The sequence below is a fragment of the Vogesella sp. EB genome (assembly GCF_001037925.1).
In the GTDB taxonomy this organism is placed as follows: Bacteria; Pseudomonadota; Gammaproteobacteria; order Burkholderiales; family Chromobacteriaceae; genus Vogesella; species Vogesella indigofera.
Genome location: NZ_LFDT01000014.1, coordinates 1 through 54,532, shown reverse-complemented (window position 1 = coordinate 54,532; position 54,532 = coordinate 1). Strand labels below are relative to the sequence as shown.

Annotated in this window: 53 protein-coding genes, 6 tRNA genes and 2 riboswitches (1 of these 61 cut by a window edge); of the genes, 34 read left to right on the top strand and 25 right to left on the bottom strand. The window is 64.6% G+C overall.

Annotated features, from left to right (window positions below; all coding sequences use genetic code 11):
* Window positions 1-550 carry the 3' portion of a 2-hydroxyacid dehydrogenase gene (locus ACG97_RS09955; protein ID WP_047967199.1) on the top strand. Its footprint begins 446 nt before the window's first position, so only the last 550 of its 996 coding nucleotides appear in the window; its start codon lies beyond the left edge, outside the window; it ends in the stop codon at window positions 548-550.
* Between the two features lie 37 nt (window positions 551-587).
* Here ACG97_RS09955 and ACG97_RS09950 read toward each other — a convergent pair whose 3' ends face one another.
* Together ACG97_RS09950 and yaaA are read right to left on the bottom strand one after the other, a co-directional pair.
* Window positions 588-986, bottom strand: coding sequence for a GFA family protein (locus tag ACG97_RS09950; RefSeq protein ID WP_047967198.1), 399 nt, complete (start codon window positions 984-986; stop codon window positions 588-590).
* Window positions 987-1,073: 87 nt separating this feature from the next.
* Complete coding sequence (gene yaaA / locus ACG97_RS09945) at window positions 1,074-1,853, bottom strand: peroxide stress protein YaaA (RefSeq protein WP_047967197.1); 780 nt, start codon at window positions 1,851-1,853, stop codon at window positions 1,074-1,076.
* A 67-nt stretch (window positions 1,854-1,920) separates the two neighbouring features.
* Between yaaA and dtd the strand changes: the two genes are divergently transcribed.
* From dtd to ACG97_RS09930, 3 genes are read left to right on the top strand one after another with little or no spacing between them, the layout of a single operon-like run.
* Complete coding sequence (gene dtd / locus ACG97_RS09940) at window positions 1,921-2,373, top strand: D-aminoacyl-tRNA deacylase (RefSeq protein ID WP_047967231.1); 453 nt, start codon at window positions 1,921-1,923, stop codon at window positions 2,371-2,373.
* Entirely contained in the window at window positions 2,370-2,924 is a 555-nt protein-coding gene (locus ACG97_RS09935) for a GNAT family N-acetyltransferase (protein WP_047967196.1), read from the top strand. The genes dtd and ACG97_RS09935 overlap by 4 nt, the downstream gene beginning before the upstream one ends.
* Before the next feature lie 52 nt (window positions 2,925-2,976).
* The gene (locus ACG97_RS09930) at window positions 2,977-3,540 is read left to right on the top strand and encodes a cysteine hydrolase family protein (protein ID WP_047967195.1); all 564 of its coding nucleotides are present in this window, start codon (window positions 2,977-2,979) and stop codon (window positions 3,538-3,540) included.
* A 128-nt stretch (window positions 3,541-3,668) separates the two neighbouring features.
* Here ACG97_RS09930 and miaA read toward each other — a convergent pair whose 3' ends face one another.
* Together miaA and fdxA are read right to left on the bottom strand one after the other, a co-directional pair.
* Complete coding sequence (gene miaA, locus ACG97_RS09925) at window positions 3,669-4,625, bottom strand: tRNA (adenosine(37)-N6)-dimethylallyltransferase MiaA (RefSeq protein WP_047967194.1); 957 nt, start codon at window positions 4,623-4,625, stop codon at window positions 3,669-3,671.
* A 98-nt stretch (window positions 4,626-4,723) separates the two neighbouring features.
* Window positions 4,724-5,047 carry a ferredoxin FdxA gene (fdxA, locus tag ACG97_RS09920; RefSeq protein ID WP_047967193.1) on the bottom strand — a complete coding sequence of 108 codons (324 nt, stop codon included), beginning with the start codon at window positions 5,045-5,047 and terminating at the stop codon, window positions 4,724-4,726.
* 99 nt (window positions 5,048-5,146) lie between these two features.
* Between fdxA and gluQRS the strand changes: the two genes are divergently transcribed.
* The 5 genes from gluQRS (at window position 5,147) to gcvP (ending at window position 12,548) form a co-directional block, all read left to right on the top strand.
* Complete coding sequence (gluQRS, locus tag ACG97_RS09915; protein WP_047967192.1) at window positions 5,147-6,055, top strand: tRNA glutamyl-Q(34) synthetase GluQRS; 909 nt, start codon at window positions 5,147-5,149, stop codon at window positions 6,053-6,055.
* Between the two features lie 247 nt (window positions 6,056-6,302).
* Window positions 6,303-7,637 (top strand): amino acid permease, encoded by a 1,335-nt coding sequence (locus ACG97_RS09910; RefSeq protein WP_047967230.1) that lies wholly within the window; start codon window positions 6,303-6,305, stop codon window positions 7,635-7,637.
* A 121-nt stretch (window positions 7,638-7,758) separates the two neighbouring features.
* Window positions 7,759-7,860: riboswitch (glycine riboswitch) on the top strand.
* Between the two features lie 11 nt (window positions 7,861-7,871).
* A riboswitch (glycine riboswitch) is annotated at window positions 7,872-7,966 on the top strand.
* Window positions 7,967-7,999: 33 nt separating this feature from the next.
* Window positions 8,000-9,085: a glycine cleavage system aminomethyltransferase GcvT gene (gcvT, locus tag ACG97_RS09905; protein WP_047967191.1), complete on the top strand. Its 1,086-nt coding sequence runs from the start codon at window positions 8,000-8,002 to the stop codon at window positions 9,083-9,085.
* A gap of 76 nt (window positions 9,086-9,161) precedes the next feature.
* Window positions 9,162-9,548 (top strand): glycine cleavage system protein GcvH, encoded by a 387-nt coding sequence (gene gcvH, locus ACG97_RS09900; protein WP_047967190.1) that lies wholly within the window; start codon window positions 9,162-9,164, stop codon window positions 9,546-9,548.
* 144 nt (window positions 9,549-9,692) lie between these two features.
* Window positions 9,693-12,548, top strand: coding sequence for an aminomethyl-transferring glycine dehydrogenase (gene gcvP / locus ACG97_RS09895; RefSeq protein WP_047967189.1), 2,856 nt, complete (start codon window positions 9,693-9,695; stop codon window positions 12,546-12,548).
* Window positions 12,549-12,643: 95 nt separating this feature from the next.
* Here gcvP and ACG97_RS09890 read toward each other — a convergent pair whose 3' ends face one another.
* A complete protein-coding gene (locus ACG97_RS09890; RefSeq protein ID WP_047967188.1) occupies window positions 12,644-12,886 on the bottom strand; it encodes a hypothetical protein in 243 nt (80 codons plus the stop codon).
* A gap of 180 nt (window positions 12,887-13,066) precedes the next feature.
* On the opposite strand from ACG97_RS09890, the gene ACG97_RS09885 reads away from it, so the two are divergent.
* The 3 genes from ACG97_RS09885 (at window position 13,067) to ACG97_RS09875 (ending at window position 16,847) form a co-directional block, all read left to right on the top strand.
* Window positions 13,067-14,002, top strand: coding sequence for a DUF808 domain-containing protein (locus ACG97_RS09885; RefSeq protein WP_047967187.1), 936 nt, complete (start codon window positions 13,067-13,069; stop codon window positions 14,000-14,002).
* 132 nt (window positions 14,003-14,134) lie between these two features.
* Complete coding sequence (locus ACG97_RS09880; protein WP_047967186.1) at window positions 14,135-15,439, top strand: hemolysin family protein; 1,305 nt, start codon at window positions 14,135-14,137, stop codon at window positions 15,437-15,439.
* Between the two features lie 133 nt (window positions 15,440-15,572).
* A complete protein-coding gene (locus ACG97_RS09875; RefSeq protein ID WP_047967185.1) occupies window positions 15,573-16,847 on the top strand; it encodes an O-acetylhomoserine aminocarboxypropyltransferase/cysteine synthase family protein in 1,275 nt (424 codons plus the stop codon).
* Window positions 16,848-17,096: 249 nt separating this feature from the next.
* Here the strand turns inward: ACG97_RS09875 and ACG97_RS09870 are convergent, their stop codons facing one another.
* Window positions 17,097-18,341, bottom strand: a complete 1,245-nt coding sequence (locus ACG97_RS09870) for a TIGR03862 family flavoprotein (RefSeq protein ID WP_047967184.1) — start codon at window positions 18,339-18,341, stop codon at window positions 17,097-17,099.
* 292 nt (window positions 18,342-18,633) lie between these two features.
* Here ACG97_RS09870 and ACG97_RS09865 point away from each other — a divergent pair, with 292 nt between their 5' ends.
* Window positions 18,634-19,110, top strand: coding sequence for an NUDIX domain-containing protein (locus tag ACG97_RS09865; RefSeq protein WP_047967183.1), 477 nt, complete (start codon window positions 18,634-18,636; stop codon window positions 19,108-19,110).
* Entirely contained in the window at window positions 19,107-19,451 is a 345-nt protein-coding gene (locus tag ACG97_RS09860) for a thioredoxin family protein (protein ID WP_047967182.1), read from the top strand. The genes ACG97_RS09865 and ACG97_RS09860 overlap by 4 nt, the downstream gene beginning before the upstream one ends.
* Window positions 19,452-19,541: 90 nt before the next feature.
* Here ACG97_RS09860 and ACG97_RS09855 read toward each other — a convergent pair whose 3' ends face one another.
* The 3 genes from ACG97_RS09855 to folD all read right to left on the bottom strand — a co-directional run bounded on the left by ACG97_RS09855 (window position 19,542) and on the right by folD (window position 21,948).
* On the bottom strand, window positions 19,542-20,147 hold the full coding sequence (locus ACG97_RS09855; RefSeq protein ID WP_053068127.1) for a hypothetical protein: 606 nt from the start codon (window positions 20,145-20,147) through the stop codon (window positions 19,542-19,544).
* Between the two features lie 3 nt (window positions 20,148-20,150).
* Window positions 20,151-21,011: a formyltetrahydrofolate deformylase gene (purU, locus tag ACG97_RS09850; RefSeq protein ID WP_047967181.1), complete on the bottom strand. Its 861-nt coding sequence runs from the start codon at window positions 21,009-21,011 to the stop codon at window positions 20,151-20,153.
* Window positions 21,012-21,096: 85 nt separating this feature from the next.
* Window positions 21,097-21,948, bottom strand: a complete 852-nt coding sequence (folD, locus tag ACG97_RS09845) for a bifunctional methylenetetrahydrofolate dehydrogenase/methenyltetrahydrofolate cyclohydrolase FolD (RefSeq protein WP_047967228.1) — start codon at window positions 21,946-21,948, stop codon at window positions 21,097-21,099.
* Window positions 21,949-22,179: 231 nt separating this feature from the next.
* Between folD and ACG97_RS09840 the strand changes: the two genes are divergently transcribed.
* The 5 genes from ACG97_RS09840 to ACG97_RS09820 all read left to right on the top strand — a co-directional run bounded on the left by ACG97_RS09840 (window position 22,180) and on the right by ACG97_RS09820 (window position 23,365).
* Window positions 22,180-22,256 (top strand) — tRNA-Pro (locus tag ACG97_RS09840).
* A gap of 18 nt (window positions 22,257-22,274) precedes the next feature.
* Window positions 22,275-22,351, top strand: a tRNA-Arg gene (locus ACG97_RS09835).
* 23 nt (window positions 22,352-22,374) lie between these two features.
* A tRNA-His gene (locus ACG97_RS09830) sits at window positions 22,375-22,450 on the top strand.
* Window positions 22,451-22,498: 48 nt separating this feature from the next.
* A tRNA-His gene (locus ACG97_RS09825) sits at window positions 22,499-22,574 on the top strand.
* A gap of 119 nt (window positions 22,575-22,693) precedes the next feature.
* Window positions 22,694-23,365, top strand: a complete 672-nt coding sequence (locus tag ACG97_RS09820; protein ID WP_047967180.1) for a GntR family transcriptional regulator — start codon at window positions 22,694-22,696, stop codon at window positions 23,363-23,365.
* Between the two features lie 39 nt (window positions 23,366-23,404).
* Here ACG97_RS09820 and ACG97_RS09815 read toward each other — a convergent pair whose 3' ends face one another.
* Window positions 23,405-24,577 carry an ABC transporter substrate-binding protein gene (locus ACG97_RS09815; protein WP_047967179.1) on the bottom strand — a complete coding sequence of 391 codons (1,173 nt, stop codon included), beginning with the start codon at window positions 24,575-24,577 and terminating at the stop codon, window positions 23,405-23,407.
* Window positions 24,578-24,664: 87 nt separating this feature from the next.
* Here ACG97_RS09815 and ACG97_RS09810 point away from each other — a divergent pair, with 87 nt between their 5' ends.
* The 3 genes from ACG97_RS09810 (at window position 24,665) to ACG97_RS09800 (ending at window position 28,884) form a co-directional block, all read left to right on the top strand.
* Window positions 24,665-27,289 (top strand): PAS domain S-box protein, encoded by a 2,625-nt coding sequence (locus ACG97_RS09810; protein ID WP_047967178.1) that lies wholly within the window; start codon window positions 24,665-24,667, stop codon window positions 27,287-27,289.
* Entirely contained in the window at window positions 27,286-27,918 is a 633-nt protein-coding gene (locus ACG97_RS09805; protein WP_047967177.1) for a response regulator transcription factor, read from the top strand. The genes ACG97_RS09810 and ACG97_RS09805 overlap by 4 nt, the downstream gene beginning before the upstream one ends.
* Before the next feature lie 108 nt (window positions 27,919-28,026).
* Window positions 28,027-28,884 carry a dienelactone hydrolase family protein gene (locus ACG97_RS09800; protein ID WP_082133714.1) on the top strand — a complete coding sequence of 286 codons (858 nt, stop codon included), beginning with the start codon at window positions 28,027-28,029 and terminating at the stop codon, window positions 28,882-28,884.
* Between the two features lie 96 nt (window positions 28,885-28,980).
* Here ACG97_RS09800 and ACG97_RS09795 read toward each other — a convergent pair whose 3' ends face one another.
* A complete protein-coding gene (locus ACG97_RS09795) occupies window positions 28,981-29,556 on the bottom strand; it encodes a DUF5610 domain-containing protein (RefSeq protein ID WP_047967176.1) in 576 nt (191 codons plus the stop codon).
* A gap of 173 nt (window positions 29,557-29,729) precedes the next feature.
* Complete coding sequence (locus ACG97_RS09790; protein ID WP_047967175.1) at window positions 29,730-31,514, bottom strand: acyl-CoA dehydrogenase C-terminal domain-containing protein; 1,785 nt, start codon at window positions 31,512-31,514, stop codon at window positions 29,730-29,732.
* A gap of 185 nt (window positions 31,515-31,699) precedes the next feature.
* Here ACG97_RS09790 and ACG97_RS09785 point away from each other — a divergent pair, with 185 nt between their 5' ends.
* The 6 genes from ACG97_RS09785 to ACG97_RS09760 all read left to right on the top strand — a co-directional run bounded on the left by ACG97_RS09785 (window position 31,700) and on the right by ACG97_RS09760 (window position 38,118).
* A complete protein-coding gene (locus tag ACG97_RS09785) occupies window positions 31,700-32,257 on the top strand; it encodes a DUF2062 domain-containing protein (protein WP_047967174.1) in 558 nt (185 codons plus the stop codon).
* Window positions 32,244-32,801 (top strand): NUDIX domain-containing protein, encoded by a 558-nt coding sequence (locus ACG97_RS09780; protein WP_047967173.1) that lies wholly within the window; start codon window positions 32,244-32,246, stop codon window positions 32,799-32,801. The genes ACG97_RS09785 and ACG97_RS09780 overlap by 14 nt, the downstream gene beginning before the upstream one ends.
* Window positions 32,788-33,099: a PilZ domain-containing protein gene (locus ACG97_RS09775; RefSeq protein WP_238377308.1), complete on the top strand. Its 312-nt coding sequence runs from the start codon at window positions 32,788-32,790 to the stop codon at window positions 33,097-33,099. The genes ACG97_RS09780 and ACG97_RS09775 overlap by 14 nt, the downstream gene beginning before the upstream one ends.
* Before the next feature lie 195 nt (window positions 33,100-33,294).
* Window positions 33,295-35,223, top strand: coding sequence for a PrkA family serine protein kinase (locus ACG97_RS09770; protein ID WP_047967172.1), 1,929 nt, complete (start codon window positions 33,295-33,297; stop codon window positions 35,221-35,223).
* Window positions 35,224-35,297: 74 nt separating this feature from the next.
* Entirely contained in the window at window positions 35,298-36,569 is a 1,272-nt protein-coding gene (locus tag ACG97_RS09765; protein WP_047967171.1) for a YeaH/YhbH family protein, read from the top strand.
* A 34-nt stretch (window positions 36,570-36,603) separates the two neighbouring features.
* Window positions 36,604-38,118, top strand: coding sequence for a SpoVR family protein (locus ACG97_RS09760; RefSeq protein WP_047967170.1), 1,515 nt, complete (start codon window positions 36,604-36,606; stop codon window positions 38,116-38,118).
* Window positions 38,119-38,350: 232 nt separating this feature from the next.
* Here ACG97_RS09760 and ACG97_RS09755 read toward each other — a convergent pair whose 3' ends face one another.
* The 5 genes from ACG97_RS09755 to ACG97_RS09735 all read right to left on the bottom strand — a co-directional run bounded on the left by ACG97_RS09755 (window position 38,351) and on the right by ACG97_RS09735 (window position 42,867).
* Entirely contained in the window at window positions 38,351-39,742 is a 1,392-nt protein-coding gene (locus tag ACG97_RS09755; RefSeq protein ID WP_047967169.1) for a sensor domain-containing diguanylate cyclase, read from the bottom strand.
* A gap of 212 nt (window positions 39,743-39,954) precedes the next feature.
* The gene (locus ACG97_RS09750) at window positions 39,955-40,701 is read right to left on the bottom strand and encodes an ABC transporter ATP-binding protein (RefSeq protein WP_047967168.1); all 747 of its coding nucleotides are present in this window, start codon (window positions 40,699-40,701) and stop codon (window positions 39,955-39,957) included.
* Window positions 40,694-41,665, bottom strand: coding sequence for an iron ABC transporter permease (locus ACG97_RS09745; RefSeq protein WP_047967167.1), 972 nt, complete (start codon window positions 41,663-41,665; stop codon window positions 40,694-40,696). The genes ACG97_RS09750 and ACG97_RS09745 overlap by 8 nt, the downstream gene beginning before the upstream one ends.
* Before the next feature lie 18 nt (window positions 41,666-41,683).
* Window positions 41,684-42,487 carry a 4-hydroxy-tetrahydrodipicolinate reductase gene (gene dapB, locus ACG97_RS09740; RefSeq protein WP_047967166.1) on the bottom strand — a complete coding sequence of 268 codons (804 nt, stop codon included), beginning with the start codon at window positions 42,485-42,487 and terminating at the stop codon, window positions 41,684-41,686.
* Window positions 42,487-42,867: an outer membrane protein assembly factor BamE gene (locus ACG97_RS09735; RefSeq protein ID WP_047967225.1), complete on the bottom strand. Its 381-nt coding sequence runs from the start codon at window positions 42,865-42,867 to the stop codon at window positions 42,487-42,489. Before ACG97_RS09735 ends, dapB begins: the two co-directional genes overlap by 1 nt.
* An 89-nt stretch (window positions 42,868-42,956) precedes the next feature.
* Here ACG97_RS09735 and fur point away from each other — a divergent pair, with 89 nt between their 5' ends.
* The 3 genes from fur to ACG97_RS09720 are packed head-to-tail and all read left to right on the top strand — an operon-like array spanning window position 42,957 to window position 44,804.
* The gene (gene fur / locus ACG97_RS09730; protein ID WP_202902742.1) at window positions 42,957-43,394 is read left to right on the top strand and encodes a ferric iron uptake transcriptional regulator; all 438 of its coding nucleotides are present in this window, start codon (window positions 42,957-42,959) and stop codon (window positions 43,392-43,394) included.
* Window positions 43,395-43,429: 35 nt separating this feature from the next.
* The gene (gene aat / locus ACG97_RS09725; RefSeq protein ID WP_238377307.1) at window positions 43,430-44,095 is read left to right on the top strand and encodes a leucyl/phenylalanyl-tRNA--protein transferase; all 666 of its coding nucleotides are present in this window, start codon (window positions 43,430-43,432) and stop codon (window positions 44,093-44,095) included.
* Window positions 44,079-44,804 carry an arginyltransferase gene (locus ACG97_RS09720; RefSeq protein WP_047967163.1) on the top strand — a complete coding sequence of 242 codons (726 nt, stop codon included), beginning with the start codon at window positions 44,079-44,081 and terminating at the stop codon, window positions 44,802-44,804. Before aat ends, ACG97_RS09720 begins: the two co-directional genes overlap by 17 nt.
* Window positions 44,805-44,870: 66 nt before the next feature.
* Here ACG97_RS09720 and ACG97_RS09715 read toward each other — a convergent pair whose 3' ends face one another.
* The 8 genes from ACG97_RS09715 to ACG97_RS09680 are packed head-to-tail and all read right to left on the bottom strand — an operon-like array spanning window position 44,871 to window position 50,796.
* Window positions 44,871-45,341, bottom strand: coding sequence for a glycine zipper 2TM domain-containing protein (locus ACG97_RS09715; protein WP_047967224.1), 471 nt, complete (start codon window positions 45,339-45,341; stop codon window positions 44,871-44,873).
* Window positions 45,342-45,364: 23 nt separating this feature from the next.
* Entirely contained in the window at window positions 45,365-46,393 is a 1,029-nt protein-coding gene (locus ACG97_RS09710; RefSeq protein WP_047967162.1) for a quinone-dependent dihydroorotate dehydrogenase, read from the bottom strand.
* Window positions 46,394-46,437: 44 nt separating this feature from the next.
* On the bottom strand, window positions 46,438-47,028 hold the full coding sequence (locus tag ACG97_RS09705; RefSeq protein WP_047967161.1) for a malonic semialdehyde reductase: 591 nt from the start codon (window positions 47,026-47,028) through the stop codon (window positions 46,438-46,440).
* Between the two features lie 28 nt (window positions 47,029-47,056).
* A complete protein-coding gene (gene motD, locus ACG97_RS09700; RefSeq protein WP_047967160.1) occupies window positions 47,057-47,869 on the bottom strand; it encodes a flagellar motor protein MotD in 813 nt (270 codons plus the stop codon).
* Between the two features lie 19 nt (window positions 47,870-47,888).
* Window positions 47,889-48,821 carry a S49 family peptidase gene (locus tag ACG97_RS09695; RefSeq protein ID WP_047967159.1) on the bottom strand — a complete coding sequence of 311 codons (933 nt, stop codon included), beginning with the start codon at window positions 48,819-48,821 and terminating at the stop codon, window positions 47,889-47,891.
* A gap of 39 nt (window positions 48,822-48,860) precedes the next feature.
* Window positions 48,861-49,223 carry a Rieske 2Fe-2S domain-containing protein gene (locus ACG97_RS09690; protein ID WP_047967158.1) on the bottom strand — a complete coding sequence of 121 codons (363 nt, stop codon included), beginning with the start codon at window positions 49,221-49,223 and terminating at the stop codon, window positions 48,861-48,863.
* A complete protein-coding gene (locus ACG97_RS09685; protein WP_047967157.1) occupies window positions 49,199-49,858 on the bottom strand; it encodes an HAD-IA family hydrolase in 660 nt (219 codons plus the stop codon). Before ACG97_RS09685 ends, ACG97_RS09690 begins: the two co-directional genes overlap by 25 nt.
* Window positions 49,855-50,796: an RluA family pseudouridine synthase gene (locus ACG97_RS09680; protein ID WP_047967156.1), complete on the bottom strand. Its 942-nt coding sequence runs from the start codon at window positions 50,794-50,796 to the stop codon at window positions 49,855-49,857. The genes ACG97_RS09685 and ACG97_RS09680 overlap by 4 nt, the downstream gene beginning before the upstream one ends.
* 511 nt (window positions 50,797-51,307) lie before the next feature.
* Between ACG97_RS09680 and ACG97_RS09675 the strand changes: the two genes are divergently transcribed.
* From ACG97_RS09675 to ACG97_RS09665, 3 genes are all read left to right on the top strand, one after another.
* Complete coding sequence (locus tag ACG97_RS09675) at window positions 51,308-54,214, top strand: Rne/Rng family ribonuclease (protein ID WP_047967155.1); 2,907 nt, start codon at window positions 51,308-51,310, stop codon at window positions 54,212-54,214.
* Between the two features lie 89 nt (window positions 54,215-54,303).
* Window positions 54,304-54,379 (top strand) — tRNA-Asn (locus tag ACG97_RS09670).
* A 66-nt stretch (window positions 54,380-54,445) separates the two neighbouring features.
* Window positions 54,446-54,521: transfer RNA gene (locus tag ACG97_RS09665), tRNA-Asn, on the top strand.
* Window positions 54,522-54,532 lie beyond the last annotated feature (11 nt).

Genomic DNA, 54,532 nt, shown 5'->3' with positions numbered 1-54,532 from the left:
GATCGGCACCGGCCGCATCGGCGAGGCGGCGATCGGCATCGCCCGCGGCTTCGGCATGCGCGTGCTGGCTCACGACGTGGCGCAGGACCGGCTGCTGGCCAATCAGCTCGGCTTCAGCTATGTCGACCGCGCCACGCTGCTGGCCGAATCCGACGTCGTCAGTCTGCACCTGCCGCTGCTGCCGGCGACGCGGCACCTGATCGACGCCATCACCCTGGCGCAGATGAAGCGCGGCGCGCTGCTGATCAACACCAGCCGCGGCGGGCTGATCGATACCCCGGCGCTGATCGAGGCGCTGAAGGATGGCCGCCTCGGCGGGGTGGGGCTGGATGTCTACGAGATGGAAGAGGGCGTGTTCTTTGAAAACCTGTCCGAGGCCGGGCTGCAGGACGACCAGCTGGCGCGGCTGCTGACCTTCCCCAATGTGCTGATTACCTCGCACCAGGGCTTCCTCACCCGCGAGGCGCTGGACAATATCGCCCGCACCACGCTGGGCAATGTGCAGGCCTTCGCCCGCGGTGCGGTGCTGGACAACGCGGTGCACGGCTGACGCCGGCTGCGCTTGCGGCCAACGTTGGCCGCAACCGTCATTCGCGGCCCGGTTGCCATTCGGCAAACTGTGGCTGGCCGCCGCTTGCCAGCCACGGCCGGTCGTGACTGCACCAGATGTGCTGCTGCGGGCTGACGCCGGGGTCGTCGTCCAGCGTCGCCACGCGCACGATGACGTGCGGCTGGCCGGCGCGCTCCGCCACCAGCTGGCTGCCGCAGCGCGTACAGAAGTGGCGCAGCTTGCCGGGCGACGACTCATAGCTGCCCAGCGCCTGCTGCCCGGCCAGCCAGCGGAAGTGCTGGCGCAGCACGCCGGCGGTGCTGGCGAATGCCGCCGCGTGCGCCTTCTGGCAGGTCAGGCAGTGGCAATGCGTGATCGGCGCGTCGAGCCGGTCGATTTCATAGCGGACGGTGCCGCACAGGCAGCTGCCTTGCATCGGGGACTCCTTTCGCGTTGCCGCGCATGGCCAACGTTGGCCGCAAGCGGGTGGCCGCGTGGTTTCCTGCGTCGTTTCCCACTCAGCTTATTGCGCTGCCGGGTCGCGGCGGAACAGCCAGGTCTGGGCATCGGACAGCTCCGGCACGAAGGCATAGCCCTCGCTGTCGAACGCCTTCAGCTGCTCGGCGTCTGTCACCTGCCGCTGCGTCGCCCAGCGTGCCATCAGCCCGCGCGCGCGCTTGGCGTAGAAGCTGATGATCTTGTACTGGCCGTTCTTCAGGTCCTGGAACACCGGGGTGACGACGCTGGCGTCAAGCAGCTTCGGCTTCACCGACTTGAAGTATTCATCCGACGCGAGGTTGACCAGCACCGGCGCCGCCTCCTTCGCCAGCTCGCGATTCAGCGCCTCGGTGATCAGCGTGCCCCAGAACTCGTACAGGTTCTTGCCGCGCGGATTGGCGAGGCGGGTGCCCATCTCCAGCCGGTACGGCTGCATCAGGTCCAGCGGCCGCAGCAGGCCGTACAGCCCGGACAGGATGCGCAGGTGGCGCTGCAGGTAGTCGTGCTCGGCCGCATTCAGCGACGCCGCATTCAGCCCCTCGTAGACGTCGCCCATGAACGCCAGCACCGCCTGCTTGGCATTGTCCGGCGTGAAATCCGGCTGCCAGTCGTGGTAGCGGCCAACGTTGAGTTGCGCCAGCGCATCGCTGATGTCCATCAGCTGGCCGATATCGGCCGGCGACTTGTCGCGCAGCACGCGGATCAGCGCCATGCTGTGATCGAGGAAATCCGGCTGCGTGTACGGTACCGTCCGCGGCGGGGTGTCGAAATCCAGCGTTTTCGCCGGAGAAATAAGCATTAACATAGCAATCCTTGTCACGCGCAATGGCAGGGATTGTAACGCAGAGCCGAAACGCTTTTCAGGAGGGATGATGCGAGTATTGGTACAAAGAGTGCGCGAGGCGTCGGTCACCGTCGACGGCCAGGTCACCGGCGCGATCGGGGCCGGGCTGTTGCTGCTGGTCGGCATCGAGGCGCCGGACAGCCGCGCCGACAGCGAGTGGCTGGTGAAGAAGATCAGCCAGCTGCGCATTTTCAACGACGACGACGGCGTGATGAACCGTTCGCTGCTCGACTGCGGCGGCGAGGTGTTGGCGGTGAGCCAGTTCACCCTGTTCGCCACCACCAAAAAGGGCAATCGCCCCGGCTACAGTCGTGCAGCGCGGCCGGAGCAGTCGTCGCCGATGTTCGACGAATTCGTGCAGTTGCTGGGCGCGGCGCTGGGCAAGCCGGTGCCGACCGGAGTGTTCGGCGCCGACATGCAGGTGGCGCTGGTCAACGACGGCCCGGTCACCATCTGGCTGGACAGCAAGGCGCCGGAATGAGCGCTTTCCCCGCGCTGCAGAGCGCACGGCTGACGTTGCGCGAATTCCGGCCGCAGGATGCACCGGCACTGTTTGATATCTACCGCGATGCCGTGTCCATGCAATGGTTTGGCTCCGAGCCGCTGCAGACGCTGGCACAGGCCGAGGCGCAGGTGGCGGTCTTTATCGGCTGGCAGCAGCTGCCCAATCCGTGGCTGCGCTGGGCTGTCGAATCGCGGGCCGATCAGCAACTGGCGGGTAGCTGCGGCCTGTTCAAGTGGAATCGTGGCTGGCGCAGTTGCACGCTCGGTTACGAGCTGGCACCGGCTTATCGCGGGCAGGGCATGATGCGCGAGGCGTTGCAGCTGGCGCTGGACTGGGGCTTTGCGAACATGGCGCTTAACCGTATCGAGGCCCAGGTCCACCCGGACAATCTGCCGTCCATCCGCCTGCTGCAGGGCTTGGGCTTTGTGCAGGAAGGGCGTTTGCGCGAGGCCGGATTCTGGCTCGGCCAATATCATGACCTGCTGGCGTTTTCCTTGCTGCGGCAGGATTGGGTGCAGCCGTCCTGAACGAAGCGCGGCCAGGTTTGGCCGCGAAATTTTTAATCACGGAAAACCGATAATGACAACACAGATTCCGGCCTTGCTGATCATCGACATGCAGCAGGCGATGGCGCTGCCGCAGGCCGGCGAGCGCAACAACCCGCTGGCGGAGGCTAATATCGCGCGCCTGCTCGCCGCCTGGCGCGCCGGCGGTCACCCGGTGATCCACGTACGCCACATGTCGCGCACGCCGGGCTCGCTGTTCTGGCCCGGCCAGAGCGCCGCCGCGTTCCAGCCGGCTTTCCAGCCGCTGGACAGCGAGATGGTGTTCGAGAAGAACGTGCCCGATGCCTTCACCCACAGCGCGCTGGAGCGCGGGCTGCACGTGCGCGGGATTCGCCGTCTGCTGCTGGTTGGCGTCAGCACCAACAACTCGGTGGAATCTACCGCGCGCAGCGCCGGCAATCTCGGCTTCGACACGCTGGTGGTCAGCGACGCCACCTTCGCCTTCGCCAAGGCTGACTACCACGGCAGGCCGCGCAGCGCGGACGAGGTGCACGCGATGGCGCTGGCGAATCTGGATGGCGAGTATGCGCGGGTGCTGACGACCGAGCAGGCGCTGGCCTTGCTGGCGGCGGACTAAGAGCCGCTAACAAACCCCCTGATCCTGCGTTGCGCCTCCTTGCCGTACGACTTGTACTGTCTGCGTCGGCGCGCCTTGGCTCAGGTGCTCTGCGAGGTTTTGTTAGCGGTTCTAACTACGGTCGCCGCTCAGTCCTGCCGCTGCGCTGCCAGCCAGTGTTCGATGGCGTGGCAGGCCGGGCTCAGGATGTCGTCGTGGTCGGCGGCCAGGTTCAGGTTGTCTGCCGCCATGCTGCGCAGCCAGGTGATCTGGCGCTTGGCCAGCTGGCGGGTGGCGGCGATGCCGCGCTCGACGAATTCGGCGTGGCCGTACAGGCCGTCCTGGTATTCCCACGCCTGGCGGTAGCCGACGCAGCGCATCGACGGCAGCTCCAGCGACAGCTGCGGCCAACGTTCGCGGATGCGGCTGACCTCGTCGAGGAAACCCTGCTCCAGCATGATGTGGAAGCGTAGCGCGATGCGCTGGTGCAGCCAGCTGCGTTCGTCCGGATTCAGTGCCAGCCGCAGCAGGTTGCCGCGCGCGGCGTCGTCGCGGCCGCGTGCCAGCAGCGCCGACATGGTCTCGCCGCTGAGCAGGCAGATTTCCAGCGCGCGCTGGATGCGTTGCGAGTCATTGGGGGCGAGGCGGGCGGCGGTGACGGCGTCGAGGGTAGCGAGACGCGCGTGCATGGCCGGCCAGCCGAGGCGGGCGGCGTCGGCTTCCAGCTGCTGGCGCAGCGCCGGATCGGCCTGCGGCAGGTCGGACAGGCCGTCGGTCAGCGCCTTGAAATACAGCATGGTGCCGCCGACCAGCAGCGGCAGCTTGCCGCGGGCGTTGATGTCGGCGATCAGGCGGTTGGCGTCGGCGTGAAACTGCGCCGCGGAGTAGGCGTCCGTGGGGTCGATGATGTCGATCAGGTGGTGCGGGCACTGCGCCATCTCCGCCGCCGTCGGTTTGGCGGTGCCGATGTCCATGTCGCGGTAGACCAGCGCGGAATCGACGCTGATGATTTCGACCGGGAAACGCTCGGCCAGCGCCAGCGCGAGGCCGGTCTTGCCGGAGGCGGTGGGGCCCATCAACAGGATGGCGGCAGGATGATCGGACATGGCGGTGTCAGGTTAAGGAAATGGCCGGCCATTGTCGCATGGCGCGGCCGGCTGCGGCCAACGTTGGCCGCAGCGGCGACTCACCGGCGTGCTGCCGTTCAGCGTTCCAGCAGGTGGCGCTTGTCCTTCACCGGCAGCCAGTCGGCGTGGTCGGGCAGCGCGTCGATCTTGGCGGACAGCACCGGCCACAGCGGCGTCAGCTCGGCGTTGATGGCGATGAAGTCCTGCTGGTCGGACGGTAGGTCTTCCTCGGCGAAGATCGCCTCTGCCGGGCACTCTGCCACGCACAGCGTGCAGTCGATGCACTCGTCGGGGTCGATCACCAGGAAGTTGGGGCCGGCGTGGAAGCAGTCCACCGGACAGACATCGACGCAGTCGGTGTATTTACATTTGATGCAGGCTTCGGTTACAACGTGCGTCATCTGGGCGCGCTCCTTTTAATGGATGTGGGTGTCCGGGGTAATGCTTGAGTCGTTTAGTCAACATTTTAGTCGTCTCTCCCTATTTTCGCTGCTCCTGCCATGTCCGTCACTGCTCCCGTTCCCGTTTTGCCCTATCGCGGCCGCTTTGCGCCCAGCCCCACCGGCCTCTTGCACGCCGGCTCGCTGACCACCGCAGTCGGCAGTTATCTGGAGGCCAAGCGCCACGGCGGCGAGTGGTGGCTGCGCATGGAGGACCTCGACCCGCCGCGCGAGATGCCCGGCGCCGCCGACGCCATCCTGCGTACGCTGCAGGCCTTCGGCTTCGAGTGGGACGGCGAGCTGGTGTACCAGCACGACCGCCACGAGCGGTATCGCGCGGCGCTGGCGCAGCTGGTGGCGCAGGGTGACGCCTATGGCTGCGCCTGCACGCGCAAGGAGATCGCCGCCGCCGGCCGTCACGGCGCCGACGGCATGGTCTATCCCGGCACCTGCCGTCACGGCGTGGCGCCGGGGCGCAGCGCGCGCGCGTGGCGGCTGCGGGTGGACGACAGCCTGACCGTGTTTCACGACCGCTTGCAGGGCGAGTACGGCCAGCATCTGCAAAGCGAGATCGGCGATTTCGTGCTGCTGCGCGCCGACGGCTTCTGGGCCTACCAGCTGGCGGTGGTGGTGGACGACATCGCGCAGGGCATGACCGACATCGTGCGCGGGGCCGACCTGCTGGTGTCCACGCCGCGCCAGCTGTGGCTGCGGCAGAAGCTGGGCGGGCCGGCGGTGACGCACTGCCACCTGCCGCTGATGGTCAACGCCGCCGGCGAGAAGCTGTCGAAACAGACGCTGGCGCCGGCGATCGACGCCAGGTCGGCCGCCGCCGGGCTGCGGCAGGCGCTGACGCGGCTGGGGCATGCGCCGCCAGCGGAGGCGGGCGACGTGGCCGAGCTGTGGCAGTGGGCGCGCGGCCACTGGCAGCTGGCGCGGGTGCCGGCGGGACCTATCGTCATTGCATAGTGAACTTGGTATACAATCGCCACCCTTTCGCCAGACGGGCCTCTTTCGAGGCCCGTTTGTCATGACAGAGCAACCGGAACAGGTTGCCAGGGTGCCGCTGCCAGGCGGCGGCACGCAGACAGAGCAAAGCGGCCGCGCCGCCCATTCAGGACCCTCGAATAATCATGCAGGATTTCATCGCTTGCACGGCCGCCGCGCCGTGCCCGTTTTCCCGTTTATCGCAGCGTTCTTCCGCAAGGAGGGCTGCATGAGTCACGCTCCGCAAACCGCCGCCAAAGGCAAACTCGGCATCTGGATGTGCACCGCGCTGGTGGTGGGCAACATGATCGGCTCCGGTGTGTTCCTGCTGCCGGCGTCGCTGGCGCAGTACGGCGGCGCCTCGCTGATCGGCTGGGTGATCACCTCGCTGGGCGCGATCTGCCTCGCGCTGGTGTTCGCGCGGCTGGCGACGCTGCTGCCGCACAAGGCCGGCGGCCCGTATGCCTACATCCACGAAGGCTTCGGCGATTTCGCCGGCTTCCTCATCGCCTGGGGCTACTGGATCGCGCTGTGGGCCGGCAATGCCGCGCTGACCGTGGCCGGCGTCAGCTATCTGGGGGTGTTCTTCCCGCAGCTGAACGACAGCAACCTCGCCGCCGGCGCCACCGCCATCGGCCTGATCTGGCTGGTGACGTGGATCAACAGTCGCGGCGCGCAAAGCTCCGGCCGGGTGGCGATCGTCACCACCCTGATCAAGCTGCTGCCGCTGGCCGGGGTCACCGTCGCCGGCCTGCTGTACCTCAACCCCGATTTTGTCGTGTTCAACCCGCAGCACAAGCCGCTGTCGGAGGCGATCCCGGCGACCATGGCGCTGACGCTGTGGGCCTTCCTCGGGCTGGAGTCGGCGTCGGTGCCGGCCGGTGACGTCGAGCGGCCGGAGCGCACCATCCCGCGCGCCACGGTGCTGGGCACGCTGCTTGCCGCCGCGCTGTACATCGCCAGCACTGTCGCGTTGCAGGGGCTGATGCCGGCGGCGACGTTGGCCGCATCGGCGGCACCGTTTGCCGATGCCGCGCGCAGCCTGTGGGGCGATTGGGCGTACTACGCCGTCGGCCTCGGTGCGGTGATTTCCTGCTTTGGCGCGCTCAACGGCTGGTGCCTGATGCAGGGCCACATCCCGGCCGCCGCCGCGCGCGACAAGCTGTTCCCGGCCTTCTTCAAGCGCGAGAACGCGGCCGGCGTGCCCATCGTCGGCCTGCTGCTGTCCACGCTGCTGGTCACCATCCTGCTGGCGTGCAAGTACGCCGGCGGCGACAGCGGGGTGCAGATCTTCGAGTTCGTGATTTTGCTGGCCACCGCCACCACCTTGCTGCCGTACGCGTTCTGCGCGATGGCGCTGTTGGCGGTGATGCTGCAGCGCCAACGCCAGTTCCATCCCCGCGACTGGCTGGCGCCGCTGGCGTTCTCCGGCGGCGGCTTCGTGTTCGCGCTGTGGACCATTTTTGGCTCCGGTGCCGAGGTGGTGATGTGGGGCGTGCTGTTGCTGCTGGCCGGGCTGCCGGTGTATTTGTGGCAACTGCGTGAAAATATCGTAAAAGCATAAAACGCCGCTAAAAGGTTGGCCGCAAAGCCCTTCCGGCGTTGCGGCCAACCTTCTTTGCGCCAAGTGTCTGATCCTGTTGCAAAACCCGACTTGCCAAGCGCCATGGCTGCGCTGATAATGCGCCCATTCCGCAGGAGAGAGCCGCGCCGGACCAAACCGGACGCCGCCGCCGAAGGCGCAAGTGCACCCGCAATCGCTCAGGCAAAAGGACTGCAAGAATCGGGCCGTAACCGGCCCGCAGAATCTGGAGAGCGGCGCGTACAGCGCCCACCGAAGGGGCTAACGGCGCAATGCCGGAAAATCTCAGGTGCAGGGACAGAGGGGTGTGAGGTAGGGACAAATCTCACTCCTAAGGACTTGCAATGACGGCCCCGAAACGTACCCCTTTATTTGATGCCCACGTCGCTTCCGGCGCGAAGATGGTTGATTTCGCCGGCTGGGAAATGCCGATCCACTACGGCTCGCAGCTGAAAGAGCACGAGATCGTGCGTAGTGACGCCGGCATGTTCGACGTGTCGCACATGACCGTGGTCGATATCAGTGGCAGCGACGCCAAGGTCTGGCTGCAAAAGCTGATCGCCAACGACGTGGCCAAGCTCGGCTTCGAAGGCAAGGCGCTGTACTCCGGCATGCTCAACGACGATGGCGGCGTGGTCGACGACCTGATCGTGTACCTGACCGCCACCGGCTACCGCATGGTGATCAATGCCGGCACCACCGAAAAAGACCTGGCGTGGATGGACAAGCAGTCCGCCGGTTTCGACGTGCAGCTGCAAGTGCGCCGCGACCTGGCCATGCTGGCCGTGCAAGGCCCGACCGCGATTGCCAAGGTGTGCAGCGTGAAGCCAGCCCTGGCCGAGCAGATCCAGGCACTGAAAGTGTTCCAGGGTCTGCCGTCCGGCGACTGGTTCTACGCCCGCACCGGCTACACCGGTGAAGACGGCCTCGAAATCATGATCCCGGCCGATCAGGCCATCACCTTCTTCAACGAACTGAAAGCCGCCGGCGTGGCGCCGATCGGTCTGGGCGCGCGCGACACCCTGCGTCTGGAAGCCGGCATGAACCTGTACGGCCACGACATGGACGAAACCGTGTCGCCGCTGCAGGCCGGCATGGGCTGGACCATCGCCTGGAACCCGGAAGAGCGCGACTTCATCGGCCGCAAGGCACTGGCCGCGCAAAAAGCCGCCGGCGTCCCGATGAAGCAGGTCGGTCTGGTGCTGGAAGGCCGCGGCGTGCTGCGCGAAGGCCAGAAGGTCGTGGTCGACGGTGCCGAAGGCATCATCACCAGCGGCACCTTCTCGCCGACCCTGAAACACTCCATCGCCATCGCCCGCGTCCCGGCTGCCACCGGCGCCACCGCCCAGGTTGACCTGCGCGGCACGCTGACCGACGTGCGTGTGGTGAAAATGCCGTTCGTGCGCAACGGCAAGAAAGTTTTTGAATAAGCTGGTGTATAACGACGGGGCGAGCCGAGGCAGTCCCGATCCACACCATGACAACGCATTTTTCTGGAGAGAAACCATGAGCAACATTCCTGCCGAACTGAAATACGTATCCAGCCACGAATGGCTGCGCCTGGAAGCCGACGGCTCCGTAACCGTAGGCATCACCGAGCACGCACAAGAGCTGCTGGGTGACATCGTATTTGTCGAGCTGCCAGCCGTTGGCGCCAACCTGGCGGCCGACGAGCAAGCCGGTGTGGTGGAATCGGTGAAGGCCGCTTCCGACGTGTACGCGCCGATCGCCGGTGAAATCCTGGAAGTGAACGCCGAACTGGAAGCCAACCCGGAGCTGGCCAACAGCGAGCCGTACGCCGCTGGCTGGTTCTTCAAGATCAAGCCGGCCAACGCCGCTGATCTGGACGGCCTGCTGGACGCAGCGACTTACGCTGCCGAAATCGGCGCCTGATGAACGAGCCCTGCTGTCGTCAGACAGTAGGGCTTTTTGTTTTTTAGCCACGGACCACACGGAAACACACGTCCCACCGGCAGCCTGCCTGCCCCGTGTCCTTCCGTGTGTTTCGTGGCTTATTTAGCAAACGGAATCGAAGACATGTCGCTCTCGCAACTCTTCAATCATCAAGAATTCATCGCCCGCCACATCGGCCCGTGCGAATCCGAAAAAGCCGACATGCTGGCCGCCATCGGCGTCAGCTCCGTCGAAGACCTGGTGGCACAGACCGTGCCGGCCGGCATCCGCTTCAACCGCGCGCTGGACCTGCCGCCGGCGATGCGTGAAGCCGACGCACTGGCGGCACTGAAAACCGTCGCCAGCAAGAACATCGTCAACAAGTCCTTCATCGGTCTGGGTTACTACCCGGTACAGGTGCCAGGCGTGATCCTGCGCAACGTGCTGGAAAACCCGGGCTGGTACACCGCCTACACCCCGTACCAGGCCGAAATCGCCCAGGGCCGCCTGGAAGCGCTGCTCAACTTCCAGCAGATGGTGATCGACCTGACCGGTCTGGAACTGGCCAACGCCTCGCTGCTGGACGAAGCCACCGCCGCCGCCGAAGCGATGACGCTGGCGCGCCGTGTGTCGAAAGTGAAGTCCGAACAGTTCTTCGTCGATAGCCGCGTGCTGCCGCAGACGCTGGACGTGCTGAAGACCCGCGCCGAATACTTCGGCTTCGAGCTGGTGCTGGGCCATCCGGAAGAAGCCGGCAACGGCGACTACTTCGGCGCGCTGTTCCAGTACCCGGGCGAATCCGGTGAACTGCTGGACCTGACCCCGTACATCGCTGCGGCAAAAGCCCGTGGCGCGGTGGCCATCGTGGCTGCCGACGTGATGGCGCTGGTGGCACTGAAATCGCCGGCCGAAATGGGCGCCGACGTGGCGGTGGGCAACACCCAGCGCTTCGGCGTGCCGATGGGCTTCGGCGGCCCGCACGCTGCCTACTTCGCCTTCCGCGACGACATGAAGCGTTCCGCGGCCGGCCGCATCATCGGCGTGTCCATCGATGCCAAGGGCAAGACCGCGCTGCGCATGGCGCTGCAGACCCGCGAGCAGCACATCCGCCGCGAAAAAGCCAACTCCAACATCTGCACCAGTCAGGTTTTGTTGGCCAATATGGCCGGCATGTACGCGGTGTACCACGGTCCGGAAGGCGTCAAGCGCATCGCCACCCGCATCCACCGTCTGGCGGCGATCTTCGCCCACGCGGTGAAGGCCGCCGGCGGCAAGCTGGTATTCGACCGCTTCTACGACACGGTACAGGTTGAGCTGGGCGATCGTGCGGCCAACGTTTACGCCGCGGCTCTGGCCGCCGGCATCAACCTGCGCGATGCCGGCAACGGCGTGCTGGGCGTGGCCTTCCACGAAGCCGCCACCGAGGCGGATCTGGCGCAACTGATCGAGCTGTTCACCGGCAAGGCCGCCGACATCGCCGCGTTGGATGCGGCTGCTGCCGACGCCATTCCGGCCGCGCTGAAGCGCGAATCGGCGATCCTGTCGCACCCGGTGTTCAACGAGCACCACAGCGAGCACGAGATGCTGCGCTACCTGAAGAAGCTGGAAAACCGCGACCTGGCGATGAATCACTCGATGATTTCGCTGGGCAGCTGCACCATGAAGCTGAACGCTACCAGCGAGATGATCCCGGTGACCTGGCCGGAATTCGCCAACATGCACCCGTTCGCCCCGCGCGACCAGGCCGTTGGCTACCTGGAAATGATCGAAGGCCTGCAACAGCAGCTGCTGGCGATCACCGGTTTCGACGCGATCTCGATGCAGCCGAACTCCGGCGCGCAGGGTGAATACGCCGGCCTGCTGGCGATCCGCCGCTACCACGCCAGCCGTGGCGAAGCGCACCGCAGCGTGTGCCTGATCCCGCAATCGGCGCACGGTACCAACCCGGCCACCGCGCAGATGCTGGGCATGCAGGTGGTGGTGGTGAAGACCGACGACAACGGCAACGTGGACATGGCCGACCTCAAGGCCCGCGTCGAGCAGCATGCGGCCAACCTTGGCGCGCTGATGATCACCTATCCGTCCACCCACGGCGTGTTCGAGGAAGGCATCAAGGAAATCTGCGCCCTGATCCACGCCAACGGCGGCCAGGTGTACATGGACGGTGCCAACATGAACGCGCAGGTGGGCCTGACCCGTCCGGCTGACATCGGCGCCGACGTGCTGCACATGAACCTGCACAAGACCTTCTGCATCCCGCACGGCGGCGGCGGCCCGGGCATGGGCCCGATCGGCATGAAGTCGCACCTGGCGCCATTCATGGCCAACCACGTGGTGTCGGAAGTGCCGGGCGCGGTGGCCGGCCAGAGCGCGGTTTCCGCCGCGCCGTTCGGCTCCGCCTCCATCCTGCCGATCTCCTACATGTACATCGCGATGATGGGCGCGGAAGGCATGAAGCACGCCACCGAAATGGCACTGCTGAACGCCAACTACCTGATGCAGAACCTGTCGGCGCACTATCCGGTGCTGTACACCGGCGCCAACGGCCGTGTCGCGCACGAGTGCATCATCGACCTGCGTCCGCTGAAGGCCGCCTCCGGCGTCACCGAAGTGGATGTCGCCAAGCGCCTGATGGACTACGGTTTCCACGCGCCGACCATGAGCTTCCCGGTAGCGGGCACGCTGATGATCGAGCCGACCGAATCGGAATCCAAGGCCGAGCTGGACCGCTTCATCGCCGCCATGGTCGCCATCCGTCAGGAGATCGACAAGGTGCAGAACGGCGTCTGGCCGCTGAACGACAACCCGCTGGTCAACGCGCCGCACAGCAAGGCCGACATCACTGGCGAGTGGACGCGTGCCTACAGCCGCGAAGAAGCGTTCTTCCCGCTGCCGTACGTACTGGACAACAAGTTCTGGCCTAGCGTGAACCGCATCGACGACGTGTACGGCGACCGCAACCTGGTGTGCAGCTGCCCGTCGGTTGAAGAGTACGAGTAAGCGCGCGCCTGCGGCCAACCCTGGCCGCCACGCAAGCAAAACCCCGCCGGAGACGGCGGGGTTTTTTCATGGCTGCGGTGCGTGGTGGTGCCGGTTTACGGGCACGGTCCCGCTGCTGGGCAGGCGGCATCGCTTGCCGCTTTGGCCGGTGCCGGCTCGTCGTCCTTGGTGGCGGCGCGCACGCCGGCGGCGGTGACATCGACCGCGGCACCGACCACGGTGGCGCCGACCTTGACGGTGGTGGCCACCACGGTGACGGCGGCATCGGCGACGGCAATCACGGCACAGCCGGTGAGGGCCGGCAGCAGGCTGGCCAGGAGCAGGGAACGCAAGAACATGATCGGATTCCGTTGAGTGACAGCCGCCAGTGTAGGGCCTGGCGCCGTGGCTGGCCACGTTTCGGCACGCCGGCGTGCAGATTGGTGATGGGGCCGGTCACGGAAAACTGCTACCATGCCTGCCGATTTTCCCCCATTTACTGACGACCGCCCGCCTGCGCGAGGCGGCAGGAGCCGACGATGGCAGGAGCAAGCCTGTTAACCCTGATTGACGATATCGCCACCGTGCTCGACGACGTGGCGGTGATGACCAAGGTCGCCGCCAAAAAGACCGCCGGCGTGCTGGGCGACGATCTGGCGCTCAATGCGCAACAGGTGGCCGGCGTGCACGCCGAGCGCGAACTGCCGGTGGTGTGGGCGGTGGCGATGGGCTCGCTGCGCAACAAGCTGATCCTGGTGCCGGCGGCGCTGCTGATCAGCGTGGTGGCGCCGTGGCTGATCACGCCGCTGCTGATGCTGGGCGGTGCCTACCTCTGCTTCGAGGGCTTCGAGAAACTGGCGCACCCGCTGCTGCACAGCGCGGCGGAAGACGAGGCGCACCACCAGGCGCTGACGGCGGCGCTGAGCGACCCGGCCACCGACATGCTGGCATTCGAGCGCGACAAGATCAAGGGTGCGATCCGCACCGATTTCATCCTGTCGGCGGAGATCATCGCCATCACGCTGGGCACGGTGGCGGCAGCGCCGTTCCTGTCGCAGCTGACAGTGCTGTCCGGCATCGCGCTGATCATGACCGTCGGCGTCTACGGCCTGGTGGCCGGCATCGTCAAGCTCGACGACGGCGGCCTGTACCTCAAAGGCAAGGACAGCATCGCGCTGCAATGGCTGGGCGCGCTGATGCTCAATGCCGCACCCTACCTGATGAAAACGCTGGCCATCGTCGGCACCGCCGCGATGTTCATGGTCGGCGGCGGCATCCTCACCCACGGCCTGTCCTTCCTGCACCACGCCATCGAGCAGACCACCGCCATCGCCGGCAACCTGCCGCTGGTGGGGCGCACGCTGGCGCTGCTGACGCCGACGGTGCTGGACGCGTTGACCGGCATCGTCGCCGGGGCGCTGGCGCTGTTGCTGGTGACGGCGGGGCAGCGTGGCTGGCGTCTGGTGCGCGGCTGAACGACTGAACGGTCACCCCGGCCGGGGGCAGGGCGCTCGCCGCCACGCCCGGCCGGCCGTGAAAAAGTTGAATCCGGCGCGCCCTGATGTAGAATCGGGGCTTCCTTGTTTCCGGGGTGACCCCACAGTCCGATGGACATATTCATAATTTTCGTGCTGTTCTTCCTGAACGGCATTTTTGCGATGGCGGAAATTGCCATCGTCTCCTCGCGCAAAGTACGCCTGCAGCAGTGGGCAGAAGAAGGACACCGCGGCGCCATTGCCGCGCTCAAGCTGGCCGATGAACCGACCCGCTTCTTGTCCACCATCCAGATCGGCATTACCCTGATCGGCATCCTGTCCGGTGCCTTCGGCGAGGCCGCCATTGCCGACCGCCTGATTCCCTATTTCGCCACCGTACCGCTGCTGGCCGACATTGCCCGCCCGCTGGCGCTGGGCATCACCGTGCTGCTGATTACCTACTTCTCGCTGATCATCGGCGAGCTGGTGCCCAAGCGCATCGGCATGCAGAACCCGGAAGTGCTGGCCACTGTATTGGCGCCGCCGATGCTGCTGCTGGCCAGGGCGACGCGGCCGCTGGTGCGCTTCCTCAGCCTGTCCACCGAGACGGTGCTGCGCGTGCTGGGCATCAAGAAGCCGAAAGAGCCGTCGATCACCGAGGAAGAAATCAAGGTGCTGATGGAGCAGGGCGCGGAAGAGGGCATCTTCGAACGCGCCGAGCAGGAGCTGGTGGAAAACATCTTCAGCCTCGACGAGAAGAAGGTGGTCTCGATCATGACCCAGCGTAAGGACATCATCGCGCTGGACATCGACGACCCGCTGGAAGACAACCTGCGCATCATCAAGCAGAGCGTGTTCACCCGCTACCCGGTGTGCAAGGGCGGTTTCGAGAACGTGCTGGGCATGATCCAGGCCAAGGACCTGCTGCACCGGTTGCTGGACGACAAGTCGGTGACGCTGGCCGAGCTGGTGCGCCCACCGCTGTACGTGCCGGAGGCGATCAGCCCGATGCAGCTGCTGGAGCAGTTCAAGCGCACCCGCAACCACACTGCGCTGGTGGTCGACGAATACGGCGAGATCGAGGGCCTGGTCAGCATCAACGACGTGATGGAGGCGATTGTCGGCGACCTGCCGACCGAGGCTTCCGACAGCGACGAGGAAATCGTGCAGCGCGACGACGGCAGCTGGCTGGTGGACGGCATGATGTCGCTGGACGATTTCAAGGAACACTTCGACCTGGACATGATCGAGGGCGAGGAAACCGGCGATTTCCAGACCGTGGCCGGCTTCGTCATCTTCATGCTCGGCCGCGTGCCGGCGACCGCCGACCGCGTGGAGTGGGGCGGTTTCACCTTCGAGGTGGTGGACATGGACCGCACCCGTGTCGACAAGCTGCTGGTGACGCCACCGCCGCCGGAAGTCACGCCGGAAGCGTAAGCTGTCGCAAACAACCCCGCCTGGAGCGGGGTTTTGTTTTGCTGCATTGCTTATCGGCAATGCCGCTTTGCGGCAACAAAAAATGACGATAAAGTTAAAAGGTTTCGCAACCATAACCACAGGATAGAGAGCAATGAAACTGGAAACCCTCGCCGTACACGCCGGCTACAGCCCGGACCCGACCACCAAGGCGGTGGCGGTGCCGCTGTACCAGACCACCAGCTACGCCTTCGACAGCACCCAGCACGGTGCCGACCTGTTCGATCTCAAGGTGCAGGGCAATATCTACACCCGCATCATGAACCCGACCACCGACGTGCTGGAAAAGCGCGTGGCGGCGCTGGAAGGCGGCATCGGCGCGCTGGCGGTGGCCTCCGGCATGGCGGCGATCAGCTACGCGATCCAGACCATTGCCGAAGCCGGCGACAACATCATCGCCACCAGCACCCTGTACGGCGGCACCTATAACCTGTTCGCGCACACCTTTCCGCAGCTGGGCATCACCGTGCGCTTCATCGACCCGGCGCGGCCGCAGGACATTGCGGCCAACGTTGACGACAAGACCAAGGCGGTGTTTTGCGAGTCCATCGGCAACCCGCTGGGCAACGTGGTCGATTTCGGCGCCTTTGCCGCCGAGGCACACCGTCACGGCCTGCCGCTGATCGTCGACAACACCGTGCCGTCGCCCTACCTGTGCCGCCCATTCGAGCACGGCGCCGACATCGTGGTGCACAGCCTGACCAAATACCTCGGCGGCCACGGCGGCAGCATCGGCGGCATCATCGTCGACTCCGGCAAGTTCCCGTGGGGCGAGCACAAGGAACGCTTCGTACGCCTGAACACGCCGGACGTCAGCTACCACGGCGTGAATTATGTCGAGGTGCTCGGTGCCGCCGCCTACATCGCCCGTGCCCGCGTGGTACCGCTGCGCAATATGGGCGCCGCCATCTCGCCGTTCAACGCGCACCAGATCCTGCTCGGCATCGAGACACTGGCGCTGCGCATGGACCGCATCTGCGACAACACGCTGGCGGTGGCCAACGCGCTGGCCGCGGACCCGGCGGTGGCGTGGGTGGAGTACGCCGGCCGCGCCGAGCATCCGCAAAAACCGCTGGTGGACAAGTACATGGGCGGCCGCGCCTCCGGCATCCTGTCCTTCGGCATCAAGGGCGGCGTGGCCGCTGGCGGTCGTTTCATCGACGCGCTGCAGCTGGTGACGCGCCTGGTCAATATTGGCGACGCCAAGTCGCTGGCCTGCCACCCGGCGTCCACTACCCACCGCCAGCTGTCGCCGGAGGAGCAGCTCAAGGCCGGCGTGCGCCCGGAGATGATCCGGCTGTCGATCGGCATCGAGCATGTCGACGATATCCTCGCCGACATCCGCCAGGCGCTGCAGGCGGCCGCCTGAGCGCTTCGAACCTGTTCGCGACCTGCTGCGACTCGATCTCAAGGAGGCGCCCGCATTGAAAACGGCTTCGGCATGCTGGTTTGTATCGGGATAAACGCCGTTTCCTCAGCCGTTTTCGCCTTGTCTCGCGTGAGCGCGCGAGACCATGAACACGCTCTGGCGCGGGCTGAATGACACTGCGGCCAACCTTTGTGACAAGGTTGGCCGCAGTGTTTTGTGAGGTGCGTCAGTGCTTGCTGCGATGCGCGTTCACGGCGCCGCCAGCCACTGCAGCATGCCCTGCGCGGCGGCGCGGCCGCTGGCGAAGCAGGCGGTGAGCAGGTAGCCGCCGGTCGGTGCCTCCCAGTCCAGCATCTCGCCGGCGACAAACACGCCCGGTAGCGCACGCAGCATCAACTGCGCGTCGACGGCATCGAAGCGCACGCCGCCGGCGCTGCTGATCGCCTCGTCCAGCGGCCGTGCCGCGTGCAGCGTCAGCGGCAGCGCCTTGATCGCGGCGGCGAGGCGCGCCATGTCGTTGAAGCTGTCCTTGTCCAGGCACTCGCGCAGCAGGCCGGCGCGCACGCCGTCGATGCCGCACTGCTTGCGCAGGTGGTTGGCCAGCGACGCCGCGCCACGGCCGCGTTCCAGTTCGGTGCGCAGCCGCGCCGGATCGCGGTCCGGCGCCAGGTCGAGCAGGACGGTGGCGCTGCCGTGGGCGTTGATCTCGTCGCGGATGGCGGCGCTGAACGCGTACACCAGATTGCCCTCGATGCCGTGAGCGGACACCACGCACTCGCCGCGGCGGGTCAAGGCTTGGCCGCAGGCGTCGCGGAAGGTGAGGGCGACGTTCTTCAGCGCGCTGCCGGCAAACTTGTCGGCAAAGTGTGCGCTCCACCGCGCGTCGAAGCCGCAGTTGGACGGCTGTAGTGGCGCCACCGCCACGCCCCTGTCCTGCAGCAGCGGCAGCCATTTGCCGTCCGATCCCAGTTTCGTCCAGCTGCCGCCGCCCAGCGCCAGCAGCACCGCGTCGGCGTGGCGGACGCAGTCGCCGTCCGGTGTGGCAAAGCGCAGCCCGCCGTCGGCGTCCCAGCCCAGCCAGCGGTGGCGCACGTGGATGTGCAACCCGGCGTCGCGCAGCCGCGTCAGCCACGCGCGTAGCAGCGGCGCCGCCTTCATCCCGGTGGGGAACACCTTGCCGGAGCTGCCGACGAAGGTGGCGATGCCGAGGCCGTGCACCCAGTCGCGCAGCGCGGTGGCGTCAAAGGCATCGATGATCGGGGTCAGCTCTGCTTCGCGCTGGCCGTAGCGCGCCAGGAACGGCGCCCGCGGTTCGCTGTGGGTGATGTTCATGCCGCCGACGCCGGCGAGCAGGAACTTGCGCCCGACCGAGGGCATGGCGTCGAACAGTTCGACGTCGGCGCCGTGCGCGAGCAGGGTTTCGGCGGCGATCAGGCCGGCCGGGCCGCCGCCGATGATGGCAACGCGCGGGCGGGAAGGGGAGGAATCAGGCATGGTCGGAACGTCTGCAAAGGTTGGCCGCAACGGGAGAGCGGCATTGTACCGAAATGACGGCCGCCACAGCAGCCGCATTTCAGCGGCCGCGGGCAGCCAGCCTTGGGCGCTCTGGCGTGCGGTTTGCCGTGTGGCGGGCCGGCGCGGGCTTTTTTTATTTTGTCATTTCATGCATACGGCGTTTGCAGATATTCCAAGTGGCTGTTTAAAATTGCCGATTGCTCGCCACGCCGGCGAAAGTATTGATTTTTAATTGTTTTGTTGAATTTTTCGAGAATTGAATTTTAAAAATATGCAGATTGTTTCGGAACGGAATCCACGTGACACCCGCTTGTGCCCCACCTTGCCGCGCCGCGCCACCGCCATCATCGAGTTGCCCGATGGCGTGCTGATGACGGCCTCGGCCAACAGCCGTTTTTGCCTGCCCGGCGGCGTGTCGCAGCGCGGCGAGCTGCGCTCGCAGGCTCTGATCCGCCAGATCCGCGACCAGACCGGCTTGCGCATCAATTCCATGCTCTACCTGTTCGACCACATCACCCAGCACAACGCGCACAAGGTGTATCTGGTGATCGCGCAGGGTCTGCCGCGGTTGCAGGAGGGCGGCAGCCGGCTGACGCTGGTGACGTCGCCGGATGCCGACATGGACATCCACATCGAATCGCGCGCCATCCTGCGTCGCTATGCCAAGCTGCGCGGCGAGGAGGGCGCCAAGAGCGAGGCGGTGCGCGCCATGCTCAAGCTGGCGCGCTATATCGCCAAGGTGGAATGATGACGGGCTGGCAGGCGCTGGACGAATTCGGTTTCGATCATGTGCTGGCGGATACGGCCGGCACGGCACTGGTGATGTTCGGCCAGCCCGCTTGCGGCGCCTGTCGCGGCTGGCACCAGCGGCTGCCGCAGTGGCTGGACAATGGCGAGGCGCGGCTGTTTTATGTCGACGTTGCCCGCTCGCAGGCGCTGGCTAACCGTTTCGAGCTGTTCCAGCTGCCGGCTTTCGCGCTGTACCGGTACGGTGAATTTCACTGCCGCTTTGCCGCGCCGTTCCAGGCGGCCGCGGTGCGCGCGGCACTGGTGGCCGCGCTGCTGGCTCCGGCCGAGGAAGAACCGTGAGCCAGGCTAGCGTTTAGCGTCGCTAACAACACCTCGCTACGCACCTGAGCCAAGGCGGCGCAACGCAGGATCAGGGTTTTTTGGTGGCGCTTACTGCGCTTGCACGCTATCGGCGGCCGGCTTGGCGTCGGCCTGTTGTTCCGCCTGCTGCAGCGCGCGCTGCAGCTCTTCCGGCATCGTCACCAGGCCAAGGCCGGTGGCACCATTCATCAGCACGAAAGACAGGAACAACGCCACCGGCGCGAACAGCAGGGTGCCCAGCAGGATGCGCAGCTTGGTGAGGCCGCTGCCGAAGGACAGCGCCGACACCAGCAGCCACAGCCCGATCATGCCGATGGTCATGCTGGCCACGCTGGCGACGTCGTCCGGCAGCCAGCTGCTGAGCGGGTCCAGCAGCTGGATGGCGCTGGCGGCGACGATGGTGCCGGTCAGCGACGGCACGTCGGCGACACTGGTGCGGCGCAGCCACCACTGCATGAAGCGGCCGTAGAGCAGGGTTTCCAGCGTGACGTAGACGGTGAAGAACAGGATCACGTTCAGCGGCTCACCCATGCCGGCCGGCGCGCTGGCGGCGGCGACCACCCCCAGCAGCAGCAGGGCCATCGCCAGGTGTCGGGTCGGATACTGGTAGTGCGCCAGCGGCTGGAACTGCAGGCGCAGCATGGCCAGCGCGTCGTTGATGAGGGGCAGGTTCATGGTTCAGTCAAAAATGACGGTCTTGTTGTTGTAGGCCAGGATGCGGTTCTCCAGATGCCAGCGCACCGCGCGCGACAGCACCACCCGCTCCAGGTCGCGGCCTTTCTGGATCAGGTCGTCGACATCGTCGCGGTGCGAGATGCGCATCACTTCCTGCTCGATGATCGGGCCGTCGTCGAGGATCTCGGTCACGTAGTGGCTGGTGGCGCCGATCAGCTTCACGCCGCGGGCGAAGGCGCGGTGGTAGGGCTTGGCACCGTCAAACGCCGGCAGGAAGCTGTGGTGGATGTTGATCACGCAGTGCGGGTAGCGCTCGACGAACTTGTGCGACAGCACCTGCATGTAGCGCGCCAGCACGATCAGGTCCACCTCGGCTGCTTCCAGCAGCGCCCACTGCTCGGCTTCGGCCTGTTCCTTGTTGTCCTTGTTCACGCTGATCACGTGGTAGGGGATGCCGTGGAATTCGGCCAGGCCGCGGCAGTCCTCGTGGTTGGACACGATCAGCGGAATGTCGCAGTCCAGCTCGCCGATGCGCCAGCGGTGCAGCAGGTCGACCAGGCAGTGCTCGTACTTCGACACGAAGATCGCCATCCGCGGCTTGCGCGACGACAGCGACACTTCCCAGCTCATGTTGTGTTTTTCCGCGATCGGGGCGAAGGCGGCGGCGAAGCTTTCCATTGGCAGGCTGAAGCCGTGCAGGTCCCACTGGATCCGCATCAGGAACAGGTTCTCCACCGCGTCCTGGTGCTGGTCTGCGTGCAGTATGTTGGCGTTGTAGGTCAGCAGGAAATTGGCGATGGCCGCCACCAGCCCCTGGCTGTCGGGGCAGCTGACCAGCAGGGTGGCCGAGTGCTTGTTGCTCATGGTGTGCTCTTTGTTATTGGTTTTCGGAAAACAAACGCCACAGTCGGCAGGCAGACTGTGGCGTCGAAGCGGATGCGGTCTGCGATCAGGCGTTGAGGTTGGCCGCATCCAGCGTGTTTTGCAATAGCGTGGCCACGGTCATCGGGCCGACACCGCCCGGTACCGGGGTGATGAAGCTGGCCACGTCGCGCGCCACGGCGAAATCGACGTCGCCGCAGATGCTGCCGTCGTCCAGGCGGTTGATGCCGACGTCGATCACCACCGCGCCCGGCTTCAGCCATTCACCCTTCACGAATTTCGGAATGCCGACACCGGCGACCACGATATCGGCGCGGCCAACCTCGGCGGCCAGATCGGCGGTGGCGCTATGGCATACCGTCACCGTGGCGCGCGCCAGCAGCATTTCCAGTGCCTGCGGCCGGCCGACGATGTTGGAGGCGCCGACGATCACCACGTTCTTGCCCTTCGGGTCGATGCCGTACTCTTCCAGCAGCGTCATCACGCCGCGCGGGGTGCACGGGCGCAGCAGCGGCATCTTGGTGGCCAGGCGGCCAACGTTGTACGGGTGGAAACCGTCGACATCCTTTTTCGGGTTGATGCGCTCGATCACCAGCTGCGGGTCGATCTGCTTGGGCAGTGGCAGCTGCACCAGGATGCCGTCGATGCCGTCGTCGGCATTGAGGGTGTCGATGATGGACAGCAGTTCTTCTTGAGAAGTGCTGCCGGGCAGGTCATAGGCTACCGAGCGCACGCCGGCCTTTTCGCAGGAACGTTTCTTGTTCTTGACGTAGATGCCGGAGGCCGGATCGTCGCCCACCAGAATCACGGCCAGCGCCGGAGCGCGCTTGCCTGCGGCCACGCGGGCGTCCACGCCTTCGCGCACACGGTTGATCAGGGTTTCGGCGACGGCTTTGCCGTCGATAAGTTGTGCCGCCATGCTGCTATCCACCATTAAGGTTTGATGTAAACGAAAGACGGATTTTCTCATTTTTCCGGGGTGGTGCTCAATCTTTTAGCGCGTTGGCGGCGCTTTTTTTGTGCGGTGCGGCATTTGTGGCCGCGACAGTCGCACGGCGGCGTTGTCGGGCGCGGATCATCCATTTCGATTTTATTGCACCGCGGGTGTTGACAGGCGGATTTTCGCCACGTATAGTTCGCCTCCTGTCGTCGGGGCGTAGCGCAGCCTGGTAGCGCATCTGCTTTGGGAGCAGAGGGTCGTGAGTTCGAATCCCACCGCCCCGACCACAGACAACCCGGCATAACGTGCCCGTAGCTCAATTGGATAGAGCACCAACCTTCTAAGTTGGGGGTTACAGGTTCGAACCCTGTCGGGTGCGCCAAGCATGTTTTAGTTTTATCTGTGGTGGATGTAGCTCAGTTGGTAGAGTCCAGGATTGTGATTCCTGTTGTCGTGGGTTCGAGCCCCATCATCCACCCCACCTTTTTTAGCCTTGTCGCAGCAATGCGGCGAAGCGCACCGCTCAGCGGTGGATGTAGCTCAGTTGGTAGAGTCCAGGATTGTGATTCCTGTTGTCGTGGGTTCGAGCCCCATCATCCACCCCAGTTAAAAACCCGGCTTTGTGCCGGGTTTTTCCATTTCTTCCCTGTTTTCCGCTTGTGGCCGGTGAAATTCACCGTATAATCGAATACATTTGCATGTATCCGATAGCCAGAGCGTGACCATGACCACCTTGCAGCCGATCAAACGCCAGACCCTGACCAGTGCGGTTACAGAATCCTTGCGCCAGCGCATCCTGTCCGGCGAATTTGCCGACGGACAGCAGCTGCGCCAGGAGGCCCTTTCCAATGAATACGGCGTCAGCCGCGTGCCGGTGCGCGAAGCCCTGCGCCAGCTGGAGGCCGAGGGGCTGATCCAGATCATCGACCACAAGGGCGCGCTGGTGTCCAAGCTGTCGCTGGATGACGTGCTGGAGTTGCTGGACATCCGCGCCACGCTGGAGAGCGAGCTGCTGCGGGCGGCCATTCCCTGTCAGGACGAGGCGGATCACGCCGCCGCCGAGGCCACGCTGAAGGAATTCGAGCAGGCGCTGGTCAGCAACGACATCCGCCACTGGGGCGAGCTGAACGCGCGCTTCCACCTGGCGCTGTATCGTGCCGCCAAGCGCCCGAACACGCTGGCGCTGATCGAGCAGCTGCACAACAAGACCGACCGCTACACGCGGATGCAGATCCTGTTCACCCGCACCATGGAGCTGGCGCACCAGGAGCACAGCAAGCTGTTGCAGCTGTGCCGCGAGGGCAAGGCGGACGAGGCGGCGGAATTCATCCGCTTCCACATCCAGTCTGCCGGCCATGCGCTGGAGGCGTACATGAACTCCGCCGAGCGCCGCTAACCGTCATTTTTGTATACAAAACGCCGTTCCTGGCCTGGGCTAGGGACGGCGTTTTTGCGTGCGCTCGTTGCTGTAGGCGTGGACGACTTCGCCGTGCTGCAGTTTGCCGATCACCGGTACGGCCAGGTCGATGGCGTCGTGGTCGCTGGCGGAGAACGGCTGGCGGTAGGTGGTGATCACACCCTTGACCGGCGCGGGCAGGTTTTCCAGCGCGCGGACAATGGCCTTGCCGTCGGTGCTGGCGCTGTGGCGCAGTGCCGCCGCCAGCAGCAGCAGGCTGTCGTAGCCCTGCGCCGCCGATACCGCCGACGGGATGCGGCGGCCGCCAAAGGTGTGCAGGTAGCGCGCGACAAAGTCCTGCCGCAGCGGGTCGGCGCTGTCGCTGATGAAGGTCTGCACCATGCGCGCGCCTTCGGCATTGGGGCCGGCGTCGTCGATGAAGTTGGACATCGACAGCGTCCAGCTGCCGATCAGCTGCGGCCGCCAGTCCATCTGCGCCAGCGAGTTGGCGATCTGCGCCAGCTCCGGGCCGATGGCATAGGTCAGGATCGCCTGCGCCCCGAGATCGCGCGCCCGGCTCAGTTGCGCAATCATGTCGCGCTCGCCAAGGCGGAACTGGCCGATATAGACCGGGCTCAGCCCTTGCTGGCGCAGCGCCTTGATCAGTTCTTCCTCGCCGATGCGGCCGTAATTGGTCTTGTCGTGGAAAATCGCCAGCCGGCTCAGGCCGCTGCGTTTCGCCTCGCGCACGATCAGCGGCGCCTGCTGCGCGTCGGAGGCGGCGACGCGGAACACGTAGTTGAGCGGGTATTTTGGCGGTGCGAACTGTGCGGTGACCTTGGGTGCGGTGGCGACCGCGGTGATCGCCGGGATGCCGGCCTGCTGGTAGTGGACCTGCGAGGCCAGCGCCACGCCGCTGTTGACGAAGCCGACGCTGGCGATCACGCGCTGGTGTAGCGTCAGTTCCTTGGCAATGCGGATGCCGATATCGGAGCGGCCCATGTCGTCGCGCTCGATCAGCAGCAGTGGCCGGCCGCGGATGCCGCCGCTGCGGTTGATTTCCGCCGCCGCCAGGCGGATGCCGTTGCGCATGCTGATGCCCATCGGTGCCGAGCCGCCGGTGAACGGGCCGGAGACGCCGATACGGAGCGCTTCGGCCGCGGAGGCGGCAAGCGGCAGGCACAGCAACAGCAGGCGGAGGGTGCGATACACGGGGGATTCCTGATGGCTAGGCGGTCACAATCCCCGCTATTATCACACTTTGGCCCCGCTTGCGGCCAACCTTTGCCCGTAGCCGCCATGCGAACCCAACGCTTTTACCAGTCCCTCAAGCGCAGCCGTTTTTACCGGCTGATGCCCAACAGCACCATCGTGCTGTTCTTCCTGACCATGGCGGTGATGCTGTGGACGCTGGACGCGCGCGAGACCGAACAGCTGCGCCTCGATCTGGCCAAGGACACGCTGTGGGCGGAGCAGACACTGCGCCTGCGCCTGGACGAGCACAAGGACGAGCTGTCGCGACTGGCACGCGACATCGGCCGCGAGGCGATCGACGAGGACCAGTTCCTGGTGCAGGCCTCGGAGTTTCTCGCCAACACCCCGGAGATGGCGGCGGTGGTGTGGGCCGACAACAGCTTTACCCTGCGCTGGATCGCGCCGTACGAGGAAAGCCGGCTCACCGTCGGCTCCGGCCTCAGCGGCGTGTCCGCCTCGGCTTACCTGCAGGCGCGTACCGACGGCCGCTCGGTGATGAGCCAGCCCTACCAGCTGGAATCCGGCGAGTGGCGCTTCGACCTGATGGTGCCGGTGTTCCGCGACACCCAGTTCCGCGGCATGGTGATCGGCATCTACAAGGCCAATGTCTTCATCCGCCGCGTGCCGCCAAGCTGGTTTGCCGAAAAATACTATCTGGAGCTGAACAACGGTGAGCAGTCGCTGGTGCGCAACAGCCACGGCGCGCCGTCGTCGCGCCTGTCGCAGACCATCGTGCTGGGTGGCACGCCGCTGCGGCTGGTGGCGCGGCCGGTGCGCGGCGACCACAACAAGAGCCGCGTGATCCAGCTCGGGCTGATTGTCGGCCTGTCGCTGCTGACCCTGCTCAGCCTGATGAGCCTGTCGCGCCACATCCGCCGCCGCGTCGACGCCGAGCGTGAGCGCGACCGTGTCTACGGCCTGTCGCGCGAATGGCTGGGCGTGATGCGCGAGGATGGCTACCTGCTGCACGTCAACCCGGCCTTTGTCGGCGGCCTCGGCTATCCGGCGGAACAGCTGCTGGGCACCTCCATCCTCAATTACTTGCATCCGGACGAGCGCGAGTCGACGCAGCTGCTGTTGCGGCAGGTGATCGAGGCCGGCAGCGTCGACCGCTACGTCGAGACGCGGGTGATCAACCGTGCACAGGAGGTGCGCGCCATCGCCTGGGCGATGAGCCCGCTGCCGGATGCCGGCGTGGTGTACCTGTCCGGCCGCGATATCACCGCGGAAAAACAGGCGGAGCAGGCGCTGCGCCACGAGTACATGTTCCGCAAGGCGATGGAGGATTCGCTGGTGGTCGGCATCCGCGCCATCGCGCTGGACGGCCGCATCACCTACGTCAATCCGGCGTTCTGCCGCATCACCGGCTTTGACGAGGCGGAGCTGATCGGGCTGCTGCCGCCGTATCCGTACTGGTCGCCGGATATCGCCCACCACAACTACGACGCCCTGCGCCAGACGCTGTCCGGCGAGCAGTCGCAGCAGCTGTTCGAATCGGTGATGCAGCGCAAGAACGGCGAACGCTTCTACGCGCAGATGCTGATTTCGCCGCTGATCGACGCCGACGGCCACCAGACCGGCTGGATGGCGGCACTGACCGACATGACCGAGAAGCGCCACGCGCAGCAGATGCTGGAGGCGGCCAACGAACGCTTCATCGCGGTGATCGAGGGCCTGGACGCGGCGGTGGCGGTGGTGCGCGGCGAAAGCCAGCAGCTGCTGTTCTGCAACCACCGTTACCGCGAATGGTTGGCCGCACCGGAGACGGTGGACAGCTCGGAATGCTGCGACCTGCGCCTGTACCGCCTGCTGCAGCAGGCCAGCGCCGACCAGGAAATCTGGCTGGATGACCTGCAGCGCTCGCGCCCGGTGCGCTGGGTCGACAGCGACATGGCGCAGATGCTGATCCTCACCGACATCACCGAGCAGCACGACGCCGAGCAGCGCTACCAGGAACAGATGGCCAAGCTGCAGGCCACCTCGCGCCTGATCACCATGGGCGAGATGGCGTCGACGCTGGCACACGAGCTGAACCAGCCGCTGTCGGCGATCGCCAATTACCAGGCCGGCTGCGTCGAGCGCCTGCGCCAGGGCCGCGCCACGCCGGAATCGCTGATCCCGGTGATGGAAAAGATCACCGCGCAGGCGGAGCGCGCCGGCAAGATCGTGCGCCGGGTGCGCGAATTCGTGAAACAGAGCGAGCCGGTGTGCAAGCCGTGTCCGCCGTCCGACATCATCGACGCCGCGCTGGCGATCGCCGAGATCGAGGCGCGCCGCTTGGGCTCGGTGATCAACGTGCACCTTGCGGCCAACCTTCCCGCCGTCAACGTCGACCCGATCCTGATCGAACAGGTGCTGCTCAACCTGATCAAGAACGGCATGGAGGCGATGCAGCAGCTGCCACCGGAGCAGCGCGAGCTGCAGATCAGCGTGCAGCGCAGCAGCAGCAAGCGGGTGGAGGTGGCGATCGTCGATTGTGGCCACGGCGTGCCGGACGACATCAAGTCGCAGCTGTTCGACGCCTTCTTCACCACCAAGAGCGAAGGCATGGGCATGGGGCTGAACATCTGTCGCTCGATTGTCGAATTCCATCAGGGTCAACTCTCGGTGGAAGACCATCCGCTGGGTGGTACCATTTTCCGATTCACTTTGCCGGTATACGAGCCATGACTGCGAGCAAATCCATCACCATCCATATCGTTGACGACGACGAGGCGTTTCGCGACTCGCTGGTCTGGCTGCTGGAAAGCCACGACTACCGTGTGATTTGCCACGACCATGCCGAGGCCTTTCTCGCCGGCTTCCGCCCGGAGCTGAGTGTCGGCTGCCTGATCCTCGACATCCGCATGCCGGGCATGAGCGGGCTGGAGCTGTATGAAGAGCTGCAGGCACGCGGCAATCGCTGGCCGGTGATCTTCATTACCGGCCACGGCGATGTGCCGATGGCGGTGCAGGCGGTAAAGCGCGGCGCCTATGATTTCCTGGAAAAACCGTTCAACCAGGAGGCGCTGCTGCTGGCGGTGAACAGCGCGCTGGAAGCGGCGGCCAGCCTGCAGCAGACCACCACGCTGGCGCAGCAGTGCGAGACGCGATTGCAGACGCTGACCACGCGCGAGCGCGAGGTGCTGGAGCGGGTGATCGAGGGCAAGATGAACAAGGTGATTGCCGACGACCTCGGTATCAGCATCAAGACCGTCGAGGCGCATCGCGGCAAGATGATGGACAAGATGGGGGTGCGCTCAATCGCCGATCTGGTGCAGACCGTGGTTGCCTATCGCCAGCAAAAAGGCGGCGCCTGACGCGGCCGTCTTTCCGGCAGCGACACTGAACTTTACTCGCTATGCTTGGCTCTGTAGCAGGACGGCGATGCAGCGGGCATCGCCGCCACTGAACCCAAGGAGCAGCCCATGTCTCAGGAACAAGCCGATCTCTTGCCGCTGCCGGATGAGGTCGATTCGCAGCGCCGCCTGCTGATTTCCGCCGTGCTGGCCGGCGGCTTTGCCCTCGCGGTGCAGCCGGTGACCGCCGCCACCATCCACACCGACAGCGACGGCCTGGTCGCCGGCTGGCACAAGGCCGGCCCCGATCTGCTGCTGTACGCCGCGCGCCCGGCGCATGGCAGCCAGTGGCCGGTGGTGCTGGTGGTGCAGGAGATCTTCGGGGTACACGAGCACATCCAGGATGTCTGCCGCCGCCTGGCCAAGCAGGGCTATCTCGCCGTCGCGCCGGAACTGTTCCTGCGCCAGGGCGACGCCCGCGGCTATCCCGACACCGCCACGCTGATCGCCAACGTGGTCAGCAAGGTGCCGGACGCGCAGGTGCTGGCCGATCTGGACGCCTGCCTCGAGTACGCTCGGGTGCTGGGTGGCGACAGCACGCGTGCGGCGATCACCGGCTTCTGCTGGGGTGGGCGCATCACCTGGCTCTACGCCGCGCACAACCCGCGGATCAAGGCCGGTGCCGCCTGGTATGGCCGGCTGCTGGGGCAGGAGACGGCGCTGACGCCGCGCCATCCGGTGGCGGTGGCGCCACAGCTGAAGGTGCCGGTACTGGGGCTGTATGGTGGCAAGGATAGCGGCATCCCGCTGGACAGCGTGGCGACGATGAAGACTGCCTTGCAGCAGGGCAGCAGCGGCAGCGAATTCGTGGTCTACCCCGATGCCGGTCACGCCTTCAATGCCGACTACCGACCCAGCTACCACGCGCCGTCGGCCGAGGACGGCTGGCGCCGCATGCTGCAGTGGTTCCGCCGTCACGGCGTGTGACGACGATAGCTTTCTGCTGTGCCAAAAGCGTTGCGGCCAACCTGGCAAGGTTGGCCGCAACGCTTTTTCTGATGGATGCGAGCAAGCGATCAGCCGTCAGGCACTGCTGTCAGTGGTGGTGGCCGGCAGTTTGCTGGCGAGGAAGTCGTCGTAGCCCTTTTGCACCAGTTCAAAGGTCTGCTGGATGCCGCTGGCGATGTCGCCGCCCAGCACCTTCAGCCCGTCCAGAATTTCCTTCGCCTCGTTGAAACCCTGTTCGAAGCCGCCGCGCACCAGCGCGACGAAACTGCTGGCCCGCTCTTCCTCGCTCATTTCCGGATGCTGCTGCGCGTAGGCGTCATAAAAGCCGAGCGACAGCGACAGGATGCGCTCGGCGGTCGCCTCCGCGCTGTTGTCCTGCTTGCTGGCAGCAGCCTGCAGCGCATCGGCGCCGAACTCCGGTGCCAGCAGCTCGTTAATCTTGTCGATGGCGCTGCGATACAGCAGTTGCTGCGACTTGTTGCCGGCACCGATCGACACGTTCAGATTGTCGATCAGCTGGGCGTTCATCTCGTCGCGCGCGCTGCGCTCCAGCGCCGACGGCTTGTTGAGGCGGCCGGGCGCGCTGCTGGCCTGGCTGTTTTGGGCGGCGGGGGTCAGTGACGACATCCCCGGGGTGGCAAACAAGGACATGGCAAACTCCCGCAGGCTGGCACGGCATGACTGGCGGCCACGCCCGACTGCGGCGTGACTATCTCCTTGACGTTATAGTGCTTTTTTCCGCGACTGCCGTTGTTTGCCGTGAGCCGGACGCAAAAAAGGCAGCCCGCAGGCTGCCTTTTGTCGTGACCGCCAGCAGTGCGCGATCAGAAGGCGAAGTGCTCGTCCGCCAGCGTCATCAGCGGCTTGGCGCCGCCCTTGATGGTGGCTTTCAGTGCCTCCACTTCCGGCAGCAGCTTGGCGAAGTAGAAACGGGCGGTGGCGATCTTGGCCTTGTAGAAGTCGTCGCCACCGGTTTCCAGCTTGGCGTAGGCCACTTCCGCCATCCGCGCCCACAGCCAGCCGTAGGTCAGGTGACCGAGCAGGCGCAGGTAGTCGCTGGCGGCGGCGCCGGCTTCGTCGCGGTCCTTCATCGACGCCATGCCGATGCCCATGGTGATGTCGCCGATGTCTTTCAGCAGCTTGGCCAGCGGGGCGACGAACTCGGCCAGCTGCGCGTTGCCTTCGTTGGCCTGGCAGAACTTGTGGATCTGCTTGGTGAACTTGCGCAGCTTCTGGCCCTGATCCAGTAGCACCTTGCGGCCGAGCAGGTCGATGGCCTGGATGCCGTTGGTGCCTTCATAGATCTGCGAGATGCGGCAGTCGCGCACCAGCTGTTCCATGCCCCATTCGCGGATGAAGCCGTGGCCGCCGAATACCTGCATGCCAAGGTTGGCCGCGGTGTAGCCGTTGTCGGTCATGAACGCCTTGGCCACCGGGGTCAGCAGCGCCACCAGGTCGGCGGCATCCTGTCGCGCGTCGGCATCCGGATGCTTCTCTTCGATGTCCAGCTGCAGCGCCAGCAGCGCGGCCAGCGCACGGCCGGCTTCGGTGTAGGCCTTCTGCGTCAGCAGCATGCGGCGCACGTCCGGGTGCACGATGATCGGGTCGGCGGCCTTTTCCGGGAACTTGGCGCCGGCCATGGCGCGCATCTGCAGGCGGTCTTTGGCATAGCTCAGCGCGCCCTGGAACGCGGCTTCGCCGAGGCCCAGGCCCTGCATGCCGCAGCCGAGGCGGGCGGCGTTCATCATGGTGAACATGCAGGCCAGGCCCTTGTTGGCTTCGCCGATCAGATAGCCGCGGGCGCCGTCGAGGTTGATCACCGCGGTGGCGTTGGCCTTGATGCCCATCTTGTGTTCCAGGCTGCCGCAGTACACGCTGTTGCGGCTGCCGTCGGCGTGGAATTTCGGCACGATGAACAGCGAGATGCCCTTCACATCCTTCGGTGCATCCGGCAAGCGTGCCAGCACCAGGTGGATGATGTTGTCGGCCATGTCGTGCTCGCCGGCGGAGATGAAGATCTTGGTACCGCTGATGCTGTAGCTGCCGTCGCCGTTGGGTTCGGCCTTGGTTTTCAGCAGGCCGAGATCGGTGCCGCAGTGCGGCTCGGTCAGGCACATGGTGCCGGTCCAGCTGCCATCGACCAGATGCGGCAGGTAGCTGGCTTTCTGCTCGTCGCTGCCGTGGGCGTGGATGGCGGAATAGGCGCCGTGGCTCAGGCCGGGATACATCGACCACGCCACGTTGGCCGAGCACTGCATCTCGATGATCGGGAACGACAGCGTCTTGGGCATGCCTTGGCCGCCGTAGGCCGGGTCGCAGTCCAGTGCGGTGAAGCCCAGCTCGCAGAACTGCTTGTACGCCTCCTTGAAGCCGACCGGGGTGGTGACCGACTTGGTGGCGGCGTCGAAGGTGCAGCCTTCTTCGTCGGCCGGACGGTTCAGCGGCGCCAGTTCGTTTTCGCAGAATTGTGCCGCCGCCTCCAGATAAGACGAGAAAATGTCCTGCGTGGCTTCTTCATAACCCGGCAGCGAGGGCAGGGTATCCTGAACTTTGATCAGCTCGTTCAGGACAAAGTCGAAATCGCGCAGCGGTGCTTGATAAGCGGGCATGATGGTCTCCGTATTAATGCACGGCCCGGATGCAACGGGTCGTCTCTCGTGTCGTATTGGGGTGGCGGCACAAAACCGTGTGCTGGGGCGTAGTGTGCACAGCGACGTCCGTTTAAGTCAAACGCTTGTTTTATTTTTATTGACCGGCGCGGCGCTGCCGGTCACGGAAAGGACGCGGGTTAGCGATGAGTGTCAAACGCTGGTTATTGCGGCGTATGCCGCACCCGGGAGAGTGGCTGGCCAATTCGGCCCTGCTGCGGCCGCTGGCCCCGTATCTGGGCCATCCCGCGCTGTGGAGCCTGCAGCGGCGCAAGGTGGCGCTGGCGGTGGCGGTCGGCCTGTTTTCCGGGCTGATGCCGGGGCCGACGCAGATGCTGACGGCAGCGCTGCTGGCGTTGCTTTTTCGCATCAACCTGCCGGTGGCGCTGGCCTGCACGCTGTATACCAACCCGCTGACCTATCTGCCGCTGTACTACCTGGCCTTCGAACTGGGCAAGCTGCTGCTGGGCCTCAATGGTGAGCTGGTGATGCCGCCATTCCCGGTATTCGATGGCGAGCACCTGTGGCAATGGCAGCATGCGGTGCTGGAGTGGACCATGCATATGGGGTGGCCGCTAGTGGTGGGGGTGCCGGCGCTGGGACTGGCCTTGGGCCTTGGCGGATATGTTATCGTGATGTTGTTATGGCAATGTGCCGTGTTGCGACAGTGGCGCAAGCGAAAGGAAGTTCGTGGATCTGACTGAAAAGAAACTGGCCGGCGAGCAGGTGTTCAGCGGCGGCTTCATCAAGGTGCAGCGCGATAGCGTGGCATTGCCGGATGGTAGCCCTGCGTGGCGCGAGTACATCCGTCACCCTGGTGCGGTGGCGGTGCTGGCGCTATCCGATGACGGCAAGCTGCTGCTGGAGCGCCAGTTCCGCTATCCGCTGGCGCGCACTTTTCTGGAGATCCCGGCCGGCAAGATCGATCCGCAGGAGGCGCCGCTGGCGACCGCCAAGCGCGAACTGCTGGAAGAAACCGGTTACCGGGCGGCCAACTGGTTTTATCTGGGCAAGGCGTATCCGTGCATCGGCTATTCTGATGAAGTGATTCACTATTATCTGGCGACCGCGCTGACCGCCGGCGAGCGACAGCTGGATGAGGGCGAATTTCTGGAAGTGCTGACTGTGCCACTGGCCGAGGTAATGACGATGACACTGGATGGCCGTATCTGCGATAGCAAGAGCCTGGTCGGCCTGCACTGGTTGGCCGCATGGCAACGCGGGGAGCTGCGCTGTGAAGCCCTTTGACGCACATCACGAGCGTCGTGGCGGCAAACGCCTGCGCATGGGCTGCCGTGCCAAGATGAAATCGCGCCATACCGGCGAAACCCACTATGGCGAATGCGTGGATCTGTCGGTGGATGGCCTCGCCATCCGCTCCGCGTTCGTGCCGCAATTCGGCGAAATTCTGGAAGTCACCATCATCGTGCCGCCGGTCGGCGCGGTGTACAGCAAGCCGTTCGAAACCGTGGTGGAGGTGCGCCGCTGCAATGAAGTGGAGCGCGGCAAGCTGTATGAAATCGGTGCAAAAATTATCAAACGCTAGTTAATTCACCTGCATAAATTGCTTGTACTAAAAAAGTCGCTGGAATGGCGGCTTTTTTTATTTGCAGCAGCGCTACTGTGCTATACCCAAAAAAACAGATGCAGCTTGTTAGTCCACTGATAACTTGGCAAGGGGGAAGAACGGTGCGATTGGCACCGTTCCCGCTCCGCTTGCCTCCAGCAGGAGGGTTAAGCCATGAGCCCCGACATCTTCAGCAGTTTCGCTTCCCGTTTCGATCGCACTCGCGAAGAAGAATTGACCATTCAGGAGTATCTGGAACTGTGCAAGCAGGATCGCACAGCCTATGCGTCTGCGGCCGAACGCATGCTGATGGCAGTGGGCGAGCCGGAAGTGGTCGATACCCGTCATGATCCCCGCCTGTCACGCATCTTCAGCAACAAGATCATCCGTGTTTACCCGGCATTCCGTGACTTTTACGGCATGGAAGAAGTGGTGGAGCAGGTGGTGTCCTACTTCCGCCATGCCGCGCAAGGCCTGGAAGAGAAGAAGCAGATTCTCTATCTGCTGGGGCCGGTCGGCGGCGGCAAATCCTCCATCGCCGAGAAGCTGAAAGAGCTGATGGAACGGGTGCCGTTCTATGCCATCAAGGGCAGCCCGGTCAACGAATCGCCGCTGGGGCTGTTCAACTACGACGAGGACGGCCCGATCCTGGAAGAGCAGTACGGCATTCCGCGTCGCTACCTGCGTGGCATTCCCAGCCCGTGGGCGGTGAAGCGGCTGCACGAGTTCAACGGCGACATCAGCCAGTTCCGCGTGGTGCGGCGTTATCCCTCGGTGCTGAAACAGGTGGCGGTGGCCAAAACCGAACCGGGCGACGAAAACAACCAGGACATCAGCTCGCTGGTGGGTAAGGTCGATATCCGCAAGCTGGAAAGCTACGCCCAGGATGACCCGGATGCCTACAGCTACTCCGGCGGCCTGTGCCTGGCCAACCAGGGGCTGCTGGAATTCGTGGAAATGTTCAAGGCGCCGATCAAGGTGCTGCACCCGCTGTTGACCGCCACCCAGGAGGGCAACTTCAAGGGCACCGAAGGCTTTGGCGCCATTCCGTTTGACGGCATCATCCTCGCCCACTCCAACGAGAGCGAATGGAAGCAGTTCCGCAACAACAAGAACAACGAGGCCTTCCTCGACCGTATCTACATCGTCAAGGTGCCGTACTGCCTGCGCGTCACCGACGAAACCCGCATCTACGACAAGCTGATCCGCAACTCGTCACTGGGCGGCGCACCGTGCGCACCGGGCACCCTGAAGATGATGGCCCAGTTCTCGGTGCTGTCGCGGCTGAAGGATCCGGAAAACTCCAGCCTGTTCAGCAAGATGCAGGTCTACGACGGCGAAAACCTGAAGGACACCGATCCGAAGGCCAAGTCGCAGCAGGAATACCGCGATTTTGCCGGCGTCGACGAAGGCATGAGCGGGCTGTCGACCCGCTTCGCCTATAAGATCCTGTCCAAGGTGTTCAACTTCGACCACACCGAGGTGGCGGCCAACCCGGTACACCTGCTCTACGTGCTGGAGCAGCAGGTCGAGCGCGAGCAGTTCCCGCCGGAGCTGGAGCAGAAATATCTCACCTTCATCAAGGAGTTTCTGGCGCCGAAGTATGTCGAATTTATCGGCAAGGAAATCCAGACCGCCTATCTGGAAAGCTACTCCGAGTACGGCCAGAACATTTTTGACCGTTACGTGACCTTTGCCGACTACTGGATTCAGGACCAGGAGTACCGCGACCAGGATACCGGCGAAAGCTTTGACCGCAATTCGCTCAACGCCGAACTGGAAAAGATCGAGAAACCGGCCGGCATCTCCAACCCGAAAGACTTCCGCAACGAGATCGTCAACTTCGTGTTGCGGGCACGGGCCAACAATGCCGGCAAGAACCCGACCTGGACCAGTTACGAGAAGCTGCGCACGGTCATCGAGAAGAAAATGTTCTCCAATACCGAGGAGCTGCTGCCGGTGATCAGCTTCAATGCCAAGGCCAGCGCGGATGAGGCCAAAAAGCACGAAGACTTTGTCAACCGCATGGTGACCAAAGGCTATACCCCGAAACAGGTCCGCTTGCTGTGCGAATGGTATCTGCGGGTGCGCAAGTCGTCCTGAGCAATAGCGGCGCCAACGTTGGCCGCGGGGCCTGCGGCCAACGTGCGTACCGCACACAAGGCTAGGAGACAATCATGTCGAATATCATCGACAGAAGACTCAACGGCAAGAACAAGTCGGCGGTCAACCGCGAGCGTTTTTTGCGCCGCTTCAAGGCCCAGATCAAGGAGGCCGTCGGCAAGGCCATCAAGGGACGCAGCATCACCGACATCGATAGCGGCGAGAGCGTGTCCATTCCGGTAAAGGATATCTCCGAGCCGAATTTTCATCATGGCCGCGGTGGCCGTAATGATCAGGTCCACCCCGGCAACGAGGAGTTCATCCGCGGCGACCGCATCAACCGTCCGCAGGGCGGTGGCGCCGGCGGTGGCGGCGGCAAGGCCAGTAACGAAGGCGAGGGCGAGGACGACTTTGCCTTCCAGCTGTCGCGCGAAGAATTCATGAACGTGTTTTTCGAGGATCTGGCGCTGCCCAACCTGATCAAGACCCAGCTGATGGGCATCGAGGAGATGAAATCGGTGCGCGCCGGCTATACCAATGACGGCACCCCGGCCAATATCAGCATCGTGCGCTCGCTGCGCGGCGCGCTGGCGCGCCGGGTGGCGATGGGGGCACCGACGCTGCGCCAGCTGCGCGAGGCGGAAGAAGACCTCGACACGCTGCTGGAGTCCGACGCGGACTCCGGCCCGGAGGTGCGCGAGCGGCGCAAGCGCATCCACGCACTGCGCGAGAAGGTCAACCGCATCCCGTTCATCGATCCCTACGACCTGCGCTACAACAACCGTGTCAAGCAGCCCAAACCGACCAGCCAGGCGGTGATGTTCTGCATCATGGATGTGTCCGGCTCGATGGACGAGTCGAAAAAGGACATGGCCAAGCGCTTTTTCATCCTGCTGTACCTGTTCTTGCAGCGCAATTACGAAAAGATCGAGGTGGTGTTCATCCGCCACCACACCAGTGCGGTCGAGGTCAGCGAGGAGGACTTTTTCCACTCCCGCGAATCCGGTGGTACCGTGGTGTCGTCGGCGCTGAACCTGATGCACGACATCGTGCAGAAGCGCTACGCCAACCGCGACTGGAACATCTACGCGGCGCAGGCCTCCGACGGCGACAACTGGGACAGCGACTCGGCCAACTGTGGCCGCATCATGCAGGAAAGCCTGCTGCCGTGGTGCCAGTACTTCGCCTATATCGAGATCACCCAGGGCGAGCCGCAAAACCTGTGGTACGAGTACCTTAAAGTGGCCGAGCACTACAAGCACTTCGCGATGCAGAAGATCGGCTCGCCGGCGGACATCTACCCGGTGTTCCGCGAGCTGTTCAAACGCCAGCCTGCCACCCGCTAGCCCCCAGCAGCACACATATGGAGAGCGAGGCATCATGAAACCGATCTCTACCGGCTCCGAATGGACCTTTGATCTGATTGAACGTTACGACGCCGCCATCCGCGAGATCGCGCACGGCGAGTTTCACCTCGACACCTACCCGGTGCAGCTGGAGATCATTACCGCCGAGCAGATGATGGACGCCTATTCCTCGGTCGGCATGCCGGTCAACTACCAGCACTGGAGCTTCGGCAAGCACTTCGTGCAGACCGAGAAAGGCTACAAGCGTGGCCAGATGGGGCTGGCCTATGAAATCGTGATCAATTCCAATCCCTGCATCGCCTACCTGATGGAAGAGAACACCATGACCATGCAGGCACTGGTGATCGCGCATGCCGCCTATGGCCACAACAGCTTCTTCAAGGGCAACTACCTGTTCCGCACCTGGACCGACGCCTCGGCCATCATCGACTACCTGGTATTCGCAAAGCAGTACATCAGCCGCTGCGAGGAGCGTTACGGCATCGATGCGGTGGAAGAGCTGCTGGACTCCTGTCACGCGCTGATGAACTACGGTGTCGACCGCTACAAGCGGCCACAGAAACTGTCGCTGGCCGAGGAGCAGGCACGGCAGGTCGAACGTGAAAACTACCTGCAGTTGCAGGTCAACGACCTGTGGCGAACCATCCCTCGCCGGGAAAAGGACGGTGCCAGCCGCACGGCGCCGCGCTTCCCGAGCGAGCCGCAGGAAAACATCCTCTATTTCATCGAAAAATCGGCGCCACTGCTGGAGCCGTGGCAGCGCGAGATCGTGCGCATCGTGCGCAAGGTGGCGCAGTATTTCTATCCGCAACGCCAGACCCAGGTGATGAACGAGGGCTGGGCCACCTTCTGGCACTACACGCTGATGAACCGGTTGTACGACAAGGAGATGCTGACCGATGGCGCGATGATGGAGTTCCTGCAGAGCCACACCAATGTGGTGTACCAGCCGCCGGTGACCGCGCGCTGGTACAACGGCATCAATCCGTACGCGCTGGGCTTTGCCATGTACCAGGACATCAAGCGCATCTGCGAGGCCCCCACCGACGAGGACCGCGAGTGGTTCCCCGACATTGCCGGCACGCCATGGCGGCCGGTGCTGGAGTTCGCGATGAAGAACTTCAAGGACGAGAGCTTTATCTCGCAATACCTGTCGCCCAAGCTGATCCGCGATTTCCGCTTTTTTGCCATCCGCGACGACGACCGCGACGACAAGCTGGAGGTGTCCGCCATTCACGACGAACAGGGCTACCAGGCGATCCGTGCCAAATTGTCGGAGCAGTACAACCTCGGCTCGCGCGAGCCGAACATCCAGGTGTGGTCGGTGAACGTGCGCGGTGATCGCGGCCTGACCCTGCGCCATACTCGCCACAATCGCAAACCGCTGGACGAGGCCAGCGCGCAGGAGGTGCTGAAGCATGTCGCCAGGCTATGGGGCTTCGGCGTCAAGCTGGAAAGTGTCGACAGCGACGGCACGGTACAGCAGCGTTTCGACTGCCATCCGGAGGTGGCGGCAGCCAGCCTCTGAACCGCCGGCCGTCGCCGGTTACCTGCTTCGAACTTGCGGCCAACGTTGGCCGCAAGTCGTTTGTGCGGCACGCCGCGTGGGAGTCGTTGATGTGCTGATGGCGGTGAATTGTGAGCCGGGCGCTGCGGCGGCGGTGTCGCCATGGCTGGCAGCGGATGACTAGCGGTGCGGTGCCTTCGGCGACAAGCCGCTACCCGCCGTCGGCCGGACCGCTGTACCGGCAAGATTACGGTCAGCCCGTCGGCAAGGCTGCCCCCGACAGGCGACAGACCCGGTTGCGCCCCTGATGCTTGGCGAGGTACAGCGCCTTGTCGGCTAGCTCGACCAGCTGGTGTTCCGTCGTCAATGCCGCTGCCGGCTGGCAATGCAGCCCGATGCTGACGGTCACCACCGCAGCTTGCGCCGCAGTATCGCTGGCCGCGGGAATGGCCAGTTGCTCCACCGCGCAGCGGATGCGCTCGGCAATCTGCGCTGCGTGCAGCTCGTCACAGCCATCCAGGATCGCGATGAATTCCTCGCCGCCGTAGCGGGCCAGGGTGTCGCCATCGCGCAGCTGCTGCGCCATACAGGCGGCAATCTGGCGCAGGCAGTCGTCGCCTTGTACGTGGCCGAAGCTGTCGTTGTAGCGCTTGAAATGGTCGATGTCGGCCATCAGCACCGTGAACGGGCGCGCCTGCTCCGGCGGGCGCTGGCGGAGGGTGTCCAGTGCGCTGTCGAAGTGGCGGCGGGAGAACAGGCCGGTGAGGCTGTCGCGAATCGAGGTTTCGTACGCCTGACTGTAGGAGCTTTGCAGCCGTTTTTGCAGGCGGAATACCTCGAAAAGCAGGGCCCCCAGCATGATGGTGGCGGCAAACTGTTCGAAAAAGCGCGAGGCATACCAGCCGACCGTCAGCCGCTGGCTGGAGGAGAACACCAGCACCAGGTACAGCAGATAGCCATAGCAGCACAACGCCAGCCAGCAGTGAAAGGCGCTGCGCAAGCGCGTGACCAGCAGCACGCTGGCCAGCGCACCGCCCCAGCTGAGCAGCAGGGCAATGGGCAGGCCGCTGTCACGCAGTGCCCGATAGTCGCCTTGCTGGCTGACCAGTCGACTCAGGTCGGGCAGATGAGGTGGCAACCACTGCGTCACCAGCCATACCAGCGATAGCGCCAGCAGCAGACAGCCGAGCAGGAAGCTGCTGCTCAGGCGCGGCGACAGTGGCGGTTTCGGTTGCCACGCCAGGCACAGCATCGCCAGCATGATCAGCATGGCAAAACCGGCGAGGCGGGCGAACCACAGCCAGATGCTCAGGTGCGAGCCGAGTTGCAGGCTCAGTTGCCCAGGAAACACCTCGGGCAGCATCAGCAGCTGGTAGATGGCCATCAGCGCCGAGTAGGCGAACGCGGCACCGAGCAGGCCGGTGGCGGGACGGCGCTTGACGTAGAAATGCAGCAGGATCAGGTAGGCAATGATGCTGTTGTTGACCGCCAGCGCGGTAATCAGCACCGGCCGCAGATTGCTGCCGGCGGTGGGCTGGTTGGCGTAGGGCAGCAATAACGCGGCCGCTGCCGTCATCAACAGCATCAGCACACCGGCCAGAATCATGGCCGGGCGACTGGGGGCGGCGGAGAAATTGTCTTTCATGCGGTGACTCGGAGCGGACGACGCGGTAAAGGCTAAACGCTGCGGCGCACGGATATTGCCGGCAACGCTGATGGTTGGCCGATTGTAGCCTGCCACAATGGCGTGCTGGCAGCACTTTATGACATTTTTAGTGTGGCGCGCACAATGGCAGCGGGCTTCGATAGGCTTTTCTTGTGTAGCCGACGGCTTACCATCGGCCGCCGCTTGCCTGCTCAGCAGGCGATGAAGGCGCGCTGGCCGTGGCGGTCGCTCAGTTCGGCAAGACGGGTGTCGTAGACCTGTTCCAGCCGGTTCTGCGTCATCACCTGTGCCGTGTCGCCGTGGGCGATTTGCACGCCGTCCTTGAGCAGCAGTACCTTGTCGGCATGGCGCAGCGCCAGGTTGACGTCGTGCAGCACCGCGACCATGCCCAGCTGCCAGCGCTGCGCCAGTTGCCGCAGGGTTGCCAGCTGCTGGTTGGCAGCGCCGATATCCAGTGCGGCGGTGGGCTCGTCCAGCAGCAGGTAGCGCTGCGCGGCCTTGCTGGCCAGCAGCTGGTGCAGCGCCCGCGCCAGGTGCACGCGCTGCAGTTCGCCGCCGGACAGGCTGGCGCAGTCACGCGCCAGCAGCGTCTGGCTGCCGCACAGGTCCAGTGCCTGCGCCAGCATCGCGCGATCGGCTTGCGCCACGCCGATGTGCAGCAGATCGGCCACGCGCATGCCCGCCGGCCGTGCCGGATGCTGTTCGATCAGCGCACGGTAGCTGGCGAGGCGGGCGGCGTCGATGCCGGCGAGGGGTTCGCCGGCGAGCAGGATTTCGCCCGCTGCTGCCGGGTAGTAGCCACCGATGGCGTGCAGTAGCGTGCTTTTGCCGGCACCGTTGGGGCCGAGGATGACGGTGACTTCGCCCGCGGCGCAGGCAAAATCGATGTCGTGCAGTGGGGCGGGGTGGCGCAGCGACAGCCGGCGGATTTCAAGCATGGGTTGGCCGCTTGCGGGTCAGCAGGTACAGGAAGAACGGCGCACCGGCGAGGCTGGTGATCACCCCCACCGGCAGCTCGGCCGGGTACAGCAGTTCGCGCGCAGCCAGATCGGCCAGCAGCGTGAGCAGGGCGCCGGCCAGTGGCGCCAGTTTCAGCAGCGTCGGCAGGTGCAGCCCGGTCAGGCGGCGCAGGATGTGTGGCGCCATCAGCCCGACAAAGCCGACCATGCCGCATTGCGACACCACCACGCCGGCGGCCAGTGCTGCCAGCGCGATGGTGACGGCACCGTTGCGGCCAACGTTGAAGCCGCTGTAGAACGCGGCACGGTCGCCCAGTTGCAGCGCCTGCAGGAAGCGTCCCTGGCGCTGCAGCGCCAGGGTGACGGCGGCGGCCAGCAGCGCCAGCAGCCAGGCCTGGTGGCCGTCGCTGCCGGCAAAGCTGCCCATCAGCCAGAAGGTGACGCTGCGCAGCGCGCCATCGGGCAGGGTGCTAATCAGCAGTGTCAGCAGGCTGCCGCACAGCGCGTTGACGGCGACGCCGGCCAGAATCAGCGTGGCGGTGGCGCGGCCGCGGGCCAGATGGCTGACCAGCAGCAGTGCCGCCAGCGCCCCGCCAAAGGCGGCGATGGAGACCGCCAGCGTCGGCCAGCGGGCGGCCAGCGCCAGCGCGGCGGCCAGTGCTGCGCCGCCGGAGATGCCGATCAGGCCGGGTTCGGCCAGGTCATTGTGAAAGCGGGCCTGGATGGCGAGGCCGGCGGTGGCCAGCAGCGCGCCGGCGGCGGCGGCGCTGAGCACGCGCGGCAGGCGCAGCGCCAACAGCAGCTCGCGTTCCAGCGCATCGTGGCCGGGCAGAGCGAACAGGGCGGCCAGCCTGGCCGTGACGTGTTCGCCGGCGAGCAGGGAAATGAAGAAGGCCAGCCCGGTGAGGCTGGCCAGCAGGATCAGCAGCGTGCGTGCCGACATCTCAGTGTGGCGCGGGCATTAATGCAGGCCCAGCACATCCTGCATGTCGAAGACGCCGTGCGGCTTGGCGGCCAGCCACTTGGCGGCGCGCACCGCGCCGTTGGCGAAGGTGGCGCGGCTGGAGGCCTTGTGAGTGATCTCCACGCGCTCGCCCAGCGCGGCGAACAGCACGGTATGGTCGCCGACCACGTCGCCTGCGCGCACGGTGGCAAAGCCGATGGTGCCCGGATCACGCTCGCCGGTGACGCCTTCACGGCCGTAGACGGCACACTGTTTCAGGTCGCGACCCAAGGCCTCGGCCACCACTTCGCCCATGCGCAGCGCGGTGCCGGACGGGGCATCGACCTTGAAGCGGTGGTGCGCCTCGGTGATCTCAATATCGTAGCCTTCGTTCAGCACGCGGGCGGCCATGTCCAGCAGTTTGAAGGTAAGGTTCACCCCCACGCTGAAGTTGGCCGCAAACACGATGCCGATCTGCTCGCCGGCGGCGGCGATGGCGGCCTTGCCAGCATCGTCAAAACCGGTGGTGCCGATGATCATCTGCACCTTTTTCTCGACGCAGGCGGCCAGGTGCGCCAGCGTGCCTTCCGGGCGGGTGAAGTCGATCACCACGTGCGCACCATCCAGCGCCGCGTTGAAGTCGGTGCTGATCTTGACGCCGGTGTCGCGGCCCATGAACAGGCCTGCATCCTGGCCGACAAACGGCGAGCCTTCACGTTCCAGTGCGGCGTGCAGGCGGGCTTCAGGGGTGTCGAGTACGGATTCGATCAGCGTGCGGCCCATGCGGCCAGCGGCGCCGACGATGACAATGTTCAGGCTCATCAATTCTGTCCGGCAGGTGGTGGGTTGTCGATAGCGGGGCGGGGCGCCGGGAAGGCGTTGCCTTCCACGCGAGTGACGGTGTCCTTGTCAAAGAACACGGTCAGGCGTTTTTCTTCTGCCGGCTGGCCCTGGCGCTCGATGCGGTAAGGGTAGTCCCAGCGGTCAGCATGGAAGATGTCATTCAGCAGCGGGGTGCCCAGCAGGAAGCGTACTTGCGAGCGGGTCATGCCCGGCTTGACGCGGGCGGCCGCGTCTTCTGTCACGTAATTGCCTTGCTGGATCACCATGCGGTGAGGCGAGAACCAGGTCATCGGATTGACCGAGGAGCAGGCGGTCAACAGCAGGCTGGTTATGAAAAGCGTAGAAATTGTCTTGAACATCGTGACCACACCACCGTACGGGTTGGGGAATCCTGGAAAAGGTTTTATCATACTGTAAGACCACTCACCAAAGATACCCACCCCCCATGATGAACAAAGCCAGCCATCTCAAAGACATCGGCCTGAAAGCAACCGGCCCGCGCCTGCGTATCATGGAGCTGTTCGAGAACAGCAAGGATCGCCATCTGTCGGCCGAGGACGTGTACAAGAAGCTGATCGCCGAAGATGCGGATATCGGTCTGGCCACCATCTATCGCGTGCTGACCCAGTTCGAACAGGCCGGTATCCTGATTCGTCACCACTTCGAATCCGGCAAGGCGGTCTACGAGCTGAACGAAGGCGGCCATCATGACCACATGGTGTGCTACCGCTGCGGCAAGGTGACCGAGTTCTTCGATCCGAAAATCGAGGAATTGCAGAACCAGATCGCCGCGCAGCACGGTTTCAGCATCCAGGACCACTCGCTCTATCTGTACGGTGAATGCGAAGACTGCAGCAAGAGCGAGCGCAAGCCTTTCCGTCGATGATTCCCTGGCTTGGGCGGAGTCTGGAATTCCCGCCCGTGTCGCTGGCAATGGCCGAGCCGGATGGCTTGCTGGCCGCCGGCGGCGACCTGTCCGTTGCCCGTCTGCTTGCTGGCTATTCTCACGGCATTTTTCCCTGGTTCTCCCCGGAAGACCCCATCCTGTGGTGGTCGCCGTCGCAGCGCATGGTGGTGGAACCGGGCGCGCTGAAAGTCTCGCGCTCGATGGCCAAGGTGCTGCGCAACCGCCGCTACCGCGTGACCACCGACCGTGCCTTCGGCGCCGTAATGCAGGCTTGCGCCGTGCAGCGCGACGAGCAGGGCGGCACCTGGATCACCGCGGAGATGATCGCCGCCTATACTGAATTGCATCGGCAGGGTTATGCCCATTCCTTTGAAGTGTGGATGGACGACGAGTTGGCCGGCGGGCTGTACGGTGTCGCCATCGGCGGCATGTTCTACGGCGAGTCGATGTTTCACCGCCGCCGCGACGCCTCCAAGATCGCCTTCATCCACATGGCACAGCATCTGTTCGCCCACGGTGTTGGGCTGATCGATTGCCAGATGCCGACTGCGCACCTCGCCAGCCTTGGTGCGCGCCTGATCGGGCGGGAGCTGTTTGTCGCCCGGGTGCAGCAGCTGCTGCGTTGTCCATTGCCGGATACAGTGTGGGATTACGTCTACGATCATGAGCCATCGCGATAACGACGCCATTGCCATCATCCATTTCTACGCCACGGCACCGTATGCCTGCAGCTACCTGGATGACCGCCAGGCTCGCTCCCAGGTTGCGGTGCCGGCGGAAGCGATCGACAGCACGGTCTACAGCCAGTTGGTGGGGCTGGGCTTCCGGCGCAGCGGCCACTTCACCTACCGGCCGTATTGCGATGCCTGCCGCGCCTGTGTGCCGGTGCGCATCCCGGTGGCGCGTTTCGTGCCGGATCGCAGCCAGCGCCGCGCGCTGCGCCGCCATGGCGAGCTGAGCGCGCGCATCCTGCCGCTCGGCTTTGTCGACGAGCATTTCCAGCTGTACCGCCGCTACCAGCAGGCGCGCCACGACGGTGGCGGCATGTCGGAGGATGATCCGGGGCAGTACGCGGAGTTCATCCTGAAGAGCCGGGTCGAGAGCTGGCTGGTGGAGTTTCGCGAGCAGGGCGTGCTGCGCATGGTCAGCCTGATCGACCGGCTGGATGACGGCCTGTCGGCTGTGTATACCTTTTTCGATCCGGATCAGCCGCGCACCGCCTACGGCGTTTACAACGTGCTGTGGCAGGTGGATCTCGCGCGCCGGTTGCAGCTGTCCTATCTCTATCTCGGCTACTGGATCGCCGAATCGCCGAAGATGGCCTACAAGACGCGCTATCGGCCGCTGGAGCGGCTGGACGATGGCCGCTGGCGCGCGTTCGAGCCCTGATTGCGGCCAACCTTGCCATGAAAACAGGCACCCGCGGGTGCCTGTTTTTTTGCGGGCGCTGCCCGTTTACAGCGGGCTGACGCGGGTGGTGCCGCCGCCGCTGAGTACCCGCACGCGCTGGCCCTGGCTGAACGGCACATCGGCTTCCTGCACGATGGACAGCATCTTGCCGCCGTTATCCAGTTTCACCGTGATTTCCAGCGCCGGCTTGGTATTCAGCGACTGCTGTGCCGATTGCGCCGCCAGTCCGCCGGCGATGGCGCCGACGATGGCACCGGCGACGGCGCCGCTACCCTTGCCGATGTTGCTGCCGGCCAGGCCGCCCAGCGCGGTGCCGCCCATGGTCAGCAGCTCGTTGCGGTTGCCTTCCATCAGCACGTTCTTGACGGCGATCACCTGGCCGAATTCGACCACGTGCGCCATGCGCATCTGGTCCTTGCTGTAGACCTGGCCGGAGTCGGAGGTATTGGCGCAGCCGCTGGCCAGAGCCACGGCCAGCAGGGCGCTGCCGCCCAGTTGCAGTAGTCTGCGGTTCATGATGCTCCCTTTCATGGACGGGTTTAGTCGCGACGCTTGTTGCGCAGCGCTTCGGCGCATTCGTTGATCAGGCCCGGACCACGGTAGATCAGGCCGGAGTACAGCTGCACCAGCGTGGCGCCGGCGTCGATCTTCTCCTGGGCGTCGGCCCCGGACAGGATGCCGCCGACACCGATGATCGGCAGCGCGCCGTCCAGCGCCCGCGCCAGGTTGCGAATCAGCTGCGTCGAGCGCTCGCGCACCGGCGCGCCGGACAGGCCGCCGGCCTCGTTTTGCAGCGGATGGCCGGCGATCTCGCTGCGCGACAGCGTGGTGTTGGTGGCGATCACCGCGTCCAGCTGGTGCTCGGTCAGCAGGCGGGCGATCTCCTGTGTCTGTTCGGCATCCAAGTCCGGCGCAATCTTCACCGCCAGCGGCACATAGCGGCCGTGCTGGTCGGCCAGGCGCGACTGGCGGTTCTTCAGCGCGGCGAGCAGCTCGCCCAGCTCATCGGACTGCTGCAGCTGGCGCAAGTTCTTGGTGTTGGGCGAGGAGATGTTGACGGTGACGTAGCTGGCGCACTCGTACACCTTGTCGAGGCAGGTCAGGTAGTCGTCCTTGGCGTTCTCGATCGGCGTGCTGGCGTTCTTGCCGATATTGATGCCGAGGATGCCCTGGAAGCGGCTGTTGCGCACGTTCTCCAGCAGCGCGTCGACGCCCTTGTTGTTGAAACCCATGCGGTTGATGATGCCTTCGTGTTCCGGCACGCGGAACAGGCGTGGCTTGGGGTTGCCGTCCTGCGGGCGCGGCGTCACGGTGCCGATCTCGATGAAGCCGAAGCCGAGCGCGGCGAGGGCGTCGATGTGGTCGCCGTTCTTGTCCAGGCCGGCGGCGAGGCCGACCGGATTGGGGAAGGTCAGGCCCATGGCTTTTACCGGATTGCGGCCAACCTTGCGGCTAAGCAAGCCGGTCAATTGCAGGCGATACGCGGTATCCAGCAGCGACAGGGTGGTTTCGTGCGCGGATTCGGCATCGGTGCGGAACAGCAAGGGGCGTAACAGCGGGTAAAGCATGGCTTTCTCCGTAAGGCGCGAGCACGGCTCGCGCCACAACAGGGTTAAAGGATTTGGCAGGCGTCGTCAAAACCGAGGCGTGGTGCGCGCGGGAACAGCTTGCTGGCGTCACCGTAGCCGAGATTGATCAGGAAGTTGCTCTTGATGTTGCCTTGCGGGAAGAAGGCGGCGTCCACGGCGGCGTTGTCGAAGCCGGACATCGGGCCGCAGTCCAGCCCCAGCGCGCGGGCGGCCATGATCAGGTAGGCGCCCTGTAGCGAGCTGTTGCGCATGGCGGTGCTCTGGATCGCGGCGTCGTTGCCGGCGAACCAGCTGCGGGCGTCGGTGTGCGGGAACAGGCGCGGCAGCTGCTCGTAGAAGTGCAGGTCCATGGCGACGATCACGGTGACCGGTGCCGCCATGGTCTTGTCCCGGTTGCCTTCCGACAGGCAGGGCTTGAGCCTGGCCTTGGCTTCCGGCGACTGCACGAACACCAGGCGTGCCGGCGAGCAGTTGGCGCTGGTCGGCGCCATTTTCATCAGCTCGAACAGCTGGTGCAGGGTTTCCTTGCTGACCGGACGGTCTTGCCAGCTGCTGTGCGTGCGGGCGTTGAGGAACAGTTGTTCCAGAGCGGCGTGGCTGACAGGTGTGCTCATGCGGATGGTCTCTCTACTTGGCGGTGGTTCAGGGGGCGGTGGCCGAGGTCGGCAGCAGGTTGCTCGCGGTCGCGGCGCTGATGTCCTCGCTCTTGCCGCTGGTCTTGGCAATGATGGTGATCGCCACGCGGCGGTTGCGGGCGCGGCCATCGGCAGAGGTGTTGTTTGCCACCGGCATGGTTTCGGCGCGGCCAACGGCCACCAGCCGTTCCGGCGCGATGCCGTTTTCCATGAACAGGCGCACGATGCTGCCGGCACGGGCGGCGGACAGTTCCCAATTGGACGGGAAGAAGGCGTTGCGGATCGGGATATTGTCGGTAAAACCTTCCACCCGCACCTCGTTCGGCACCTGCGCCAGCTGCTGTGCCACCGCCGACAGGATCTGCGGCGAGTTGCCGGACGGCAGCGCCTGGCCGACGGGGAACAGCGCGGTGTCCTTGATTTCGATGTGGATGCCTTCGTCGTCCTGGCGCATGCTGACCTGACCACCCTGCATCAGCGGTGCCAGACTCTTGCCGATGTCGTCGGCTAGTTGTTTCAGGCGCGCGCGTTCCTGCAGCCGCTGCTGGCCCTCAACCGCGGTGGCGATCGGCTTGGTGTTGGGGATTTCGATCATGGTGTTGGCGCTGCCGGATGGCGGCGTGGCCTGGATCGCCAGGTTGCCGCTGCGGAAGGCGTCGATCATCGACGTCGACAGTACCCGGTACTTGCCTTCGTTGACCTGCGAAATGGCATACATCACGACGAAGAAGGCAAACAGCAGGGTGATGAAGTCGGCGTAGGAAACCAGCCAGCGTTCGTGGTTTTCGTGGACTTCTTCCTGTTTGCGGCGTCGTGCCATGAATGCTCCGTGTCTGAGGTCAGAAAAGGCGGGTGTCGAACAGCGCGCGGATGCCACCGGCGAAACTGACACCGATGCGCTTGGCAAAAAAGTCGCCGAAGCCGTCACTAGGAGTAAAGTCGACCAGCTCTTCGGCCTGGATCTGCTCGCGGGCCACCGAGCTGACCGAGCCCAGGTCATCGGCCAGCCCTAGCGCGATGCTGCCGCTGCCCAGCCACACCCGGCCGCTGAAGACTTCGGCGTCGGCCTTCAGCCGGCTGCCACGCCCCTGCTTCACTACCGCGATGAACTGCTGGTGGATTTCATCGAGCAGCGACTGGTGGATGGCCTGCTGCTGCGGATCGCGCGGCGAGAACGGGTCATTCATTGCCTTGTTGCTGCCGGCGGTGGTCAGCCGGCGCTCGATGCCGAGCTTCTCGATCGCCTTGTCGAAGCCGAAGCCGTCCGACACCACACCGATGGAGCCGATGATGCTGGCCTTGTCGACGTGAATCTTGTCGGCGGCGGCGGCGATGTAGTAGCAGCCGGAGGCGCACACTTCTTCCACCACCACGTGCAGCGGAATGGTGGGGTGCAGTTTTTTCAGGCGGCGGATTTCGTCATTGGCGATGCCGGACAGCACCGGGCTGCCGCCGGGGCTGTTGGCGCGGATGATGATGCCCTTGGTGTTGCGATCGTTGTAGGCGTGCTCCAGCCCTTCCAGCAGCCGGCCGCTGGCGTTGCTGTCGCTGTCGATGGCGCCGTCCAGCGAGATCACCGCGGTGTGCTTGCCGCCCAGCGTGCTGCTGTCCTGTTCGTCCTGCCAGAAAAACATCGCCAGCAGCGTGCCGATCAGCAATAGCCACGCCAGCCGGAAGAAGGTCTTCCACTGGCGGGTGCGCTTCTGTTCCAGCAGTGCCGCGCCAGCCAGCTTTTCAATCAGCTGGCGCTCCCATTTGGGTTCTTGCTCCATGCTTGCCTCAATCTTCCGCAACGTTGGCCGCAACGCGCATCAGGCGCCGTCGGCTTGCGGTAAATAGTATATCCGACCCTCGCGCTCGGCGACCGCGAGCGACTGCAACGATAGTCCGCGGCAGGGGCCAGCAACGCAGTAGCCGTTGTCTGGCAGGTACAGCGCACCATGCATGCTGCAGATCAGGTAGTCGCCGTCGCCGTCAAGGAAGCGACCCTCCTGCCAGTCCAGCTCCACCGGTACGTGACGGCAACGGTTGAGGTAGCCGTATACCACGCCGCCATGACGAATGACAAATGCGGCCGCCGTCTCGCCGTGGTGTTGGATCTCGAAGCGCACGCCCTTGCCGCCATCCCGCAGGGCATCGGCATCGCAGATCAGCTGCGCTGCTGGATCAGCCACTGCTGCAGATCGTCAAAGACATCGAAAATCGCCAGCGGTTCGCAATCGAGCAGGTCTTCCACCGGGTGCGCGCCGTAGCTGACGCCGACGCTGAGGGTGGCAGCGTTGAGTGCCATCTGCAGGTCGTGGGTGGTGTCGCCGACCATCAGCGTGCGCGCAGGCGCAACGCCCAGCTGGTCGGTGATGTCCAGCAGCATCTGCGGATGCGGCTTGGAGTGGCATTCGTCGACGGTGCGGGTGGCAAGGAAGTGCGGCGCCAGGCCGGTGACGTTCAGCGCGCGGTCCAGGCCGACGCGGCTCTTGCCGGTGGCCACCGCCAGCAGGTAGCCGGCGGCCTCCAGTGCGGCCAACCCTTCGGCCACGCCGTCAAACAGCTCAATGGTCTCGTCGCCGGCCAGATAGTGGTGGCGGTAGGCCTGCACCATGTCCTGGTAGCGCGCCTCGGGCAGGCCGGGACACACCACGCGCATGGCGTCGATCAGGCCGAGGCCGATTACGTGGCTGGCGCGTTCGCGCGGCGGGATCGGCAGGCCGAGGTCCTGGCAGGCAGCCTGGATGGAACGGGTGATGTGGGCGGTGGAATCCATCAGGGTTCCGTCCCAGTCGAACACGATCAGATCGAAACGGCTAGTCATGATTGGGGCAGGGTATCCAGAAAGCGGGTCAGTTCGGGCGGCAGCGGTGCCTGCAGTTGCAGCTCCTCGCCGGTGAGCGGGTGCGGCAGCACCAGGTTGGCCGCATGCAGGAACATGCGCTTCAGGCCGTGGCGTTGCAACTCGCGGTTGGCGCTGAAATCGCCGTATTTTTCGTCGCCGGCAATCGGGCAGCCGTTGGCCTGCATGTGCACGCGGATCTGGTGGGTGCGGCCGGTACGCAGCAGCGCCTCCAGCAACGTGAAGTCGCGGTAGCGTTGCTGCACGGTGAAAATGGTATGCGCGTAGATGCCGAGCGTCTCGTCGACGCGCACCATGCGCTCGCCGCTCGGGGTGTGGAAGCGGTGCAGCGGCAACTTCACGTGGCGGATCTTGTCCGGCCATTGGCCCAGCGCCAGCGCGAAGTAGCGCTTCTGCGGCACGTCGTTACGGATCATCTCGTGCAGCTTGACCAGCGCCGAACGCTTCTTGGCGATCATCAGCAGGCCGGAGGTTTCGCGGTCGAGGCGGTGCACCAGCTCCAGGTAGCGCGCGTCTGGGCGCGCCTTGCGCAATTGCTCGATGACGCCGAACGACACGCCGCTGCCGCCGTGCACAGCGACGCCGGCCGGCTTGTTGATTACCAGCAGCGCCTCGTCCTCGTACACGATCGGGAAATTGGCGCCGGGCACCACCTGGCCGTCGGTCGCCTTGGCGGCGAGGCGGATCGGCGGAATGCGCAGTTCGTCGCCTTGCTGCAGGCGCTGCATCGCGTCGGCGCGGCCCTTGTTCACGCGGATCTCGCCGGAGCGGATGATGCGGTAAATATGGCTTTTCGGCACGCCCTTGAGCAGGCGCGTCAGGTAGTTGTCCAGGCGCTGATCGGCACCGTTTTCGTCGACGGTGATGAATGTAACGGAATCTTTGCGAATGTCAGTCATATTGCTTATACTCCGTTGGCTCCTTCGCCTGAAATAGTGCGATGTGTAGCACACCGGAAATGGGTCGCAGACAATACTGCCTGTGGCGCTGCTGCGCAACAAAAACCGGCCGGCAGGACATTGGTCCTGACCTGACGCCGGTTGTACCGGGCGCAGCCATGGTTATCTCGCTCACCCCGAAGTAGCGATGTTAATGCATTTAGATGCATGACGCACTCACGCCAGTTTCCCGTTTCGGGGCGATAAGGCCCGCTCCGAAGCTTTGCAGCAAAATTTGACCCGACGTGGCCACCCGATTTTGCCGATCCTGCCGCCAAGGCAGGGTGGGTTTGGTAAGCGCCGAAGCATGGCGCAGCAGGGGCCGCGTGTAGAACAAGAAGTTGGCTTAACCCGATCGCAGTTCAGTTGCTCTTTACTCCGACACTTCTTAACGGCATGCGCTCATTACACTCATTGAGCCGTCAAATACTTGCTGTACCCCTAGCGTGAGTGCACGCGTAGGGACATATTAATGAAACGCATGCTTTTTAATGCGACACAGGCAGAAGAACTGCGTGTCGCCATCGTCGACGGGCAAAAGCTCATCGACCTCGATATCGAAACCGTCGGTAAAGAACAGCGCAAGGGCAACATCTACAAGGGCACCATCACCCGGATCGAGCCATCGCTGGAGGCGTGTTTTGTCGACTACGGCACCGACCGTCACGGTTTCCTGCCGTTCAAGGAAGTTTCCCGCAGCTATTTCCAGCAGCACGAAGGCGGCCGTCCGCGTATCCAGGACGTGCTGCGCGAAGGCATGCAGGTTGTCGTGCAAGTCGAAAAGGACGAGCGTGGCAACAAGGGCGCCGCGCTGACCACCTACGTCAGCCTGGCTGGCCGCTATGTGGTGCTGATGCCGAACAACCCGCGTGGTGGTGGCGTGTCGCGCCGCATCGAGGGGGAAGAGCGTCAGGAGCTGAAAGACCTGCTGTCGCAGCTGGAAGTGCCAGGTGGCATGAGTCTGATCGCACGCACCGCCGGTATCGGCCGTTCGCTGGAAGAGCTGCAGTGGGACCTGAACTACCTGCTGCAACTGTGGCGTGCCGTTGACAGCGCCGCCGGTGCCCAGTCTGCGCCGTTCCTGATCCTGCAGGAAGGCAGCCTGGTGATTCGCGCCATCCGCGACTACTACCAGCCCGACATCGGCGAAATCCTGATCGACACCGAAGAAATCTACGAACAGGCGCGCCAGTTCATGAGCCACGTGATGCCCAACAACGTTGGCCGCGTGAAGCTGTACAAGGACCCGGTGCCGCTGTTCTCGCGCTTCCAGATCGAACACCAGATCGAAACCGCGTTCTCGCGTGCGGTCACCCTGCCGTCCGGCGGTGCCATTGTCATCGACCACACTGAAGCACTGGTGTCGGTCGACGTCAACTCGGCGCGTGCCACCAAGGGTTCCGACATCGAGGACACCGCGTTCCGCACCAACCTGGAAGCGGCGGAAGAAATCGCCCGCCAGTTGCGCCTGCGCGACCTGGGTGGCCTGATCGTGATCGATTTCATCGACATGGAAAGCCAGAAAAACCAGCGTGACGTGGAAAACCGCCTGCGCGACGTGCTGAAGCACGACCGTGCCCGCGTGCAGATGGGCAAGCTGTCGCGTTTCGGCCTGCTGGAACTGTCGCGTCAGCGCCTGCAGCCTAGCCTGGGTGAAACCAGTCACGAAGCCTGCCCGCGTTGCCACGGTATCGGCTTCATCCGCGGCATCGAATCCTCCGCCCTGCACATCCTGCGCATCATTCAGGAAGAAGCGATGAAGGAAAACACCGGCGCGGTACACGCGCAGGTGCCGGTCGATGTGGCCACTTTCCTGCTCAACGAGAAGCGTGCCGAGATCTACTCCATCGAAGCGCGTCTGGATGTGGCGGTGGTACTGATTCCTAACCTGCACCTGGAAACCCCGCACTACAAGATCGTGCGCGTACGCCACGACGATCTGGCGGAAGTCGGCGATGCGCCGAGCTATCAGCGCGTCGAAATGCCGGAAGAAGACACCTCGCACCCGTTCGGCCAGGAAAAGCCTAAGCTGGAGCGCCAGGAAGCCGCGGTCAAGGGTGTAACCCCGGCCCAGCCGGCACCGCAGGCTGCCGAACCGGTTGCACCGGTCGCAGCCGCACCGGTGGTGGTTGCCGAGCCGGGTCTGCTGGCCCGTGTGGTTGGCTGGTTTAAGTCGGTGCTGTCGCCGGAACCGCAGGTGAGCGAAACCAAGCCGGTGGTCGAAGAGAAGCGTCCGCAGCGTGAAGCGCGCAATCCGCGCCAGCGTAATGGCGAGCGCCGCAGCAACGGCCGCCGCGAGCGGGAAGAGCGCGCACCGGGCGAAGGCCGTGCCGAACGCCAGGAGCGCCAGCCACGCAACGACAATCGTCGCAATGAAGTGCGCGAAGAAGGTCAGGCGCCGGCCCGTGCCGAGCGTGCGCCACGCCGCGAACGCGAACCGCGTGAGCCGCGCGATAACGCGAATGCAATGGTGGCGCGCAGCGATGCCGCGACTGATGGTGCCGTGAAAGAACAGCGCGACAACCAGCGTAACGACCGTCGCCGTGAGCGCGAGCAGCAGCGAGTCGCCAAGGAACAGCAAGTGGTGCAGGCGCCGGAGCTGGAAACCGAACAGCCAGTGGCGGATGCGGTGGTTGTGGATGCGGTGGTGACAGAGGCCGCAGTTGCGCCGGAGCAGGGTGAGCGCGAAGCGCGCGAGCCACGTGAGCGCCGTCGTCGTCGCAGCCGTCGTGACCGTCGTGATGACACGGCCGTAGCCGGTGAGGCCGGTGCCGAAGTGACTGCTGAACAGCAGGCAACCGAGGTGGTGGCCGATGCCGCTGTGGTGGCCGAGGCGGCGCCAGTGGCTGCCGAGGAAGTGGCACAGCCGGTTGCTGCGGTTGAGGTGGTGGAAGCCGAAGTTGCCGAGGCCGTTGCAGTGGTCGCCGTCGAGCCGGCTGCGCCGGAACTGGTTACTGCCGAGGTGGTAGAACCTGCGCTTGATGAGGCTGTGCTGGTGACGCCTGTAGTCGAAGTCCAGCCAGAGCCTGCGGCCAACGTTGCGGCAGTGGTTGAAGTAGTGTCCGAGCCAGTGGCGGAAGTGCCTGCCGAGCTCGTTACCGAAGCCGTTTCCGAAGCCGCTGCGGTTGAGGAAGTGCTGGCGCCGGTGGCGGAAGTAGTGGCCGAGCCGGCACCAGTGGCGGTGCTTGATGCCGCGGCGACAGCCGGTCTGGTGATGGTGACCACGCGTGCTGCCAGCGAGCTGCCGGAAGTGGTGCAACCAGAGCCGGTGCTGAAGGGCAAGCGTCGTCGCGAAGTGGTGCGCCAGGCTGAAGATGGCGAGGCGCCTGTCGAACTGGTACAGGTTCAAACTCAGGCCCCGGCTAGCCCGGACGCCTAAGTTGATGCAGACGTCAAGCCCGGAAAATTCATTTTTCGGGCTTGACGAATCGGCGATCGCTGTCTAAACTGCGCACCTCTTTAGGCAATTCCCTGATAGCTCAGTCGGTAGAGCGACGGACTGTTAATCCGCAGGTCCCTGGTTCGAGTCCAGGTCGGGGAGCCAAAATATCCAGTGCAGCAAGCCAGCGATGTGATGTTGGTTTGATGTCAGCAGTAACAAGTTTGATGTTCCCTGATAGCTCAGTCGGTAGAGCGACGGACTGTTAATCCGCAGGTCCCTGGTTCGAGTCCAGGTCGGGGAGCCAAAATATCCAGC

Excerpts from the sequence above, each read along its gene's own strand:
- ACG97_RS09770 (WP_047967172.1), top strand. The coding sequence starts at position 33,295 with ATGAGCCCCGACATCTTCAGCAGTTTCGCTTCCCGTTTCGATCGCACT.
- ACG97_RS09720 (WP_047967163.1), top strand. The coding sequence starts at position 44,079 with ATGAGCCATCGCGATAACGACGCCATTGCCATCATCCATTTCTACGCC.
- ACG97_RS09805 (WP_047967177.1), top strand. The coding sequence starts at position 27,286 with ATGACTGCGAGCAAATCCATCACCATCCATATCGTTGACGACGACGAG.
- ACG97_RS09890 (WP_047967188.1), bottom strand. The coding sequence starts at position 12,886 with ATGTTCTTGCGTTCCCTGCTCCTGGCCAGCCTGCTGCCGGCCCTCACC.
- gcvH (WP_047967190.1), top strand. The coding sequence starts at position 9,162 with ATGAGCAACATTCCTGCCGAACTGAAATACGTATCCAGCCACGAATGG.
- ACG97_RS09885 (WP_047967187.1), top strand. The coding sequence starts at position 13,067 with ATGGCAGGAGCAAGCCTGTTAACCCTGATTGACGATATCGCCACCGTG.
- ACG97_RS09710 (WP_047967162.1), bottom strand. The coding sequence starts at position 46,393 with ATGCTTTACCCGCTGTTACGCCCCTTGCTGTTCCGCACCGATGCCGAA.
- ACG97_RS09800 (WP_082133714.1), top strand. The coding sequence starts at position 28,027 with ATGTCTCAGGAACAAGCCGATCTCTTGCCGCTGCCGGATGAGGTCGAT.
- gcvT (WP_047967191.1), top strand. The coding sequence starts at position 8,000 with ATGACGGCCCCGAAACGTACCCCTTTATTTGATGCCCACGTCGCTTCC.
- ACG97_RS09745 (WP_047967167.1), bottom strand. The coding sequence starts at position 41,665 with ATGTCGGCACGCACGCTGCTGATCCTGCTGGCCAGCCTCACCGGGCTG.
- ACG97_RS09880 (WP_047967186.1), top strand. The coding sequence starts at position 14,135 with ATGGACATATTCATAATTTTCGTGCTGTTCTTCCTGAACGGCATTTTT.
- dapB (WP_047967166.1), bottom strand. The coding sequence starts at position 42,487 with ATGAGCCTGAACATTGTCATCGTCGGCGCCGCTGGCCGCATGGGCCGC.
- dtd (WP_047967231.1), top strand. The coding sequence starts at position 1,921 with ATGCGAGTATTGGTACAAAGAGTGCGCGAGGCGTCGGTCACCGTCGAC.
- ACG97_RS09790 (WP_047967175.1), bottom strand. The coding sequence starts at position 31,514 with ATGCCCGCTTATCAAGCACCGCTGCGCGATTTCGACTTTGTCCTGAAC.
- ACG97_RS09930 (WP_047967195.1), top strand. The coding sequence starts at position 2,977 with ATGACAACACAGATTCCGGCCTTGCTGATCATCGACATGCAGCAGGCG.
- yaaA (WP_047967197.1), bottom strand. The coding sequence starts at position 1,853 with ATGTTAATGCTTATTTCTCCGGCGAAAACGCTGGATTTCGACACCCCG.
- ACG97_RS09795 (WP_047967176.1), bottom strand. The coding sequence starts at position 29,556 with ATGTCCTTGTTTGCCACCCCGGGGATGTCGTCACTGACCCCCGCCGCC.
- ACG97_RS09785 (WP_047967174.1), top strand. The coding sequence starts at position 31,700 with ATGAGTGTCAAACGCTGGTTATTGCGGCGTATGCCGCACCCGGGAGAG.
- motD (WP_047967160.1), bottom strand. The coding sequence starts at position 47,869 with ATGGCACGACGCCGCAAACAGGAAGAAGTCCACGAAAACCACGAACGC.
- ACG97_RS09810 (WP_047967178.1), top strand. The coding sequence starts at position 24,665 with ATGCGAACCCAACGCTTTTACCAGTCCCTCAAGCGCAGCCGTTTTTAC.
- ACG97_RS09685 (WP_047967157.1), bottom strand. The coding sequence starts at position 49,858 with ATGACTAGCCGTTTCGATCTGATCGTGTTCGACTGGGACGGAACCCTG.
- ACG97_RS09755 (WP_047967169.1), bottom strand. The coding sequence starts at position 39,742 with ATGAAAGACAATTTCTCCGCCGCCCCCAGTCGCCCGGCCATGATTCTG.
- ACG97_RS09735 (WP_047967225.1), bottom strand. The coding sequence starts at position 42,867 with ATGTTCAAGACAATTTCTACGCTTTTCATAACCAGCCTGCTGTTGACC.
- folD (WP_047967228.1), bottom strand. The coding sequence starts at position 21,948 with ATGGCGGCACAACTTATCGACGGCAAAGCCGTCGCCGAAACCCTGATC.
- fdxA (WP_047967193.1), bottom strand. The coding sequence starts at position 5,047 with ATGACGCACGTTGTAACCGAAGCCTGCATCAAATGTAAATACACCGAC.
- ACG97_RS09695 (WP_047967159.1), bottom strand. The coding sequence starts at position 48,821 with ATGGAGCAAGAACCCAAATGGGAGCGCCAGCTGATTGAAAAGCTGGCT.
- ACG97_RS09820 (WP_047967180.1), top strand. The coding sequence starts at position 22,694 with ATGACCACCTTGCAGCCGATCAAACGCCAGACCCTGACCAGTGCGGTT.
- ACG97_RS09760 (WP_047967170.1), top strand. The coding sequence starts at position 36,604 with ATGAAACCGATCTCTACCGGCTCCGAATGGACCTTTGATCTGATTGAA.
- ACG97_RS09935 (WP_047967196.1), top strand. The coding sequence starts at position 2,370 with ATGAGCGCTTTCCCCGCGCTGCAGAGCGCACGGCTGACGTTGCGCGAA.
- gcvP (WP_047967189.1), top strand. The coding sequence starts at position 9,693 with ATGTCGCTCTCGCAACTCTTCAATCATCAAGAATTCATCGCCCGCCAC.
- ACG97_RS09715 (WP_047967224.1), bottom strand. The coding sequence starts at position 45,341 with ATGAACCGCAGACTACTGCAACTGGGCGGCAGCGCCCTGCTGGCCGTG.
- ACG97_RS09875 (WP_047967185.1), top strand. The coding sequence starts at position 15,573 with ATGAAACTGGAAACCCTCGCCGTACACGCCGGCTACAGCCCGGACCCG.
- gluQRS (WP_047967192.1), top strand. The coding sequence starts at position 5,147 with ATGTCCGTCACTGCTCCCGTTCCCGTTTTGCCCTATCGCGGCCGCTTT.
- ACG97_RS09865 (WP_047967183.1), top strand. The coding sequence starts at position 18,634 with ATGCAGATTGTTTCGGAACGGAATCCACGTGACACCCGCTTGTGCCCC.
- ACG97_RS09750 (WP_047967168.1), bottom strand. The coding sequence starts at position 40,701 with ATGCTTGAAATCCGCCGGCTGTCGCTGCGCCACCCCGCCCCACTGCAC.
- ACG97_RS09860 (WP_047967182.1), top strand. The coding sequence starts at position 19,107 with ATGATGACGGGCTGGCAGGCGCTGGACGAATTCGGTTTCGATCATGTG.
- ACG97_RS09680 (WP_047967156.1), bottom strand. The coding sequence starts at position 50,796 with ATGACTGACATTCGCAAAGATTCCGTTACATTCATCACCGTCGACGAA.
- ACG97_RS09870 (WP_047967184.1), bottom strand. The coding sequence starts at position 18,341 with ATGCCTGATTCCTCCCCTTCCCGCCCGCGCGTTGCCATCATCGGCGGC.
- ACG97_RS09765 (WP_047967171.1), top strand. The coding sequence starts at position 35,298 with ATGTCGAATATCATCGACAGAAGACTCAACGGCAAGAACAAGTCGGCG.
- ACG97_RS09855 (WP_053068127.1), bottom strand. The coding sequence starts at position 20,147 with ATGAACCTGCCCCTCATCAACGACGCGCTGGCCATGCTGCGCCTGCAG.
- fur (WP_202902742.1), top strand. The coding sequence starts at position 42,957 with ATGAACAAAGCCAGCCATCTCAAAGACATCGGCCTGAAAGCAACCGGC.
- ACG97_RS09950 (WP_047967198.1), bottom strand. The coding sequence starts at position 986 with ATGCAAGGCAGCTGCCTGTGCGGCACCGTCCGCTATGAAATCGACCGG.
- ACG97_RS09705 (WP_047967161.1), bottom strand. The coding sequence starts at position 47,028 with ATGAGCACACCTGTCAGCCACGCCGCTCTGGAACAACTGTTCCTCAAC.
- purU (WP_047967181.1), bottom strand. The coding sequence starts at position 21,011 with ATGAGCAACAAGCACTCGGCCACCCTGCTGGTCAGCTGCCCCGACAGC.
- ACG97_RS09910 (WP_047967230.1), top strand. The coding sequence starts at position 6,303 with ATGAGTCACGCTCCGCAAACCGCCGCCAAAGGCAAACTCGGCATCTGG.
- miaA (WP_047967194.1), bottom strand. The coding sequence starts at position 4,625 with ATGTCCGATCATCCTGCCGCCATCCTGTTGATGGGCCCCACCGCCTCC.
- ACG97_RS09675 (WP_047967155.1), top strand. The coding sequence starts at position 51,308 with ATGAAACGCATGCTTTTTAATGCGACACAGGCAGAAGAACTGCGTGTC.